Origin of the sequence: Desulfovibrio piger ATCC 29098 (assembly GCF_000156375.1) — a bacterium.
GTDB lineage: Bacteria > Desulfobacterota > Desulfovibrionia > Desulfovibrionales > Desulfovibrionaceae > Desulfovibrio > Desulfovibrio piger.
In genome coordinates this window covers 1-56,284 of record NZ_DS996354.1, presented here as the reverse complement: position 1 = coordinate 56,284, position 56,284 = coordinate 1, and the positions used below count along the sequence as shown (strand labels likewise).

The 56,284-nt window shown below is 63.0% G+C and carries 48 protein-coding genes, 5 tRNA genes, 1 other RNA gene and 2 pseudogenes (1 of these 56 cut by a window edge); 25 read left to right on the top strand and 31 right to left on the bottom strand.

Annotated elements, in window-relative coordinates; all coding sequences use genetic code 11:
- The 7 genes from DESPIG_RS02340 to DESPIG_RS02310 form a co-directional block, all read right to left on the bottom strand.
- On the bottom strand, positions 1 to 674 hold the 5' portion of the coding sequence (locus DESPIG_RS02340; RefSeq protein WP_006004579.1) for a PTS sugar transporter subunit IIC. 10 nt of this gene lie to the left of the window's left edge; the window shows 674 of its 684 coding nt (coding positions 1–674); its start codon is at positions 672 to 674; its stop codon lies off the left edge, out of view.
- Entirely contained in the window at positions 674 to 1,135 is a 462-nt protein-coding gene (locus tag DESPIG_RS02335) for a PTS sugar transporter subunit IIB (protein WP_006004578.1), read from the bottom strand. Before DESPIG_RS02335 ends, DESPIG_RS02340 begins: the two co-directional genes overlap by 1 nt.
- 5 nt (positions 1,136 to 1,140) lie before the next feature.
- Positions 1,141 to 1,584, bottom strand: a complete 444-nt coding sequence (locus DESPIG_RS02330) for a PTS sugar transporter subunit IIA (RefSeq protein WP_006004575.1) — start codon at positions 1,582 to 1,584, stop codon at positions 1,141 to 1,143.
- A 68-nt stretch (positions 1,585 to 1,652) separates the two neighbouring features.
- The gene (gene rapZ / locus DESPIG_RS02325) at positions 1,653 to 2,555 is read right to left on the bottom strand and encodes an RNase adapter RapZ (RefSeq protein ID WP_006004574.1); all 903 of its coding nucleotides are present in this window, start codon (positions 2,553 to 2,555) and stop codon (positions 1,653 to 1,655) included.
- A 41-nt stretch (positions 2,556 to 2,596) separates the two neighbouring features.
- Positions 2,597 to 3,136: a ribosome hibernation-promoting factor, HPF/YfiA family gene (hpf, locus tag DESPIG_RS02320; RefSeq protein WP_006004573.1), complete on the bottom strand. Its 540-nt coding sequence runs from the start codon at positions 3,134 to 3,136 to the stop codon at positions 2,597 to 2,599.
- Between the two features lie 22 nt (positions 3,137 to 3,158).
- Positions 3,159 to 4,589, bottom strand: coding sequence for an RNA polymerase factor sigma-54 (rpoN, locus tag DESPIG_RS02315; RefSeq protein ID WP_006004571.1), 1,431 nt, complete (start codon positions 4,587 to 4,589; stop codon positions 3,159 to 3,161).
- 179 nt (positions 4,590 to 4,768) lie between these two features.
- Positions 4,769 to 6,412: a CTP synthase gene (locus tag DESPIG_RS02310; protein ID WP_006004567.1), complete on the bottom strand. Its 1,644-nt coding sequence runs from the start codon at positions 6,410 to 6,412 to the stop codon at positions 4,769 to 4,771.
- Between the two features lie 208 nt (positions 6,413 to 6,620).
- Here DESPIG_RS02310 and DESPIG_RS02305 point away from each other — a divergent pair, with 208 nt between their 5' ends.
- The 7 genes from DESPIG_RS02305 to dtd all read left to right on the top strand — a co-directional run bounded on the left by DESPIG_RS02305 (position 6,621) and on the right by dtd (position 13,072).
- Positions 6,621 to 7,433: a phosphoribosylformylglycinamidine synthase subunit PurQ gene (locus DESPIG_RS02305; protein ID WP_006004563.1), complete on the top strand. Its 813-nt coding sequence runs from the start codon at positions 6,621 to 6,623 to the stop codon at positions 7,431 to 7,433.
- 194 nt (positions 7,434 to 7,627) lie between these two features.
- Positions 7,628 to 8,422: a Nif3-like dinuclear metal center hexameric protein gene (locus DESPIG_RS02300; protein ID WP_006004560.1), complete on the top strand. Its 795-nt coding sequence runs from the start codon at positions 7,628 to 7,630 to the stop codon at positions 8,420 to 8,422.
- Between the two features lie 10 nt (positions 8,423 to 8,432).
- Entirely contained in the window at positions 8,433 to 9,209 is a 777-nt protein-coding gene (locus tag DESPIG_RS02295; RefSeq protein ID WP_006004558.1) for a zinc ribbon domain-containing protein, read from the top strand.
- 13 nt (positions 9,210 to 9,222) lie between these two features.
- Positions 9,223 to 9,586, top strand: an RNA gene (gene rnpB / locus DESPIG_RS12715) — RNase P RNA component class A.
- A gap of 20 nt (positions 9,587 to 9,606) precedes the next feature.
- On the top strand, positions 9,607 to 10,845 hold the full coding sequence (gene ispF / locus DESPIG_RS13540; RefSeq protein ID WP_006004556.1) for a 2-C-methyl-D-erythritol 2,4-cyclodiphosphate synthase: 1,239 nt from the start codon (positions 9,607 to 9,609) through the stop codon (positions 10,843 to 10,845).
- On the top strand, positions 10,842 to 12,581 hold the full coding sequence (locus tag DESPIG_RS02285) for a long-chain-fatty-acid--CoA ligase (RefSeq protein WP_006004555.1): 1,740 nt from the start codon (positions 10,842 to 10,844) through the stop codon (positions 12,579 to 12,581). Before ispF ends, DESPIG_RS02285 begins: the two co-directional genes overlap by 4 nt.
- On the top strand, positions 12,581 to 13,072 hold the full coding sequence (gene dtd / locus DESPIG_RS02280) for a D-aminoacyl-tRNA deacylase (protein ID WP_006004552.1): 492 nt from the start codon (positions 12,581 to 12,583) through the stop codon (positions 13,070 to 13,072). The genes DESPIG_RS02285 and dtd overlap by 1 nt, the downstream gene beginning before the upstream one ends.
- 421 nt (positions 13,073 to 13,493) lie before the next feature.
- On the opposite strand, the gene rnc is transcribed toward dtd, so the two are convergent.
- Complete coding sequence (rnc, locus tag DESPIG_RS02275; RefSeq protein WP_006004550.1) at positions 13,494 to 14,225, bottom strand: ribonuclease III; 732 nt, start codon at positions 14,223 to 14,225, stop codon at positions 13,494 to 13,496.
- A gap of 143 nt (positions 14,226 to 14,368) precedes the next feature.
- Here rnc and DESPIG_RS02270 point away from each other — a divergent pair, with 143 nt between their 5' ends.
- The 4 genes from DESPIG_RS02270 (at position 14,369) to DESPIG_RS02255 (ending at position 18,401) form a co-directional block, all read left to right on the top strand.
- Positions 14,369 to 14,704 carry a hypothetical protein gene (locus DESPIG_RS02270; RefSeq protein WP_040369116.1) on the top strand — a complete coding sequence of 112 codons (336 nt, stop codon included), beginning with the start codon at positions 14,369 to 14,371 and terminating at the stop codon, positions 14,702 to 14,704.
- Positions 14,705 to 14,773: 69 nt separating this feature from the next.
- Positions 14,774 to 17,416, top strand: a complete 2,643-nt coding sequence (locus tag DESPIG_RS02265; RefSeq protein ID WP_040369115.1) for a TIGR03960 family B12-binding radical SAM protein — start codon at positions 14,774 to 14,776, stop codon at positions 17,414 to 17,416.
- Between the two features lie 135 nt (positions 17,417 to 17,551).
- The gene (locus DESPIG_RS02260; RefSeq protein WP_006004546.1) at positions 17,552 to 18,178 is read left to right on the top strand and encodes a GDSL-type esterase/lipase family protein; all 627 of its coding nucleotides are present in this window, start codon (positions 17,552 to 17,554) and stop codon (positions 18,176 to 18,178) included.
- A gap of 1 nt (position 18,179) precedes the next feature.
- Entirely contained in the window at positions 18,180 to 18,401 is a 222-nt protein-coding gene (locus DESPIG_RS02255; protein WP_040369113.1) for a hypothetical protein, read from the top strand.
- 431 nt (positions 18,402 to 18,832) lie between these two features.
- Here DESPIG_RS02255 and DESPIG_RS02250 read toward each other — a convergent pair whose 3' ends face one another.
- A complete protein-coding gene (locus DESPIG_RS02250) occupies positions 18,833 to 20,683 on the bottom strand; it encodes a protein-disulfide reductase DsbD family protein (RefSeq protein WP_248623534.1) in 1,851 nt (616 codons plus the stop codon).
- Positions 20,684 to 20,842: 159 nt separating this feature from the next.
- On the opposite strand from DESPIG_RS02250, the gene DESPIG_RS02245 reads away from it, so the two are divergent.
- The 4 genes from DESPIG_RS02245 to DESPIG_RS02230 all read left to right on the top strand — a co-directional run bounded on the left by DESPIG_RS02245 (position 20,843) and on the right by DESPIG_RS02230 (position 21,240).
- A tRNA-Lys gene (locus tag DESPIG_RS02245) sits at positions 20,843 to 20,918 on the top strand.
- A 31-nt stretch (positions 20,919 to 20,949) separates the two neighbouring features.
- Positions 20,950 to 21,025 (top strand) — tRNA-Lys (locus DESPIG_RS02240).
- Positions 21,026 to 21,057: 32 nt separating this feature from the next.
- A tRNA-Lys gene (locus DESPIG_RS02235) sits at positions 21,058 to 21,133 on the top strand.
- Positions 21,134 to 21,164: 31 nt separating this feature from the next.
- A tRNA-Lys gene (locus DESPIG_RS02230) sits at positions 21,165 to 21,240 on the top strand.
- A gap of 535 nt (positions 21,241 to 21,775) precedes the next feature.
- Here DESPIG_RS02230 and glpK read toward each other — a convergent pair.
- Together glpK and DESPIG_RS02220 are read right to left on the bottom strand one after the other, a co-directional pair.
- Positions 21,776 to 23,284, bottom strand: a complete 1,509-nt coding sequence (gene glpK / locus DESPIG_RS02225) for a glycerol kinase GlpK (protein WP_006004540.1) — start codon at positions 23,282 to 23,284, stop codon at positions 21,776 to 21,778.
- Between the two features lie 102 nt (positions 23,285 to 23,386).
- On the bottom strand, positions 23,387 to 24,202 hold the full coding sequence (locus DESPIG_RS02220; RefSeq protein ID WP_040369111.1) for an MIP/aquaporin family protein: 816 nt from the start codon (positions 24,200 to 24,202) through the stop codon (positions 23,387 to 23,389).
- Between the two features lie 291 nt (positions 24,203 to 24,493).
- Here DESPIG_RS02220 and DESPIG_RS02215 point away from each other — a divergent pair, with 291 nt between their 5' ends.
- A complete protein-coding gene (locus DESPIG_RS02215; protein WP_006004537.1) occupies positions 24,494 to 25,438 on the top strand; it encodes a helix-turn-helix transcriptional regulator in 945 nt (314 codons plus the stop codon).
- 268 nt (positions 25,439 to 25,706) lie between these two features.
- Here DESPIG_RS02215 and DESPIG_RS02210 read toward each other — a convergent pair whose 3' ends face one another.
- From DESPIG_RS02210 to DESPIG_RS02180, 7 genes and pseudogenes are all read right to left on the bottom strand, one after another.
- Complete coding sequence (locus DESPIG_RS02210; RefSeq protein WP_040369109.1) at positions 25,707 to 26,702, bottom strand: Smr/MutS family protein; 996 nt, start codon at positions 26,700 to 26,702, stop codon at positions 25,707 to 25,709.
- A gap of 169 nt (positions 26,703 to 26,871) precedes the next feature.
- Positions 26,872 to 27,243, bottom strand: a pseudogene (secG, locus tag DESPIG_RS02205) (preprotein translocase subunit SecG); the annotation flags it as partial.
- Positions 27,244 to 27,285: 42 nt separating this feature from the next.
- On the bottom strand, positions 27,286 to 28,032 hold the full coding sequence (gene tpiA, locus DESPIG_RS02200) for a triose-phosphate isomerase (protein ID WP_006004534.1): 747 nt from the start codon (positions 28,030 to 28,032) through the stop codon (positions 27,286 to 27,288).
- A gap of 16 nt (positions 28,033 to 28,048) precedes the next feature.
- Positions 28,049 to 28,516: a ribosomal protein S18-alanine N-acetyltransferase gene (gene rimI / locus DESPIG_RS02195; RefSeq protein ID WP_006004533.1), complete on the bottom strand. Its 468-nt coding sequence runs from the start codon at positions 28,514 to 28,516 to the stop codon at positions 28,049 to 28,051.
- The gene (locus DESPIG_RS02190; RefSeq protein WP_006004532.1) at positions 28,513 to 29,322 is read right to left on the bottom strand and encodes an inositol monophosphatase family protein; all 810 of its coding nucleotides are present in this window, start codon (positions 29,320 to 29,322) and stop codon (positions 28,513 to 28,515) included. Before DESPIG_RS02190 ends, rimI begins: the two co-directional genes overlap by 4 nt.
- Positions 29,323 to 29,478: 156 nt before the next feature.
- Positions 29,479 to 30,504 carry a rod shape-determining protein gene (gene mreB, locus DESPIG_RS02185; protein WP_006004531.1) on the bottom strand — a complete coding sequence of 342 codons (1,026 nt, stop codon included), beginning with the start codon at positions 30,502 to 30,504 and terminating at the stop codon, positions 29,479 to 29,481.
- Positions 30,505 to 30,507: 3 nt separating this feature from the next.
- Entirely contained in the window at positions 30,508 to 31,542 is a 1,035-nt protein-coding gene (locus DESPIG_RS02180) for a GAF domain-containing protein (RefSeq protein WP_006004530.1), read from the bottom strand.
- Positions 31,543 to 31,741: 199 nt separating this feature from the next.
- Between DESPIG_RS02180 and DESPIG_RS02175 the strand changes: the two genes are divergently transcribed.
- The 4 genes from DESPIG_RS02175 to DESPIG_RS02160 are packed head-to-tail and all read left to right on the top strand — an operon-like array spanning position 31,742 to position 36,251.
- Positions 31,742 to 33,460, top strand: a complete 1,719-nt coding sequence (locus tag DESPIG_RS02175; RefSeq protein WP_006004527.1) for a hypothetical protein — start codon at positions 31,742 to 31,744, stop codon at positions 33,458 to 33,460.
- Positions 33,457 to 34,194 (top strand): 16S rRNA (uracil(1498)-N(3))-methyltransferase, encoded by a 738-nt coding sequence (locus tag DESPIG_RS02170; RefSeq protein WP_006004525.1) that lies wholly within the window; start codon positions 33,457 to 33,459, stop codon positions 34,192 to 34,194. The genes DESPIG_RS02175 and DESPIG_RS02170 overlap by 4 nt, the downstream gene beginning before the upstream one ends.
- Positions 34,195 to 34,203: 9 nt before the next feature.
- Complete coding sequence (locus tag DESPIG_RS02165; protein WP_006004523.1) at positions 34,204 to 35,430, top strand: replication-associated recombination protein A; 1,227 nt, start codon at positions 34,204 to 34,206, stop codon at positions 35,428 to 35,430.
- Complete coding sequence (locus tag DESPIG_RS02160) at positions 35,430 to 36,251, top strand: lysophospholipid acyltransferase family protein (RefSeq protein WP_006004521.1); 822 nt, start codon at positions 35,430 to 35,432, stop codon at positions 36,249 to 36,251. The genes DESPIG_RS02165 and DESPIG_RS02160 overlap by 1 nt, the downstream gene beginning before the upstream one ends.
- A gap of 87 nt (positions 36,252 to 36,338) precedes the next feature.
- Here the strand turns inward: DESPIG_RS02160 and DESPIG_RS02155 are convergent, their stop codons facing one another.
- The 5 genes from DESPIG_RS02155 to DESPIG_RS02135 all read right to left on the bottom strand — a co-directional run bounded on the left by DESPIG_RS02155 (position 36,339) and on the right by DESPIG_RS02135 (position 39,515).
- Positions 36,339 to 36,512: an HTH domain-containing protein gene (locus DESPIG_RS02155; protein ID WP_006004519.1), complete on the bottom strand. Its 174-nt coding sequence runs from the start codon at positions 36,510 to 36,512 to the stop codon at positions 36,339 to 36,341.
- Positions 36,513 to 36,762: 250 nt separating this feature from the next.
- Positions 36,763 to 36,839: transfer RNA gene (locus DESPIG_RS02150), tRNA-Arg, on the bottom strand.
- 167 nt (positions 36,840 to 37,006) lie between these two features.
- Positions 37,007 to 37,951, bottom strand: coding sequence for a diguanylate cyclase domain-containing protein (locus tag DESPIG_RS12680; RefSeq protein WP_169304807.1), 945 nt, complete (start codon positions 37,949 to 37,951; stop codon positions 37,007 to 37,009).
- Positions 37,952 to 38,294: 343 nt separating this feature from the next.
- Positions 38,295 to 39,224 (bottom strand): DMT family transporter, encoded by a 930-nt coding sequence (locus DESPIG_RS02140; protein WP_006004514.1) that lies wholly within the window; start codon positions 39,222 to 39,224, stop codon positions 38,295 to 38,297.
- Positions 39,225 to 39,248: 24 nt separating this feature from the next.
- Complete coding sequence (locus DESPIG_RS02135) at positions 39,249 to 39,515, bottom strand: DksA/TraR family C4-type zinc finger protein (RefSeq protein WP_040369105.1); 267 nt, start codon at positions 39,513 to 39,515, stop codon at positions 39,249 to 39,251.
- A gap of 553 nt (positions 39,516 to 40,068) precedes the next feature.
- Between DESPIG_RS02135 and DESPIG_RS02130 the strand changes: the two genes are divergently transcribed.
- From DESPIG_RS02130 to DESPIG_RS02110, 5 genes are all read left to right on the top strand, one after another.
- On the top strand, positions 40,069 to 40,902 hold the full coding sequence (locus tag DESPIG_RS02130; RefSeq protein WP_006004506.1) for a phosphate ABC transporter substrate-binding protein: 834 nt from the start codon (positions 40,069 to 40,071) through the stop codon (positions 40,900 to 40,902).
- Positions 40,903 to 40,953: 51 nt separating this feature from the next.
- On the top strand, positions 40,954 to 42,738 hold the full coding sequence (locus DESPIG_RS12675) for a phosphate ABC transporter permease (protein WP_006004503.1): 1,785 nt from the start codon (positions 40,954 to 40,956) through the stop codon (positions 42,736 to 42,738).
- Positions 42,735 to 43,493: a phosphate ABC transporter ATP-binding protein gene (locus DESPIG_RS02120; RefSeq protein ID WP_006004501.1), complete on the top strand. Its 759-nt coding sequence runs from the start codon at positions 42,735 to 42,737 to the stop codon at positions 43,491 to 43,493. The genes DESPIG_RS12675 and DESPIG_RS02120 overlap by 4 nt, the downstream gene beginning before the upstream one ends.
- A 137-nt stretch (positions 43,494 to 43,630) precedes the next feature.
- Complete coding sequence (locus DESPIG_RS02115) at positions 43,631 to 44,206, top strand: hypothetical protein (protein ID WP_006004500.1); 576 nt, start codon at positions 43,631 to 43,633, stop codon at positions 44,204 to 44,206.
- 107 nt (positions 44,207 to 44,313) lie between these two features.
- Positions 44,314 to 44,994 carry a hypothetical protein gene (locus DESPIG_RS02110; protein ID WP_040369104.1) on the top strand — a complete coding sequence of 227 codons (681 nt, stop codon included), beginning with the start codon at positions 44,314 to 44,316 and terminating at the stop codon, positions 44,992 to 44,994.
- Between the two features lie 61 nt (positions 44,995 to 45,055).
- Here DESPIG_RS02110 and DESPIG_RS14215 read toward each other — a convergent pair whose 3' ends face one another.
- The 8 genes and pseudogenes from DESPIG_RS14215 to DESPIG_RS02075 form a co-directional block, all read right to left on the bottom strand.
- Positions 45,056 to 46,402: an efflux transporter outer membrane subunit gene (locus DESPIG_RS14215; RefSeq protein WP_340140053.1), complete on the bottom strand. Its 1,347-nt coding sequence runs from the start codon at positions 46,400 to 46,402 to the stop codon at positions 45,056 to 45,058.
- An 84-nt stretch (positions 46,403 to 46,486) separates the two neighbouring features.
- Positions 46,487 to 49,546: pseudogene (locus tag DESPIG_RS14300) on the bottom strand (efflux RND transporter permease subunit); the annotation flags it as partial.
- A gap of 1 nt (position 49,547) precedes the next feature.
- Positions 49,548 to 50,672 (bottom strand): efflux RND transporter periplasmic adaptor subunit, encoded by a 1,125-nt coding sequence (locus DESPIG_RS02100; protein WP_006004489.1) that lies wholly within the window; start codon positions 50,670 to 50,672, stop codon positions 49,548 to 49,550.
- On the bottom strand, positions 50,669 to 51,055 hold the full coding sequence (locus DESPIG_RS02095; RefSeq protein WP_040369102.1) for a MarR family winged helix-turn-helix transcriptional regulator: 387 nt from the start codon (positions 51,053 to 51,055) through the stop codon (positions 50,669 to 50,671). The genes DESPIG_RS02100 and DESPIG_RS02095 overlap by 4 nt, the downstream gene beginning before the upstream one ends.
- Positions 51,056 to 51,324: 269 nt before the next feature.
- Positions 51,325 to 51,837 carry a 4Fe-4S dicluster domain-containing protein gene (locus tag DESPIG_RS02090; RefSeq protein ID WP_006004484.1) on the bottom strand — a complete coding sequence of 171 codons (513 nt, stop codon included), beginning with the start codon at positions 51,835 to 51,837 and terminating at the stop codon, positions 51,325 to 51,327.
- Positions 51,837 to 53,936: a molybdopterin-dependent oxidoreductase gene (locus DESPIG_RS02085; RefSeq protein ID WP_040369101.1), complete on the bottom strand. Its 2,100-nt coding sequence runs from the start codon at positions 53,934 to 53,936 to the stop codon at positions 51,837 to 51,839. Before DESPIG_RS02085 ends, DESPIG_RS02090 begins: the two co-directional genes overlap by 1 nt.
- A gap of 32 nt (positions 53,937 to 53,968) precedes the next feature.
- Positions 53,969 to 54,475 carry a hypothetical protein gene (locus tag DESPIG_RS02080; protein WP_278338017.1) on the bottom strand — a complete coding sequence of 169 codons (507 nt, stop codon included), beginning with the start codon at positions 54,473 to 54,475 and terminating at the stop codon, positions 53,969 to 53,971.
- Between the two features lie 65 nt (positions 54,476 to 54,540).
- Positions 54,541 to 55,674 carry a sulfite exporter TauE/SafE family protein gene (locus tag DESPIG_RS02075; RefSeq protein ID WP_006004476.1) on the bottom strand — a complete coding sequence of 378 codons (1,134 nt, stop codon included), beginning with the start codon at positions 55,672 to 55,674 and terminating at the stop codon, positions 54,541 to 54,543.
- Positions 55,675 to 56,284: the final 610 nt, after the last annotated feature.

Below are 56,284 nucleotides of genomic sequence, written 5' to 3'. Positions count from 1 at the left end.
TCCAGCCTGGTCACGGCCAGAAAGCTCCAGACCGCCACGAACATCCCCACGAGGCAGGCGTATGCCCGGCGTGTGCGCAGGGAAAGGATGCCGCCCACCATACTAGCCGCAAACAGCATGGGCCAGCTCATCTGCCCTTCAAAAAGGAAGATCGCGTCCCCCAGCAGCTCACAGGCCAGCCACAAGACCACATAGCACAGCATGTAGAGCGAGAACTGCCAACCGGCACGCACCACGGCCCCCAGTGCCACGGCCTGCCCCGGCGTACAGCCGCGACCGGAAGAGAACGATGCCGTGACCAGATCCACCAGCGGATTGAGCGCCACCCGCTGGTAACGTTCCGCGTAGCTGGCGCCATAGGCCGCGAATACCGCGAACATCAGGGGCGCAAGGAATTGATGGGCCTCAGACCAGCCCGGGATGATGGACAGGGGGAAAAGCAGCAGGAAGGCCAGCGTCCCGAAGGGCGGGACCACACTGCCCAGGGCGATGACGTCGAGCCAGAGCAGCTCCACCACGATCCCCAGCGAGAGCGCGGGTTGCCACTGGCCGGAGATGGCGCCCAGCAGCAGGGCCCAGAACAGGGGCCTGTCAGCCAGCCTGAAGACAAAGGAAGAACGGGCTATCCCCGCGAGGACAAAAAAAAGCGTAGTGCACGCCCAGCCAGAGGGCATCAGAGAAGCTGCTCATAAGCATCCCGGATTTTGTCGGAAGGCACACAACGGAAATCCAGCTCCACCTGCTGCTGCAGCATGGCCCGCAGGTCTTCCCTGTCCTGTTCGGAGAGGGCCACATGCGGGAAGATCTGGATCTTGCCCGGTGCGTAATGCAGATTGCCGATATTGAGGGCCCGGATGGCGACGCCGCTTTCCAGGGCCCTGCGGGCATCCTGACAGTCGGCAAAAAGGACAAGGCTGCTCTCGCCGCAACAGGCCAGCGTCTCGAGCAGGGCATCCACCGGCACAAAGTGGATGGCCACCTGTTCCGGTACCGCCAGAGAGACGATCTGCTGCTGCAGAAGGTCCGCGGACATGGCGTCATTGGCAACTATCAGGTGCCGGGCGGCCACATAGGGCAACCAGCCTTCGATGACCTGCCCGTGCACCAGACGGTTGTCCACTCTGAACCAGAGCATACGGATCAATCGCCTGTTTTTTCTTTGTTCCGGGAACGCAGCATGCTGCCGGCCACGACGATGCCCTTGGTACCGGCCTCTCCGGCCAGCTTGGCCAGCTCGGCCAGGGGCTTTTCGCGACAGGTGAAGACCTTGAGCAGCATGGGCAGGTTGACGCCGGTGACGACTTCCACATTATGGCTCCCCAGCAGGGAGAGGGCCAGGTTGGTGGGGGTGCCGCCGAACATGTCGGTGAGGATGATGACCCCTGCGCCCTTGTCCAGCCGCTGGGCGGCATCATCCAGACGGCGCACGGTCTCGGGCACTTCCTGGGCGATGTCCACGCTGATGGAGGTGCAGTCGCTCAGGGTACCAAGGATGAACTCCGCCGTGCGCAACATGGCAGAGCCATAGTCGGCATGGGCGACAACGATGATGCCGACCTGGGTGGAAGATTGCTGTTCCGACATGACATACCTCGCGCTGGAACTGAAATTTCTGCAAAATGCAGCACGTAAGGCCAAGAGTGCCAGCTTTCCTAGCCAAGTTCAAGGTGCCTGTGCTCGATACTGGCCGGATAATCCGCCTGGCGCAGCATCTGGAACAGGGCCTCGGCCGTGGCGACGGAACGGTGGCGGCCACCGGTACAGCCCACGGCTATGGCCACCCGGTAGCGGCCTTCCGCTTCCATCTGCGGCAGCATGAAGCGCACCAGGTCGAAAAGCTTCTTCTCGAATTCCTGCGCGGCCTCGGAGGCAAAGACATAGTCACGGACGGCCTTGTCCTTGCCGCTGAGGGGACGCAATTTTTCTACGAAATAGGGATTGGGCAAAAAGCGCAGGTCAAAGACGAAATCCGCCTCGCGCGGGACACCATATTTGAAGCCGAACGAGATGACGTTGACCCGGATGGCCCGCAACTTGCCCGACGTCCTGCTCCAGCGCTTCTGGATGGCGCGGCGCAGGTCATGGATGGAAAAGCGGCTGGTATCGATGACCAGATCCGCCATCTCGCGCACAGGAGCCAGGCGCGTGCGTTCCTCGCGCAGGGCATCCTCAAGGCCCATGCCTTCACGCTCTAGCGGATGGGGCCGGCGGGTGGTGGCATAGCGGCGCATGAGCTCCTGCGCCCCGGCTTCCAGAAAAAGCAGCACGGGCCGGACGCCGTGCTCGGAAAGCTGGGCAAGGGCCACGTTGAGCTCTTCCAGAAAATCCTGCTGGCGCATGTCCATGCCCAGGGCCATGCCCCGAAACCGTTCCATGGATCCGCGCCGCATCATCTCCACCATCTCGACGGCCAGCCCGGCGGGCAATCCGTCCACAGTGAAATAGCGCAGGTCTTCAAAGACCCGTAGCGCCGTACTTTTACCGGCCCCCGAAAGGCCGGTGACTATACAGACCTGGACAGGCGCCGCCGCGCCCTCGGATGGTGTCTGGCTCATGGCAATCTCGAAGGGGCCCCCTTGCGGGGGCCCCGAAGTCTTTACAGGACAGGGTCGATGACGGCATAGCCGCCGATGCGGCGGCGGTACACCACATTGACGCGGTCGGTCTCGGCATTGATGAAGACCAGGAACTCGCTGCCGATGGATTCCAGCTGCATCAGGGCTTCATCCAGATGCAGGGGCTTGGGCGCGAAGCGCTCGGTGCCCACCACGGTGGGTTCCTCATCGGGATCGGCTTCCAGGTTGTAGGTGAAGACGTCCACGTTGGCGTTGCGGGCCTGACGGCGCTGTTCCTTGACGCGCGAGACGTGCTTCTTGATCTGGGCCTCGACCTTGTCCACCACAAGGTCGATGGCAGCGTACATATCGGACGACTGCTCGGAAGCGCTCAGGTGCAGCCCCTCGCCGGCGATGGTCACTTCACAGCGATGCCGGAACTTGTCCACAGTAAGCACAACACCGACTTCCAGTCCGGAAGCCTTGCCAAAAAAGCGTCCCATCTTTTCCATACGGCGACGGGCATACTTCTTCAGATGATCGGAGGCCTCGAAGTTCTTGAAAGTGAAAGCAATGTTCATAGAACCTCCCGTGGTGCAGGAATCAGAAATGTTCCTTGCGCTTTGAGGATGAGGGGATGTTCAGCGCCGTGCGGTACTTGGCCACCGTGCGCCGTGCGATATTGACCTTCAACTGTTCCTTGAGCAGCTCGCCGAGCCGCTCGTCGCTCAGGGGCGATTTGGGATCTTCGCCAGCGATGAACTTTTTGATCAGTGCCTTGACGCTCTCTGAGCCTACCTGACTTCCATCGTCCAGTTCAAGCCCGCTGTTGAAGAAAAATTTGAGTTCGAAGATGCCGTGCGGCGTCGCCACATACTTGTTGGTGGTGATGCGGCTGACCGTGGACTCATGCATCCCGATATCGTCGGCGATATCCTTGAGGATGAGCGGTGCGAGCTTGGTGACGCCGTCACGGAAAAAGGGCTGCTGATGTTTGACGATGCTCTCCACCACTTTATACAGCGTCCGCTGCCGCTGGTACAGACTGCGGATGAGCCAGGAGGCGGAACGTACTTTTTCCGAAACGTAGTCCTTCTCTTTTTCATTACAGGAGGGAACGCCATCACGCAACATGCTGGAGAGCTGCAGATGCGGCAAACCATCTTCATTGAGCAGGATGACGAATTCGTCGCCGACGCTGTACACGAAGACGTCAGGACTCACATAGGTGGGCTCGCTGCCGTCGAAGCTGGCCCCGGGCAGGGGCTCCAGGGACTGGATGATGTCCAGGTACTCGCGCAGGCCTTCCATATCCAGCTTGAACTTGCGCAGCAGGGGCTTGTAGCGGTGGGCCTCCAGATCTTCCAGATGCGACTGCACCAGCTCCAGCAGGATGGGATCACGGTCGTAGCGCAGGTTCTTCAGCTGCACCAGCAGGCATTCGCGGGCATCCCGGGCCGCCACGCCCACGGGGTCGAAAAGCTGCACGCGTTCCAGCACGGTCTGGACGGCCTCCGGCGTGGTGGACGCCATCTCGGCGATCTCTTCCACACTGGCGCGCAGATAGCCCGACGAGCCCAGATTGCCGATGATGATCTCGCCGATCTCCTTCTGCTCGTCCGTCAGGGTCGAAAGATGCAGCTGCCAGAGCAGATGCCCTTCCAGCGTGGGTTTGGCCGAATAGCGGGCCTCCAGGGGAGAGATCTCTTCCGCGATCTCCAGTTCCCGCCCCTGCGAAGTGCGCGGCGTGCTGGCGAATTCGCCGAGGTATTCCTCCCAGTCGGCATTGCGGGAAAGATCCTCGTCATAGACTTCGTCCTGGGGCTTCTCGTGCCGCGACTCTTCCTGATCCTGCGGAGCCACGGGCTCATTGGCCGGGGCCTCTTCCAGGAAGGGGTTTTCCAGCAGCTCCTGCTGGACGGTCTCCAGAAGTTCGACACGAGAAAGCTGCAACAGCTTGATGGCCTGCTGCAGCTGGGGGGTCATGACCAGCTGCTGCGACAATTTGAGTTGTTGACGAAGTTCCAATGCCATGGGGTGCTATCCTGTCAGTAAAAATTTTCTACGTTTCAAATACCATGCCACATGCTGCACCAATAGGCAAGGGAGGCTGGCCTGAGAGCACAAAAAAGGGAATATTTCAAGTCATTGCATAAAAAAAGGACGCCCCGCGCCAGCGGAGCGTCCTGAACGGCTTTTCTTGCACAAAAGCCCTATTTCTTGTGATTGTTCTTGGCGGCCTTGATGAATTCGCGGAACAGGGGATGCGCCGCCATGGGACGGGACTTGAATTCGGGGTGGAACTGGCAGCCCAGGAACCAGGGATGGTCGGGCAGTTCCACGATCTCCATCAGGGAGCCGTCGGGAGCGGTACCGCTGAAGACCATGCCCTTTTCTTCCAGCAGATCCTTGAAGGCATTGTTGAACTCGTAGCGGTGACGGTGACGTTCTTCCACCAGTTCCTTGCCGTAGGCTTCAAAGGCACGGGTATCGGGGATGATCTTGCAGGGATAGGCGCCCAGACGCATGGTGCCGCCCTTGTCGCTCTCGGCATCGCGCTTTTCCAGGTTCTTGGTGCGGAAGTCGAACCATTCGGTCATCAGGTAGATGACCTTGTGGGCGCTCAGGGGATCGAATTCCTCGGAGTTGGCGTCTTCCAGACCGGCCACGTGGCGGGCGAACTCGATGACCGCGCACTGCATGCCCAGGCAGATGCCGAAGAAGGGGATGCGGTTCTCACGGGCATAGCGGATGGCGGCGATCTTGCCTTCCACGCCGCGGTAACCGAAGCCGCCGGGCACCAGGATGCCGTCGCAGCCGGCAAAGGTGGCGGCCACGTTGCTGTCGTCCACGTTCTCGGAATTGACGTAGCGCAGGTTCACGGAAACGCGGTTGGCCACGCCGCCGTGGATCAGGGCTTCATGCAGGCTCTTGTAGGCTTCCTTCAGGTCCACATACTTGCCCACGATGGCGATGGTCACGCTGCCCTGGGGATTGGCACAGTCGTAGACCAGCTTTTTCCAGTCTTCCAGATGGGCGTTGCGCGCGGGCAGGCGCAGCATGATGGCCACTTTCTGGTCGAAGCCTTCTTCGTAGAAGCGCAGGGGCACTTCATAGATGTTGCCCACGTCCACGGAGGAGAACACGGCGTCCTGATCCACGTTGCAGAACAGGGCGATCTTGCGGCGCATCTCTTCGGGGATGCTGTGCTCGCAGCGGCAGAGGATGATGTCGGGCTGGATGCCGATGGAAAGCAGTTCCTTGACGCTGTGCTGGGTGGGCTTGGTCTTGTGCTCACCGGCGGCCTTGAGGTAGGGCACCAGCGTCAGGTGGATGTTCAGGCAGTTGTCGCGGCCCAGCTCGGACTTGAGCTGACGGATGGCTTCCAGGAAGGGCAGGCCTTCGATGTCGCCCACGGTGCCGCCGATTTCGATGATGGCCACGTCAGGGGCGTTGTCCCCCTCGGCTAGGGAAAGCACGGTGCGCTTGATCTCGTCGGTGATGTGGGGGATCACCTGCACGGTGCCGCCCAGGTAGTCGCCCCGGCGTTCCTTGGCGATCACGTGGTTGTAGATGGCACCGGAAGTGGTGTTGTTCTTGCGCGACATGGGCACGTTGAGGTAACGCTCGTAGTGGCCCAAGTCCAGGTCGGTCTCGGCCCCGTCATCGGTCACGAACACTTCGCCGTGCTGGAAGGGATTCATGGTGCCGGGGTCAACATTGATATACGGATCCAGCTTTTGGATGGTGACGGAAAGTCCCCGGGTCTGCAACAGGGCGCCCAGCGAAGCCGCGGCAAGGCCCTTGCCCAGGGAAGACAACACACCGCCCGTAACAAAAATGAACTTGGTTTTCATGAACTCCTACCTTTTGATGACATACAGCGGACCGTGGTCCGGACCGCATGTGCTGCGCCCGGGCAAACCGCCCTTGCGCAATCGGGAGGTTTTACACCAATCCGAATCATTTTACCAGCATTGACTATTATAAACTTTGCAGGTAGTCTCTTTTTCCATTTCTATAGTGGCCCTTTGTGGCTACCGCTTGCAAGGAGGCTTCTGCCGCATGGGCACAGTCAATACTCTCGTCATCACCGGCTATGGCACCAATTCCCATCTCGAAACCGCCCACGCCGCCCGTCTCGCGGGTGCCGACCGCGCTGACGTCGTGCATTTTTCCGACATCGTGGCCGCCAAAGTCCGCCTGAGCGATTACCACTTCCTCGTGTTCCCCGGCGGGTTCCTGGATGGTGACGACCTGGGCGCCGCCCAGGCTGCCAGCATGCGCTGGCGCTATCTGAAGGACAGCACGGGCACTCCCCTGCTCCAGTCCCTGACCGAATTCATCAATGACGGCAAGCTGATCCTGGGCATCTGCAACGGCTTCCAGCTGCTGGTCAAGCTGGGCGTGCTGCCCGCTCTGGACAACAACCGTTTCGAACGCCAGGTCTCCCTGAGCCACAACGACTCCGCCCGTTACGAAGACCGCTGGGTGCATCTGCTGCCCAACCCCAAGAGCCCCTGCGTCTTCACCAAGGACCTGCCCATGATGGCCATGCCCGTGCGCCACGGCGAAGGCAAGCTCATCGCCCGCGACGACGCCACCCTGCAGCGCCTGGCCGATGAGAACCTCATCGCCCTGCAGTACGCCGATCCCGAGACCGGCAAGGCGACCATGGAATATCCGCTCAACCCCAACGGTTCCAGCCTGGCCATCGCCGGCCTGACGGATCCCAGCGGGCGCGTGCTGGGCCTCATGCCCCACCCCGAAGCGTTCCACCATGTGACCAACTATCCCACCTGGACCCGCGGCTCCATCGACGTGCCCCCGGCCACCCAGCTGTTCTCCAACGCCGTGCGCTACCTGCGCGCCCTTTAATATAAGGAAGAGAGGGCGACTTCCCGCTTGACAGCGGGCTCAGGGCCAGCTAGATTCTTTGAACCATTTTGCTGGTTACGGCCCCAGTGGTCGCAGACACAGGTGTCGATCATTTGCAGCGAGCCTGCCGCCCTTTGCTTTTGAAAGCACTTTTCTGGTTTCAGGGAAGTGCTTTTTTACTGTGAGGGATCGATATGCATATAGCAGAGATCATTACCATCATAGAACAGATGGCCCCCCTGCAGGGCGCCGCGTCCTGGGACGCCTCGGGCCTGCAGGTGGCCGCGCACAGGACCGACGCCACGCGTCTGGCTGTCTGCCTCGATCCGAGCCCGGCTTCCATCACGGCCGCGCTCGAACTCGGCGCGCAGTGCATCCTCAGCCATCATCCGCTGGCGCTCAAACCTTCGCTGCCCAACCGCATCGACCATTACCATGAAGTCCTGCGCCTGCTGCTGACCAGCGATGTGCCGCTCTACGCCGCGCATACCTCGCTGGATGTCAACAGCGACGGCCCGGCGTCCTGGCTGGCCCGCGAGCTGCATCTGGACAATCTAGCCGTGCTGGAGCCCACCGGCCCCGGCACGGGGGAACTGCCGCACGGCTTCGGCCTGGCCGGCGATCTGGCCGAACCTGTGGACCTGCCGCAGCTGGCCGGCATGCTGGCAGCGCACATCGACCTGAGCACCGCCACCGTCAGCGGCCCCTGCCCGGAAAACATCCGGCGTGTGGCCTACTGCACCGGTTCGGGATCCTCCTTGCTGGAGGAGGCCCGCGCCGCGGGTGCCGACATTTTCATCACCGGCGACGTCAAATACCATACGGCGCTGGATACGCAACTTTGTCTTTTCGACGTGGGCCATCACAGCCTGGAAGAAGAAATGATGCGGCGTGCCGCCATCCACCTGCAGCACGCCTGCCCGATGCTCGAAGTCGTCTTCGTGCCTTCGGCCTCTCCTTTCCAGCCTGTCCATCCCCGCGTTCTTTAGGAGGAACCTCATGAGCACCGCTGTCTATCTTGACCAGATCCGCCAGCTTGTCGAGCTGCAGAAAGTGGACGACGCCATCTTTGCCGTGCGTCAGGAACTGGAATCCGCTCCCCGCCAGCTGGACGAGCTGCAGGCCAAATTCGATGCCAGCAACGCCCAGCGCGAACGCATCGTGGAAAAGCTGACCCACCTGCAGGAACAGCAGAAGCGCCTCGCCATGGAGATCGACGACGACTCCGCCCGCATCAAGAAGAGCAAGAACAAGCTCATGCAGGTGGAGAACACGCGCGAATACCATGCCATGATGCGCGAAATGGACAGCATGGAAAAGATCAACCGCTCCCGTGAGGAAGAAAAGATGACCCTCATGGAAGAGGTGCAGCGCCAGAACGAAGCCCTGGCCGAACTGGACCTGACCCACGGTGCCCTCCAGGCCGAACTGGAAGTGCGCCGCGACGGCCTGGAAGAAAAGATCCAGCTGGCCCAGGTCAAGCTGGCCGAACTGGAAGAAAAGCGCCAGCATGCCGCCAGCGTCATCCCCCAGCCCGTCTTCGTGCGTTACGAATTCATCCGCAAGCGTCTTGAGCATCCCGTCATCGTCGGTGTGCGCGAAGGCATCTGCTCCGGCTGCCACATCGCCATCCCGCCGCAGTCCTTCATCGAGCTGCAGCGCGGCCAGCAGATCCTGAGCTGTCCCAACTGCCAGCGCCTGATCTTCTGGAACGAACACTTCCCGGATATGGAACTGCAGGCCGCTCCGGCCAAACCCAAGACTCTGGTGGACTAAAAATCAACAGGCAGGAGTCGGACAGATCGCCGCTGCGGGCATTGGCCCGGAGAGGAAAGTCCGGGCTCCACAGGGCAGGACGCTGGATAACGTCCAGGAAGGGCGACCTTCGGACAGCGCCACAGAAAGCAAACCGCCCGGCCGGTCCCGTACCGGCCGGGTAAGGGTGAAACGGTGGAGTAAGAGACCACCAGATGCCGTGGTGACACGGCATGCTCGGCATACCCCGTCTGGAGCAAGGCCAAATAGGGAAGGAGGCTGGCCCGGCCATACCTTCCGGGTAGGCTGCTTGAGAGGGCAGGTAACTGCTCTTCTAGAGGAATGGCGATCGCGCGCCCCGGCGCGAACAGAACCCGGCTTATCGTTCGACTCCTGCCTGTTTTTTTGCGAGTACAGCATGACACGAATTCCCGTCCGTCCCTGGGCCCTCGTTCTGGCCGCAGGACAGGGCAAGCGCCTGTCCGCCGCTACAGGCGGCTATTCCAAACAGTTCCTGCTCTGGAAAGGGGTTCCCCTTTACTGGCATTCAGCCCGCACTCTGGCCCGTTCCGGGGCCGTGGCGGGCCTTGTTTTTGTCTTTCCCCAGGATTGTCTGGAAGAAGAAGGGCAGCGCCTGGCCCAGCTTGTCCGCGACGAGGATCCCGGCATCCCCTGGCTGGCCGTGGCCGGCGGGGCGGAACGGCAGGACTCCGTGCGCCACGGACTGGCCGCCTTGCCCAAGGAAGCCACGCACGTGCTGGTGCACGACAGCGCGCGCCCCTTCATGAGCGCGGCCCTGGTCCACCGCATTTGTGATGCGCTCGCCGCAGGGGCTGTGGCCGTCATCCCGGGCCTTGCCGTCACGGACACCATAAAGGTCGTCTGCGACGATCTTGTGACGGATACGCCGCCCCGTGCCCGGCTGCGTGCCGTGCAGACCCCCCAGGGCTTTGCCCTGCCTCCCCTGCTGGCCGCCCACCATGCCGCCCGGCAGGAAAGTGCCGCCGGACGCGCGGCCACGGACGATGCGGCCCTGATGGAAGCCAACGGGCACCCCGTGCTGGTGGTGCCGGGCGAAGCCGCCAATATCAAGATCACCCATCCCGAGGACCTTGCCTTGCTGGAAGAACGCTCCCCCGTCATACCGGTGCCGCGCGTGGGCATGGGCTATGACGTCCATCGTTACGGCAGCGGCCGCCCCATGAAGCTGGGCGGCATCATCATCCCCAATGCTCCCGAGGTCATCGCCCATTCCGACGGCGACGTCCTGCTCCATGCCCTGATGGATGCCCTGCTGGGCTGTGCGGCCCTGGGCGACATCGGCCGCCTTTTCCCTGACGCGGACGCCCGTTTCGACAATATTTCCTCTGCCGTCCTCCTGGACGACGTGCTGGAACGCTTCCGGGATGCCGGTCTGACCCTCTGCCACGTGGATCTGACCGTCGTGGCCCAGACCCCCAAGCTGGCTCCCCATCGTGAAGAGATCCGCAAGAACGTGGCCCGCCTGCTGGGCCTGGGCACGGATTCGGTCAACATCAAGGCCACCACGGAAGAAAAGCTGGGCTTTACCGGTGCCTGTGAAGGCATCAAGGCCTATGCCGTGGCCACGGCGTTCCAGCTTCCCCCTCACACGCGCAACACCAAGGAAATGGCATGACCCCCGAGCTGCACCGTCCCTGGTTCTCCCATTACGAACCGTCCGTTCCCCGTACCGTCACCGTCTTCGACCAGCCCCTGTACAGCCTGCTGGATGAGGCCGCCGCGCGCTACCCCAAGCGTCCGGCCCTGATCTTCCAGAACACCCGCATGAGCTACAAGGCCCTGCATGAGGCCGCGGAACGCTTTGCCGGTGCCCTGCGCCGTGCGGGCATCCAGCCGGGCCAGCGCGTGGCCGTCATGCTGCCCAACCTGCCCCAGACCATGATCGCCTTCTGGGGCGTGGTCAAATGCGGGGCCGTGGCCGTGATGGTCAACCCCCTCTACATGGAACGGGAGCTGCTCCAGAACCTCAATGACGCCGGTGCCGAATGCCTTGTCCTGCTGGACATGCTCTGGCCCCGCGTGGCGCCGTTGCGTGACCGTCTGCCCATCAAGACCTATGTGGTCACCGGTATCGCCGACGCCCTCTCCTTCCCGCTGAACCTCATCTACCGTTTCACCAAGGGCCGCCAGAAGGCCGTCCCCATCCCCTATGATGACACGGTCATCGCCTGGAAGGACTTCAGCAAGGGCGCCCAGCCCCTGAGCGAACCCATCGCCGACCCGCAGAACACGCCCGCGCTGCTGCAATATACCGGCGGCACCACCGGCATCCCCAAGGGCGTGGCCCTGACCCACAGCAATCTGGGCACCAACTGCCGCCAGATCCTGAGCATCATCCAGGAGACCGCCGAGACGGAGCACCGCTTCGTGGGCCTGCTGCCCTTCTTCCACGTCTACGGTCTGACCACGGGCCTGACCATCCCGGCCGCCCTGGCCGCCACGGTGCTGCCCCTGCCCCGCTATGTACCCCAGGACGTGCTGCACCTTATCGGCAAGCACCGTCCCACGGTCTTCCCCGGTGCGCCCGCGGTCTACAGCTCGCTGCTGCAGCAGAAGACCCTGGGGCAGTACGACCTGACCTGCATCAAGCTCTGCATCTCGGGCTCCGCTCCCCTGCCCCGTGATACCTTCCGCCGCTTCCAGGAGCTGACCGGCGCCATCATCCTTGAAGGCTACGGCCTGACGGAAGCCTCGCCCATCACCCACATCAATCCCCGCGAGGACAGCAAGCAGAAGGAAGGCTCCATCGGCATGCCCCTGCCCGGCACCGATGCCCGCATCGTGGACAGCGAGAGCGGCACCGCCCCCCTGCCTGTGGGCAAGCTGGGGGAACTGGTCATCCGCGGGCCCCAGGTCATGCAGGGCTACTGGCACCTGCCCGACGAGACCGCCAGCGCCCTGCGCAACGGCTGGCTCTATACCGGCGACCTGGCCGTCATGGACGAGGAAGGTTACTTCTTCATCATGGACCGCAAGAAGGACATGGTCATCGTGGGCGGCTACAACGTCTATCCGCGTGAAGTGGACGAAGTCCTGCTGGAGCATCCCGACGTGCTGGAAGGCGTGAGCGTCGGCATCCCCGACGGTGTGCGCGGCGAGGCCCTCAAGGCCTATATCGTGCCCCGTCCCGGCGTGGAACTGACCAAGGCCGACATCGTGGGCTGGTGTCGCCAGCGTCTGGCCTCCTACAAGGTGCCCCGCCTGGTGGAATTCCGCGAGGAACTGCCCAAGACCATCGTGGGCAAGGTCCTGCGTCGTGCCCTGCGTGAAGAAGAGATGGCCAAGCAGGCCAAGAAAGCAGCCCGCCATGCCGCCCGGCAGGACGGTGCCGCGACCGCCAAGGAGGACTGATGCGACTCCTGGTCCAACGTGTCCTTGAAGCGGCCGTCACTGTGGACGGACAGACCACCGGGGCCATCGGCAAGGGCCTGCTGGTCATGACCGGTTTTGGTGATGAGGACGGCCCGGACTTCCACCACAGCCCTGTTTTCGAAGGCATGGCGCGCAAGCTGCTGGATCTGCGCATCTTCCCCGGCGAAGGAGACCGCTGCGACAAGTTCGACCGCTCCGCCCGGGATCACGGGGCCGATGTCCTGCTGGTGCCGCAGTTCACGCTGTATGCCGACTGCCGCAAGGGCCGCCGTCCTTCCTTCTCCCATGCCGGCGATCCTGCCTGGTCCCGCGAGATGTTCGACCGTTTCGCCCAAAAAGTCAGCGAGGAAAGCGGCCGTCCCGTACCTACGGGCGTGTTCGGCGCGGACATGCGCGTCTACCTCGTCAACTGGGGCCCCGTGACCATCTGGCTGGACTCCCGCGAGGTGCTGCCGCATCTGTATCTTTAAGACGGCAAGGGATCCCTCTTCCTCGCGTGAAGGGGCCTCCCCCAGGGCCATACGCTCTTGCCGCCTGTGAGGTCTGCGACGAACGGGTACAGCCCTGCCGCCCTCTTCCCAATACGCTTTCCCCAAAGCCATAAAAAAGGACAGCCGTACGGCTGTCCTTTTTTATGGCCTTCCATCCATCGGCTACTGCCAGCAAAAAAGAAGGAAAGAGAAAAAACAAAAAACCTGACCAGCACAGGCCAGGCTCAACATTTTTTCGGGGGACCATCAGAACAGGCTGCCTTGCCGCAAGCAGCCATCCGTCATCCTCCATAGCAAAGCGCGTTTGGGAGGGATGAGGGGAGCTTGAGGGGGGAAGGGGACCTTTTGTGCGCCAGCCAAAAGGTCCCCTTCCCCCCTCAAAATATATCCATCCCGCAGCCTAGTCCCGTGCATCCAGCGCGCACAGGGCCAGGCGGGCGGCCTCCTGTTCGGCCTTCTTGCAACTGCTGCCGCTGGCCGTGAACTGCTGCCCCGAAGGCAGGGAGACCTGCACGGTGAAGTGCCGGGCGTGTTCCGGGCCTTCACAGGCCAGGGTCGTATAGACGGGGCGGTCGTGGAAAAGGGCCACCGAGCGTTCCTGCAAACTGGTCTTGAAATCCTTGGTCTTGGGCTTGCCCACGCTGACCTCGTCCAGCAATGTCCCGAAGATGCGGGCCACGACCTTCTGGGCCGCGGCATAGCCGCCATCTTCGTACACGGAGGCCAGCACGGCTTCGAACACGTCGCTGAGCACGGCGTCACGGCTGCGACCGCCCTGCTGTTCCTCGCCGCGCCCCAGACGCAACAGCTGGTCGATGCCCGTTTCCCGGGCCCGCTGGGCCAGGCTGGTGGTGCCCACCAGCTGGGAGCGCACACGGGTCATGTCGCCTTCGCGGGCCTGCGGGAAGCGCGTGAACAGCTCCCACGAGATGCACAGTTCAAGGACGGCATCGCCCAGGAACTCCAGACGCTCGTTGTGCGCCTGCCCCAGTCCGTGTTCATTGGCCCACGAGCTGTGGGTCAGGGCCAGGGCCACCCGTTCTGGGCGTGAAAAATGATAGTCCAGGATCCGTTCGATACGTTCCAGATCCGCCGCCGAGATGCTGAGGTCGAGTTTCTTGCTGTGTTCCATGCGCAGCAGTCTAGTCACTTCGGGGCGCAAGGCAACAGAAATTTTCTTGACACCCGGCCTTTCAGCGCCTACCTATTTGGAGCAAAATTCAGAGACTTCCGCATGTCCGGCCGTCATACGGCCCCATGCTGCGAGGAGACATTATGGCTTACGATATCCGCCTCATGAAGCTGGTGACCGGTGAGATGGTCATCGGCAAGTACGACGCCGAAAAGGACTGCCTCAACGAAGTGGCCAGCCTGCAGAGCATCCCCACCCAGCAGGGCATGCAGATGATGCTCCTGCCCTACGGCTATCCTTTCGAACCCAACTTCACCGGCACCTTGGAAGGCCGTCACTTCCTGTACCGCTACGCCGACACCCCCAAGGAACTGCAGGACAAGTACATCGAAGCCTGCACCAACCTCACCGTGGCCGGCGGCCTGGGCAAGCTGAGCTTCGGTCCCTCCGTGCAGACCGGCAGCGGCCTCATCAAGTAGCCCGTTTTCCATCAGGTTTCCGGGGCGGCATCTGCCGCCCTTTTTTGTATCCAGACAACAGGGATGTTTATGCGCGCACTGCTCCCCATTCTGCCCCGCCCCAGCCGCTACGCCGGTATCGAAGAGGGCGCCTGCCACAAAGACCCTGCCCAGGTTCGCCTGCGTGTGGGCCTGGCCTTTCCCGATACCTATGAAGTCGGCATGTCCTATCTGGGACAGAAGATCCTTTACGGTATCGTCAACAGCCACGAACACTGGTGGGCCGAACGGGTCATGGCCCCGGAACGAGAAGCAGGCGACATCCTGCGGCAACACGGCTGTCCGCTGGGCACGCTGGAATCCGGCACGCCGCTGCGCGACCTGCACTGCCTTTCCTTCTCCATCACCCATGAGCTGTGCTACACCAACGTGCTCTACATGCTGGAGCTGGGCAACATCCCCCTGCGCACGGCCGACAGGCCTCAGGATCTGCGCCAGTGCCCGCTGGTCATCGCCGGTGGCGGCGCCCTGCTGAGCGCCGAGCCGCTGGCCCCCTTTATCGACCTGATGGTGCTGGGCGACGGCGAAGAGTCCCTGCCCGACGTGCTGCGCCTGCTGGAACAGGCTCTGGATGAAGGCTGGACGCGTGACCGCTGCCTGGAGGAGGCCCGCCACATCCCCGGCGTCTACATCCCGTCGTTTTTCACGCCTGATGCGGAAGGCCGTCTGCAGCCCCGTTTTGCCGACCATGCCCGACCCTCGCGCCGCATCGTGGCCGACTTCGACAAGGTGGCCTACCCCACCAGCCAGGTGGTGCCCATCGGCGCGGTGCACAACCGCCTGTCGCTGGAGATCGCCCGCGGCTGTACGCGCGGTTGCCGCTTCTGCCATGCGGGCATGGTCTACCGTCCCGTGCGTGAGCGTTCGCTGGACACCATCACCGGCCTGCTGGACGACTGCCTGAAAAAAACGGGCTTCGACGAGATCTCCTTCCTTTCGCTGAGCACGGGCGACTTTTCCGCGCTCAAGACCCTGAGCCACGGCGTGCTGGGCCGCTGCGCCCAGGAACAGATCAGCCTTTCGCTGCCGTCGTTGCGCGTGGGCTCCATCGACGACGAGATCATGCAGCGCATGTCCGGCCTGCGCCGCACGGGCTGTACCCTGGCCCCCGAAGCGGGCAGCCAGCGCCTGCGCGACGTCATCAACAAGGGCGTCACCGAAGAACAGGTGCTGCTGCATGTGCAGAAGCTGCTGGAATACGGCTGGCGTCAGGTCAAACTCTATTTCATGATCGGCCTGCCCACCGAGACCGACGAGGACCTCAAAGCCATCGCCGATCTCTGCCGCAAGGTGCGCGATGCCGCGGGCAAGGGTAACCCCCGCCTGCAGGTCACGGCTGCGCTCTCGCCCTTCGTGCCCAAGCCCTTCACGCCCTTCCAGTGGGTGGAACAGATCAGCCAGGAAGAGATCCAGCGCCGTGTGCAGGTGGTGCGCAACGAATTCAAGGGCCAGAAATTCCTCAAGCTGCGCTGGCACGAACCGGCCATGAGCCATCTGGAGGGCATCCTTTCCCGCGCTGACCGCCGTCTGGCCGATGTGGTGGAAAAGGTCTACCGCAAGGGTGGTATCTTCACCAGCTGGATCGAAGGTTTCGATCTGGCCCCCTGGCTGGAAGCCCTGGAAGAATGCGGCCTGACCGCCGACGAGTTCACCCGGGCCCGCAGCATGGACGAATACCTGCCCTGGGAACATCTGGAGGCCGGCATCTCGCCCGAATTCCTGCGCCGCGAATACGAGCGCGCCCTGGCGGGAAAGGTCACGGAAGACTGCCGTTACCATGCCTGCCGCCAGTGCGGTGCCTGCGATACCAAGGCCGAGCCTTCGCGCATGCCCCACGCCAGCCTGGGCGAGGACGGCCAGCCGCTGGAACACCACAACCGTCTGGTCTTCCCCCAGCGTGACCAGCAGGCCCACCAGCCCGCCCGTGACGAGGAAGGCCGCATCATCTGCCGCACCCACGAGAACAAACCGCCGCAGATCGCGCCGGAACTGGCCGTCAAGGCCGTCCAGTACCGCATCTGGCATACCAAGACCGGCGGCAGCTCCTACCTCAGCCAGCTGGAGCTCCAGGCCATCCTCGACCGCGCGCTGCGCCGTGCCGACCTGCCCATGGCCTTCTCGCAGGGCTTCCATCCCATGCCGCTGATGTCCTTTGGCCGGGCCCTGCCGGTGGGCATGGAAAGCCGGGCCGAATGGTTCGCCATCACTCTGCGCACGTCCATGTCCGCCGCCGAGGTCCATACCCGTCTGGCCGCGGCCCTGCCCACAGGCATGGCCGTCATCCGCGTGGAAGAGGTGGACAAGAGCCGCCGCACGGAACAGTCCGTGGCCGAGACCTTCCGCCTGCGTACCGGCAGCATCGACGGTGAAGGCCTTTCGCTGGAGGCCGTACGTGATTGCTTCGCGGCCTTTGCCGCCCAGGAGAGCGTCATGCTGACCCGCGAGACCAAGAAGGGCCCGCGTACCAGCGACATCCGCCGCCACCTGCTGCGCTGGAAGGAACTGGAGGACGGCAGCCTGGAATTCAGCCTGGACTGGAGCGACGGTTACCTCTCTCCCCTGCTGCTCTGCACCAGCATCTGTGCTTCGCTGGGCGATGAGTCCCGCCTGCGGGCGCTGCTGCGCCTGAGCAAGACGGCCCAGCATTTCGCGGACGGCCAGGTCTGCCCGTAACGAATCATTCCAGGGCCTTCCGCGGATGGATGCCCATCCGGCTGCGGAAGGCCTTTTTTTGCGGCTCTGCGCCGGCCGTGCCGTCGTGCCGGAAAGCATGCCGCCCAACGTGTTCTGCTCATACCAGGAGGCATCATGGCTCCCCGTTCCACTACGGAAACGTTCTTCTTTTTCGGTGATTCCCTGACCCTGGGCGTCAATGACAATGCCATGCCCGGCGGCTGGGTCAGCCGCCTTGTGCTGCTGGGCTCCCAGGCCGGCTGGTACGACATGCCGCCCGCCACGTTCTACAATATGGGCGTGCGCCGCCATACCTCCACGGACATCGCCGTCCGCTGGCAGGCCGAAGTGGCGTCCCGGCAGATCCCCGGCACCATCAACCATCTGGCCTTCTGCCCGGGCGTGGTGGACATGTCCCCTGCCCAGATGCGGCCGGTGGACGAAGTCTGCGCCACGGTCATGCAGATGCTGGATCAGGCCTCGGCCTTGGGTCCGGTCTTGCTTATCTGCCCGCCTCCTGTTAAAGAGCCCGCCATGCGCCAGCGCATCGCCTCGCTTTGCGAAGCCTATGTGACGGCATGTGCCCGCAAGGGACATCCCTGTGCTGATGTGCACGCCGCTCTGGCGGCCTCGCCCGAGTACATGGATGATCTTGAGGATGGCCTGCATCCCGGCCCGCGGGGCGCTGCCCTGATGGCCCGTCTGCTGGCCGAAGACCCGGCCGTACGCCGCTTTTTTCTGACCGCCAAACAGGATGATTGATATGGGCTCCTGCCAGCCTTTCGTCGATGATGAACCTTTCGACAAGCGCGTGAAGACGCTTGCCGACAATGAATTGCTGGAGATCTGGGAAGAGACCCAGCAGCTGGAAGACCTGCTGCGCACCCAGATGCAGACCGACCTTGCCATGGCCCCCGAGTACGAGCGTCTCATCGTCAGTGAGCTGCAGCTGCGCAGCAACAGGGCTTTGCTGCACGTCCGCTAGCGTGCATTTTTGGGAGGACGTTGCGCCGATGCCCGAAAAGCCCTTGCGTTGACGGGTACGGGCTGCGGCCGTCATGCGGTCGTACTGGCGCAGGAAGGCGAGACCTCCAGTCCCCACATTCTCTCAAACAGGCGTTCTCAGGTCGGTCCCCTTGCGGGGCCGGCCTTCGTCTTTCCGCAAGCCTGCGTCCCACGAAGCCCCGCTCCCGTTTCCTGTTCGCAAATGGGAGAACGTACAGCCTGCTTCCGCAGCCTTGCACCTCAAGTCGCCCACCTTTCTTTCCAGAAGCCTCCTGCATTCGCAGCCCCCTGGATCCCTCATGGCAGCCCTCGGGATATCGGGCCGCACCTGGGTCCTCGCAGCCAAAAGCCATAAAAAAGGCCTGTGGCATCACCACAGGCCTTTCATCGTTTTCAGGTCACTACTTCAGGCTATTGCCCAAACGCCTTCTCCATGGCGTCTTCCAGGGTCCCGGCTGTGTAAACGTCACGCAGCACCAGCGGAGAAGAGGCCTGCTCTCCCGCAGGAAACAGGGCCGTCAGCGGTATGCTCTTGCTGCCCAGGGCCTCCAGCAGGCGGATGCCGTAGGCATTGACGCCCGTCAGGTCCACCCGGATCAGTTCCATGCCGTAGCGCGCACGCAGCTTGCGCATCCGTTCATCGGTCAGCACCGTAGCCTCCAGCACCTTGCAGTTGGGGCAGGAATCAGCCGTGAACTCCAGCAGCATGGCCTTCTGGCCAAGATCGGCCTGGAACTGTTCGGGGCTGAATTCCCGCCACTGCACCAGCGGTGTGGCAGGACGCAGGACCCAGATGAAGGAGCCTACCAGGATCAGGACCGTCAGGGCCCCGATGATGCGGCAGCGCAGACGGGGGGAGGCAGGGCCGCAGAACTGGCCCCAGAGCCAGGCCACCAGCGAAAGCACCAGCAGCACGCACAGGACCTGCATGTGCTTTTCCACCGGCAGGATGGAGAGCAGATACAGGGCCGTGCCCAGCAGGCAGAAGCCCAGGATGCGTTCAAAGACTTTCATCCAGTTGCCCGGACGCGGCAGGATGCGGGCCAGCTGGGGCCAGATGCTGAACAGGATGTACGGCAGGGCCATGCCCAGGCCCACGGCCCAGAAGACCACCATCAGGACCAGCAGCGGCTGCGTGAAGGCCCATCCCAGCACCCCGCCCAGCAGCGGACCGCTGCACGGCGTGGCCAGAAAGGTGGAGACCAGACCGGTCAGATAGGGCTGCAGACGCGGATTCTTGCTGTTGGCACCGGCCTTGAGATCGATGACCGGCAGGGTGAAGACCCCCAGCATGGAAAGGCCCATGAGAAAGACCAGCATCACCAGGCCCAGCAACAGGCTCTGCTGCTGGTAGAGCTGCCCCCAGATCATGTCGGCGGCGCCCAATACCAGAGCCAGCAGGGTGAACAGGGTCATGATGCCTGCGGAGAAAAAGAGGTTGTGCTCGCGAAAACGCCGCAGGCTCTCCTTGTCTCCCCTGCCGCCCATGAGCAGCAGGCCGCTGATCTTGAAGGTCAGCACCGGCAGGACGCAGGGCATGGCGTTGAGCAGCAGGCCCGCCAGGATGCCCACGGCAAGCGCCATGCCGAACCCCGATATCTCCACGGAGCCGTCAGCATATTGCGGCGTCAGCTCCAGGGCAAATCCGTCTGGGGGCGGCAGGGGCTTTTCGCTGCCCTCATCCTGCAGGGCGGCCAGCGGATCCTGCGCGGGGTCCGTGACGGCGCTCAGGCCGCCCGCTCCTCCCTCATCCATGGTAAAAGGCAGGCCGGAAACAGGGGCCGTGCCTTTGGAGAGCACGGGCGGCAATTGCCGCATCTCTTCCCAGCGGGCCTTCCAGGGCATCTCGTCCAGCACGGGCAAGGTATCCGGCACCTGGCCACTGATGCCCTGCGAGACCGGGAGGCAATTGCGCGAGGAACAGAGCAACATGCTCAGGACGGCCTCAAAGCTGCGATGCCGGGCTTCGTGCGGCAAAAGGACGAACAGGGTCGTGGGGCTTTCGTAGACATAGACGGTCGCATCAGGATCGAACAGATCCCGCTGCATGAAGCCCTGCGAATACCAGACAGGCAGACCGCTGCCGTCATCCAGACGGATGGAAAGCGTGGTCGGACGTCCGGCATCCCCTGATTCATGGGCATAGGCATGATAGCCCTGCGGGAATCCCATCTCCAAAGCCATGACGATGCCGTCAGGACCTTCAGCAAAATGCGGTTGCACGGATACGATGTCCGCCGCAGCGGATTCTTTCGTATCCATATGAAATATAAACAAAAATAAAACAAGCACCCCTATCAGGGCAGCAAAGTTCCGTGTTTTTTTCATCAAATACCTCTGGGAAGGCACTATAAAATCTTTTTTTTCTTTTAAAAGTGTTGACAGAGAGGGCACAAAAGGGTAGGTCTCTTTTTCGCGGATGGGTCATTAGCTCAATTGGTAGAGCAGCTGACTCTTAATCAGTTGGTTCGGGGTTCGAGTCCCTGATGGCCCACCATCCTGAAAATCGCATATATTTCCACGCTTGTGGGTCATTAGCTCAATTGGTAGAGCAGCTGACTCTTAATCAGTTGGTTCGGGGTTCGAGTCCCTGATGGCCCACCACCATGATACTAACCGCCTTTTGCGGATATCGTGGGTCATTAGCTCAATTGGTAGAGCAGCTGACTCTTAATCAGTTGGTTCGGGGTTCGAGTCCCTGATGGCCCACCACAAGATATCAACCGCCTTTTGCGGACATCATGGGTCATTAGCTCAATTGGTAGAGCAGCTGACTCTTAATCAGTTGGTTCGGGGTTCGAGTCCCTGATGGCCCACCATATTTCGCCCTTGCAGGAAACTGCAAGGGCTTTTTTTTGTGCCCATGGCCCTGCGGCATGTCTGCTGCCGCCCCTCCCGAATGCTCGCGTCCCGGTCGTCCCTGCGCCCTTTCGGCCCCTCCTCATGCTTTGACCTTCTTCAGAAGGTCCGTTCCCGCTCCCCGGCCGCCCAAGATCCGCACCTGGCCGGCTCTCCTGCCCCCAGGTCCTGACGTTCGGAGCTTGTTTCCCCCTCCCCTTTTCCCGATGCGGACGGCATAGTTTTTTGCCTTGCCGCAGAGGCGTTCTGCCCCCTTGTTCCACTGCGCCCCTGTCCCGGTTCCATGAGGATGCCGTTGCCGCGCCATATGACCATCCTGCGGCACAGCAAACAGTCATCCGGTATTGCTGCCCCTCGTGCCCCGTCGGAACGGATCCCACGCCCTCCCCTGCCCTGCCCCTGAAAAAACGAAGAGGAAGGAAAGCCGGGGCTTCCCTTCCTCTTGTCCAGCGCGGCTAGCACCGCGCATCACAGACGTTGTCTGATGGCTGTCGTCTAGTCCGCCACGTCGATCCACTGCAGGGCGCGGGACACGGCCTTCTTCCAGCCCTTGTAACGCTGCACCTGCTTTTCCTTGTCCGGAGAAGGCTCAAAAACACGTTCGATGTGCAGGCGGTTGCGCACGTCGTCCAGGCCGCTCCAGTAGCCCACGGCCAGACCTGCCAGGAAGGCAGCCCCCAGGGCCGTCACTTCCAGCGTGGCGGGCCGTTCCACATTGACACCCAGAATGTCGGACTGGAACTGCATCAGGAAGTTGTTGGCGCTGGCGCCGCCGTCCACACGCAGGGCCTGCAGCGGGATGCCGGAATCGGCCTGCATGGCTTCGATGACGTCCTTGCTCTGGTAGGCGATGGACTCCAGTGTGGCGCGGATGATATGACTGGCGTTGGTGCCGCGGGTCAGGCCCACGATGGCGCCGCGGGCATAGGGATCCCAGTAGGGAGCGCCCAGACCGGTGAAGGCCGGGATCACATAGACGTCGTTGGAGGTCTCCGCCTTGTTGGCGAAGTATTCCGTATCCCGGGCATCGTTGACGATCTTCAGCTCGTCGCGCAGCCACTGGATGGCGGAACCGCCCACGAAGATGGAGCCTTCCAGGGCGTAGCAGGCCTCGCCACGAGGACCGCAGGCCAGGGTGGTGATAAGGCCGTTCTTGGAACTGACGGCGGTCTTGCCGGTGTTCATGAGCATGAAGCAGCCGGTGCCGTAGGTATTCTTGGCCATGCCGTTTTCCACGCACAGATGGCCGAACAGGGCCGCCTGCTGGTCACCGGCGATGCCCGCGATGGGGATGCGCGTACCGCCCTTGCCGCCGATGTTGGTCTGGCCGTAGACCGTGGACGAAGGCTTGACTTCGGGCAGCATGGAACGCGGGATGCCCAGCATGGACAGGATGTGTTCGTCCCACTCCAGCTTGTGGATATTGAACAGCATGGTACGCGAAGCATTGGTATAGTCGGTCACATGCACGCGGCCCTGGGTCATGTTCCAGATCAACCAGGTGTCGATGGTACCGAACAACAGCTGTCCCTTCTCGGCCTTTTCACGGGCGCCGGGCACGTTGTCCAGGATCCACTTGATCTTGGTGCCGGAGAAATAGGGGTCCAGCAGCAGGCCGGTATTTTCCCGCACGTATTCCTCAAAGCCTTCGTTCTTGCGCAGTTCGTCGCAGATCTGCGCGGTACGGCGGCACTGCCAGACGATGGCATTGTACACGGGCTTGCCCGTATCCTTTTCCCAGACCACCGTGGTCTCGCGCTGGTTGGTGATGCCGATGGCCGCCACTTCGTCCGACGAGATGCCCACACTGGCCAGGGCTTCGGTCAGCGTGGAGCTCTGGGTGGCCCAGATCTGGCGGGGATCATGCTCCACCCAGCCCGGACGGGGGTAGATCTGGGGGAACTCGCGCTGCACCACAGCCACGATGTTGACGTCCTGATCCAGCACGACGGTGCGGGAACTGGTGGTACCCTGGTCCAGGGCGACGATATATTTGCCTTGCATAGCTTTTCTCCAGTGATGTTCAAAGGGAACCGGCAGGCACCGGCCTGCCCAGGATAACCGCAGAATGCGGCACCTGTCCATCAACCCTGCCGTCCAGGGCTTTTAGGCCTTGTCCTCGGCGGCCGCGTTGCGATCCAGGGCCACCACGATGATGCGCTTGTAGATCCAGCCGCCGATACAGGCCCCGATGATGGGCGCGATGAGCGGCACCAGGAAGTACGGCAGGCTCAGATTGTCATTAAGCGGATAGCCGGTCATCACATCCGTGCCCCAGCCCGCCAGAGCGGCGAACAGGCGCGGGCCGAAGTCACGCGCGGCATTCATGGCAAAACCCGTCAGCGGGCCGAAGCTGGCGCCGATGAGCGCCACCAGCAGACCGATGAGCAGACCGCCCAGGTTGCCCTTGGGAGCCGTATTGCGACCATCCACCAAGGCATAGATCAGGCACATGAGCACGGCCGTGATGACGAGCTCCACGAAAAAGGCCTGGAAAAAGGTGATCTTGGGATGGGGGAACGTACAGAAGACCCCGGCCAGCGCCGTCATCTTGGCAGGATCGCCCGCCGTGGCGGCCACGGCATCGACAAACAGGTTGTAATACATGGCATAGGCCAGAGCCGCAGCGCAAAAACCGGCCAGCATCTGCACCAGGATGTAGGGCACGACCTTGCGCTTGTCGAAATCCCCGAACAGCGCCAGGGCGATAGTCACGGACGGATTGAGGTGCGCGCCGCACACGCCGCCGCAAACATAGACGCCCATGGCCACGGCAAGGCCCCAGACGATGCTGATCTCCCACTGGCCAAAGCTGGCCCCCGCCAGCTTGAGCGCCCCCACGCAGCCGATGCCGCACAGCAGGAAGATGAAGGTGCCCAGAAATTCTGAAAGATAAATGTGCGTATTACCTGTTTTTTTCATAAACTCTCCACCATTGTTTCCCAATTCCTGCAAGAGAGCGAACGCTTTCTCCATAATGCTCTTACCGCTCTTTCAGGATCACCAGTTGTTCTGTGGCAGCACATCTACCACGCTATTGTGACGATTCTGTAACAAAGAGGAATGATTGTCTTTTATTTGTCACATCATTCCGCATCGCATGTACAGGTCACAAAAAACAGCCAGAACCTACAAAAAAACACCTGTCTGTGCAATATTGGCCTTGCTTCACGGCATGTCAGCATCTAGCATAGGCCGGACAGGAGGTTCGCCATGCCCAGCAAACTGGATCCCGATGCCCGTACCGGTGACAAACTGCTGCGTCTTTTCCGCAAGCTGCTCTTCGATAACAGGCGCCACTTCCAGCAAGATCTGGCCCGGGAGCTCAACTGCTCGCCCCAGACGGTCATCCGCCTGATGGAACAGATCGAAAGCGCCGTGGGCATCGCCCTGGAGATGGGCACGGAACAGCGCCGCCGCTGGTATCGCCTGGATCCCGGGGAAAAGGGGCATCTGGGCCTCGACTTCGAGGAGCTGCGCTTCCTGACCCTGTGCCGTCGCATGGCGGGGGGCATCCTGCCGGAACAGACCCTGCAGCGTGTGGACAGGACCATCCAGCGCCTGGCCATGCATATGGCGGATCCGCATTTCCAGGATCAGGACGATTTCGCCTTCTACATCAAGGGACGCATCAACTACACGCCCTTTGCGGACACCATCGAGCGCCTCGTCCAGGCCGCCCGCTGCCAGACCGTCTGCCGGATCCGCTACAAGGCCGTAGGCAAGACGGAACCACGGGTCCACCGCTTCATCCCCGTGCGCATGGCCGCCATGAACAATGCCCTGTATGTGCTGGGCGGCCAGCTGGGCGAAGAGGGGCTCGAAGTCGAACATCCCTGCACCCTGGCCGTCCACCGCATCCAGCATATGGAGCTGACCGGGGACCATGTCCGTTACAGCCGTGACGATGACGAACACGGCGGTTTTGGCCTGCCCTGGCACGAACCGCGAACGTTCCGCATCCGTGTGGCCCCCAGTGCCGCCGATTATGTACGGGAGCGCATCTGGACCGCCAACCAGCAAATCGAAGACTGCGAAGACGGCGGCCTCATCCTGACCCTGACCACCCGCAGCGAACCGGAACTGCGTGCCTGGGTCCGCAGCTTCGGAGATGCGGCCGCCCTGCTGGAAGACGGCACGCCCCGGGAGCAACGCTAAAACGCAGCCTTCTTCGGCCAACCTATCCGGTCTCCTGCGGAAACGGCAGGCGCCCCCTGCCGCCTCCACGCCCAGGATACGAAGAGATAAAAGGCGGCCCCTCTCCTGCGCATATGCCGGCAGGCATGCGCTCCCCGCTCTTGCCAGCCCTTTACATCCTGCATGCCTGTGCCTGCGGGAACAAAAAACAGGCATAAAAAAAGGACGTCCGAAGACGTCCTTCTTTCATGCCTGTCATCGATGGCCGCGCAGTCCGTACAGCGGCGGCCTATTCGTAAAGATCCGCGTCAGCTGGCATCCGCTCCCAGTAGACGCGGCCCTTTTTCTTGTATTTGCGCAACAGCACATAGACACTGCCGGGGCCGCCGTCATGCGGCTGGGCCGTGCAGAAGGCCAGCACCACACGCTTGAAGGGATCCTGGGTGAGCCAGGACTGCAACTTGCCGCGCAGTACGCCCACACCATCCGGGGAGTTCTTGCCGCGGCCGGGCACCACCAAGATGGTCCGCAGGCCCTTGTACCAGCTGCCGCGCATGAAGCCGCGCAAGGTCTCGAAAGCCTGCTGGGCATTGAGGCCGTGCAGGTCGAGATGCGCCTCGGGGCTCAGGCCGCCGGCACGCAGCTTGTTCATGATCATCTGGTCCAGCCCCACCACATGGCCTTCCATGTATTCGTCGGTCATGGACAGGGCGAACTCCAGCTTGCCGTCCAGAAAGTCCTGCAGGCTGGTATCCGCGGACGGCGGCGGGGTGCTCTGGGCCACGGCAGGAGGCACGTCCCGCCCCTTGCCCTGCAGGGGCGTCACCTGCTTCATGGCCAGCAAAAAGTCGTCTTCCTCCGAAGCCGCCACCACGGCTTCCAGCCCGGCTGCCGCATCCTCCGCCTTGCCGGTGGACGGAGCGGCAGTGACGGGCGCTGCCGGAGCCGCGGTCCCGTTCTCCTTGTGGGGGGCATTGCCTTTTTTCTTCTTTTCCTTGAGCTTCTTCACCTGCGGCATGGCGCACTGCTCTTCCATGGCAAAGCCGCTCTGCCCCGCTCCCTTGCCGCGGACGGCACTGCCATGAGCCGACTGGCGCTCCACATTGCTCATGGCGGACAGGAACAGGGAGGCGTCCTCATCGTCCGCAGGCGCGGCAGCCTGGCGTGTAATGCGCTTGCCGCGTTTTTCCGGCGCCGCCGGGGCACCCGTTTTTTTCTGCTGCGGGAAACGTCCTTTTTCCAGCGCCTTGAAAGGATTGTTCTTGAAGCTGTTGTCGTCGGTCATGGGAGCCCCCTGTTGCTGAAAAAAAAGCCGCGGCAGGACCGCGGCTTTTCTCATTGGATCAAAAAAACGTCTACTGCTGGGCAGGCTGGGCCGCAGGAGCGTCCGCAGCAGGAGCCTCAGCGGCGGGAGCTTCGGAAGCCGCAGGGGCCTCAGGAGCATCGGCAGGGGCGGCAGCATCAGCCGGAGCAGCCGCAGGAGCTTCGCTGCTGGCGGCAGGCTGAGCCGGAGCGGCAGCTTCGGGAGCGGCCGCGGGCTTGGCAGGCACATCTTCGATGGTCAGGGGTTCCACCTTGAGCACGGCGGATTCATCGCTGGGACGCGAGCTGGTCACATAGGTGTAGCTCAGCGAGGTCACCACGAAGACCACGGCCATGAAGGCGGTCATCTTGGCCAGCATGCCGCCGGCACCGCTGCTGCCGAACACAGAGGTATTGCCGCCACCGAAAATGACGCCCATACCTTCCTTGCCGGCCTGCAAGAGAATGAGAATGACGAGCACCACACAAACAATGATATGAAGCGTCAGAATAAGGGTCTGCACAAGAGCCTCCCAAGGGCACGACGTAAATGAAGAACTTCAGGCCTAGGCCCGGATAATCTGCACAAAACTTTGCGCGTCCAAAGAAGCGCCACCTATCAGAAGACCATCCACATTGTCAAGTCCGATAAGGTTACCGGCATTGGCCGGTTTGACGCTCCCACCATACAGGATCGGGATCCTGTTGCCGGTCTCGCCCAGGCGCTCGCACAGCAGGCGGCGCACCACGGCATGGGTGGCCAGCACTTCGTCGGGACCGGCCACCTTGCCGGTACCGATGGCCCACACGGGCTCATAAGCCACGGCAAAGCGGCCTTCCAGCGCGTTTTCCCCGGCGGGCAGGCCGCTGTCCAGCTGACGGCGCAGCACGTCTTCCAGCTGGCCGGATTCGCGCTCTTCCAGCTTTTCTCCGATGCAGAGCATGACCTTGAGGCCCTGCTCCAGGGCAAAGGCCGTCTTGCGGCCCACCAGCTCATCGGATTCGCCCAGCACATGACGGCGCTCGGAATGCCCGGTCAGCACCCAAACCGCACCGGCGTCCTGCAGCATGCGCGGCGAGATCTCGCCGGTGAACGCCCCTTCCACAGCAGGCCACACGTCCTGCGCACCGGCCTGCGCCTGCGAAGCGGCAAAGGCATCCGCCACGTCGGCGATGGCCGTGAAGGGCGCGAACACCACGACCTCGTGCGGGGCCGGCTGTTCGTTCAGGGCAGCAGCCACGGCAGCGGCCGTTTCGCGGGCTTCCTGCCGGGTCTTGTACATTTTCCAGTTGGCAGCGATGATCTTCTGCATGGAAATATCCTCTCTGTCAGTCCTGCGGTGCCAGATCACACTGGTAGATCAGGGCATCCTCGCCGGTGTCCGCATAATAGCGGGGCCGTTTGCCCACCCGGACGAAGCCGCATTTCTCATATAAGGCGATGGCCGGGGCATTCCCGGTACGGACTTCAAGCAAAGCCCTGTTGATACCTGTTTTTTCGGCTTCTTGCAAGGCTGTGCGCAAAAGCCGTTCGCCCAATCCCTGCCGCCGTGCACCGGGCAGGACGGCCAGGTTGAGCACTTCCAGCTCGTCCGCCGCCTGGTAGAGCGAAATATAGCCCTGCAACACGCCCGCGTCTTCCAGCCCGTAGGCCACGAAGGCCTGCTGGCCAAAGGCGGCACGGCACTGCTCCTCGCTCCACGGCAGGGAAAAACAGGCCGCCTCCAGCGCCTGCATGGCGGCGGCATCCCCGGCCGTCAGACGGCGGGGGGCCGTATCCCCGGCAGGCAGGCTCATGCGGGGCGCCTTTCCGCCTGCACGGGCGTCACGCCAGCCAGCAGATGGCGGAGTTCCTTGTGCACCAGGCCGTTGCTGGCCATGATCTCGTCCCCGAAGGAATACGGGCGGCCATCCAGCGTCGTGACGCGTCCGCCGGCTTCTTCCACCAGCAGCCAGCCGGCAGCCACATCCCAGGGCTTGAGCAGCATCTCGTAAAAGGCATCCTGCCGTCCGGCGGCCACATAGGCCAGATCCACCGAGGCGGCCCCGAGACGGCGCACGCCCTGGGCCTTGGGCAGCACCAGGGCCAGACGGGCCAGCACATCGTCCAGACGTTCGGCGATGGCATAGGGGAAGCCCGTGGCCACCACGGCATCGGACAGGGTCCCGGCCGTGCTCACATGGATGGGCTCGCCGTTGCGAAAGGCGCCCATGCCCAGGCCGGCCCAGAAACATTCATCCATCATGGGCACGTTCACCACGCCCAGCACCACATGACCGTCCGCCCAAAGGGCCACGGACGTCCCCACCTGGGGGATGCGGTGCACGAAATTGGTGGTGCCGTCCACGGGGTCGATGATCCAGCACAGGGGCGACGGCTCCTGCCCGGCCACACAGCTTTCCTCGGCCAGGAATTCGGCCTGCGGCAGCAGTTCTCCCAGACGTTCCTTGAGGAAAGCCTCCACGGCCACGTCCGTTTCCGTCACCAGGTCGATACTGCCCTTGTGCCTGACGGCATGCGTTTTTTCCCACTGGCGGCGGATGATGTCGCCGCTCTCGCGCACGACGTCCACCACATCCTGCAAAAATCGGGCTGTCAGCATGAAACGATATCCCAAGACCGGCCCCCTGCCCGGCAGGGGCGCACGGCAGTTGCGAGGACAGGACGCACGGCGGCCATCCCGGCCGAAAACACGCCCGCCCTTCTGGCATGGCACGCGCCACGGCCGCAAGAACCAGGGCAGACGCCCGTCCCTGTCCTAATTGATGAAAATCCCTTCGTAATCCTCGCGGTACAACATGGCCTGGGCCGTCCCGCGCAACACCGTGGTCAGGGGATCCTTGTCCACCGTGACCTTCAGATGCGTCGCCCGGGCGATACACTGATCCAGACCGCGCAGCAGGGCCCCGCCTCCGGCCATGAGCAGCCCGTTGTCGTAAACATCGGCGGCCAGTGCCGGCGGCGCCTTCTCCAGCGCGCGCAGCACGGTATCCACCACGGCCTGGACGGGATCGTGCAGGGCCTCGCAGATGTCGCCCTCGGTCACGGTCACCACCCGGGGGCCGCCGTAGACCAGATCCTTGCCGGACACTTCCAGCCGCAGGCTGTTGTTCTGGGGCAGGGCCGCACCAAGGATCTTTTTGACGTTCTCCGCCGTGTTCTCGCCCACTTCGAGACGAAAGACCTCACGCAGGTAATGCTGCACGGCCAGGTTCATGGCATCACCGGCCACGCGTACCGACTGCGAGACCGCTATGCCCGTCATGCTGATGAGCGCCACTTCGCTGGTGCCGCCGCCGATATCCAGCACCAGGTTGCCCAGGGGCTCCTGCACGGGCATGCCCGCCCCGATGGCCGCGGCCATGGGTTCTTCCACCAGGGACACAGAACGTGCTCCCGACAGCATGGCCGCATCGATGACGGCTTTTTTCTCCACCTGGGTGATGCCCGTGGGGATGCAGATCACCATGGACGGTTTGACCAGACGCAGGCCGGAGATGCACTTGCCCACGAAATGAGCGATCATCTCGCGGGTGATGTCGAAGTCGGCGATGACGCCGTCCTTCATGGGGCGTATGGCGCAGATGTTCTGGGGCGTGCGGCCCAGGTACTCCTTGGCGGCGGCCCCCACGGCCAGCACTTTGCGGCTGGACGCGTCGACAGCCACCACCGAGGGCTCATTGATGAAAATGCCATGCTTCCTGGTGTACAGCAGCGTGTTGGCTGTACCAAGATCCATGGCAATGTCCTGGGTCAGGAACCTGCTGAAAAATCGGGACAGCATGGCTTAAGGATTCTTGACGGGCGGCACCGGAGCGGTATCAGGATCGTAACGGCGGGGGCCCTGGCTGTGGACCGTGCCCTGCGGCAGCAGGGAACGCAGACGCACCCGCAGGTACAGATTTTCGAGGAACAGCGCCAGGTGGTCCACGGCCTGACGCACGAAGGAGCGCAGGGACTCGTCGATGCTGCGCGTGGACGTATGGGCCAGGCACAGCACGCCACGCGTGCTCTTGTTGATCTGTACGGGCAGGCAGATGATGGCCTGGAAATCGGGCATGCCCGGCAGCTTGCCGAACAGCATGGTGGACGGAGCGCCTTCCAGCCCTTCGTTGATGACGGGCTGGTCGTTGCTGAAGACCCAGCCGGCGATGCCGCTGCCCACGGGCAGGACCATGGGTTCGCCGTTCTCCAGCACCAGACGGGCGGATTCACATTCCACGCAATAGCTCTCGCCGGGGACGTCCACCGAAGCGAAGGCACAGTAGTCGAAGCCCGTGGCATCGACCATGGTGCGCACATAGTTCTGGATGAACTGCGACCAGCGGCGATAGCGGAAGCGCAGCTCCTGAATCACGGCCAGCTCGGCGAAATAGCGGGGGATGTCACCGGCCATCTCCTGCCGGCCCTTGCTGGCCTGCTGGCGGGAGACCAGCTCGGCAAAAAGTTGCAGCAGCTTGTAGTCCCTGTCAGTAAAGGAATACTGCCGCTTGCTGTCCACGCACAGGGCGCCGCCCGTGGGCACGGGACAACCCATGAATGCCTTGATGCCGGCTTCCTCGCCTTCCCGGTAATAGCCGAGCTTGTGCTTGTGCTGGTCGAAATTGGGGACCAGCATCTGCTGGCGGTTGCGGATGATCCAGTCTACCAGGCTCCCCGAAGAGAGCATGGCCCCCTGCTCCACCCCTTCGCCAAGGCTGAAAGAAGCCGCGAGATAATGCTCCTCGCCATTTTCGGAGGGCAGGAAAAGGACGGCGGAGTAGGCATCGAAAACACTGCAGACGATGCTGAGGATGTGTTGTTCAAGAGTATTGGCAGTCATGTCGGTACGCGTTTGATGGTGGGCCCGGGCAACAGCTCCGGGACTGACGCACGGAAGTGTACCAAAGCCGCATAGCGCCCGCAACAGCTTTTCGTCCGCACCGGCGGACCGGCGGGCAAAAACGACAAATACCGGGGGCGCCTCTGGAAATTCCCCACAAAAGCAGTTACTCTTTACAGAGAATCGGGTAAGGTTGCACATGATCAAGTGGCAGGAGATCTTCAGCAAGGACGGCTTTCACTGGCAGGATGCCTATACGACATCCGAGCCGGTCGTCATCGCGCGTCTTGACGAGCTCAAGCGCTTCCTCGATGCCGTGCATATCCGCTTCTGCCTGGTCAAGCCCTACCAGGAACACAAGAACTATCCGCTGGTGGAAGGCCGCGAGCTGTTGCCCTCGTTCGACAACGACATGTTCGAATACAAGGACCTGCCGGGCTTCTCCATGGTGGCCTTTGCCCGCCAGCTGGACTATTTTTCCGAGACTTTCCAGTTCGACAAACTGCATCCCATCGTCATGGAAGCCGACGGCGCCTGCTGCCCGCTGGAAAACCAGGTCCTTGCCCGCAACGTGCAGACCCTGGCATCCCGCCTGCCGCGCATGCACCAGGACATCTTCCGCCAGCAGTTCGCCAATGCCGACACCGTGATCCTGGACAATTACCCCTCGCTCATGCCCTATCTGCTGGCCATGGACAGGGCCCAGGTGCTCGCCCTCGATGCGGACCGGCAGTTCCATCTGGCCGGGGTCTTCGCCTCCTTCCCGTCGGACATCGACAGCGAGCTCAAGCGCTTCGGCATGCGCATCGGCAAATTCGTCTACGGCGACAGCGAGATCTACGAACGCAACCGCATGTTCGTCTACCAGTACCTGATGGAGCTCTACGGTTTCCCCATCGTCTCGGAACGCCGCACCTCCAGCGCGCTCTTTGCCCGCAAGCTGCACAAGCTGGGCGAGCATTTCATGCTGCGCGTCCTGGGCCAGACGGACCGTACCATCACCACCTATACGTCCACGGGCCAGAGCACCCGCTATCCCCTGCTGGAAAAGATCGCCCTCATCTCCGTGGACGAGGACCAGGAAGAGGCTCTCGAGACCCTGGAAAAGGGCGGCTACTTCCTGGACCGTGACCGCCGGGTCGTCATCATCCGCGTCACCTACCGGCAGCACCGCTTCGATGCCAGCAACGTGCAGCAGGACCGCGCCCTGTCCGTGGCCTGGCAGGAGATCCTGCATCCGCTCACCGGCGCGCCCCTGCCCGGCCTGAACATCATCAAGGATACCTCCAACATGTTCCTGCGCCTCAACGACATCGTGCGCGGCGAGTATACCGGCCGCATCGTCTTCAAGCGCACGGAGATCGTGGAGAACACCGATACCGACGAGAAGCGCCTCAAGTTCCTCTATGCCTGGCTCACCAAGCACCAGCGGCGCATGATAGGCTACAGCGACGACTTTTTCGCCAAGGTCAGCCGTGTGCTCAACGGCTACCTCTATTCGCCGGACAATGACGATGCCTTCAGCAACATGCGCGAGCTGCACCGCGAGGTCTGCACCCGCTTCAGCTATATCCAGCAGGCACGGCGCGTCCGCATCCTCGAGGACCTGGCCCAGCGCAAGGCCAAGGTGGGCCGCATGGGCTACCGCCAGATGATGCGCGAGGCCCTCGAACTGCTGACGGACCTGAAATTCGAGATCGTCAACTTTTTCCCGGCACTGGTGGACGGCATCGTGGACAGCGTGGAACGCATCCTTTCCGATGCCTACCTGCGCCGCACCTACATGGAACCTCCCGAGTCCCGGCTGACCAAGGCCGGTCTGGAGATACGCAAGAATTACGGCCGTCTCGTCTCGCTGCAGGACGGCTTCAAGGCCGTGCGCCGCGCGCGGACGGCAAAAGGATCCAACGCATCATGAGTCTGCACCGCTTTTATCTTCCTCCCGAACAATGGGCCCACGATCTCTGGCTGGAAGGCCAGGAAGCCAAGCATCTGGTCCAGGTGCTGCGACTGGCCCCGGGCGAGGAAGTCCTGCTGCTCGACGGCCAGGGCCGCAGCGGCCGTTTCGCCATCGCCGAGACCGCCAAGAAAAAGGCCCGTCTTATCCTGCAGGAAGAACAGATGGCCCCCGCGCCGGAATCCCGTGCCGTCATGGCGCTGGCCTTCAGCAAGGCCGTGCGCCGCGGCTTCTTCATGGAAAAGGCCGTAGAGCTGGGCGCCCATGCCATCTGGCTCTGGCAGGGCGATCACAGCCAGGGCAAACTGCCCGCCGACGCCGCCGAGTCCTGCCGGGGGCAGCTCATCGCCGGCGCCAAACAGTGCGGCAATCCCTGGCTGCCGCAGGTGGAGGCCCTGACCGGCGGCGTGGACGAACTGGTCCGCCGCGCCGCCACTGTCGACTGCCGCATCCTGCCCTGGGAGATGCAGGACACCGTGAACATGCTCACGCCCCGGCTGGCCGGACGCCCCGGTACCACCGTGTACGTCATCGGTCCCGAAGGCGGCTTTTCCCAGCGGGAGCTGGACAGCCTGCGGGCGGCGCAGTTCACCTTCGTCAGCCTGGGGGCCCGTGTGCTCCGTTGCGAGACCGCCGCTACCCTGTGCCTAGGCCTGCACTGGTGGGCCTCCCATCTGGCGGATCCGGCGGAATAAAGGACAGCCATGACCGCACAGAAGCCCCTGCCGGAGCGCATGCGCCCCGACGATCCCGATCTTTTTCTCGGGCAGAGCCATCTGGCAAGCCGTCTCAAGTCGCTCATGGCGGCGGAGCGCCTGCCCAGCCTGCTGCTTTTCGGCCCGCCGGGCTGCGGCAAGTCCACACTGGCCCTGCTGCTGGCACGTTCCCGCAAGCGCCCCTATCTGCGTCTCAGCGCGCCGGAAGCGGGCTTGCAGCACCTGCGCCGTTCCCTCAACGGCATCGAGATCCTGGTGCTCGACGAACTGCACCGCTTTTCCAAAGCGCAGCAGGATTTTTTCCTGCCGCTGGTGGAATCGGGCGAGCTGACCCTGCTGGCCACCACGACGGAGAACCCGTCGTTCAGCGTCACCCGGCAGCTGCTCTCGCGCCTGCACGTGCTGCGCCTGCGCCCCCTGGGACGCTCGGAACTGATGGAACTGGCCCGGCGCGGTGCCGAACAGACGGGCGTGACGCTTGGCGACGAGGTGCTGGACATCATCACCGCCGCGGCTCACGGGGATGCCCGTACCCTGCTCAACCTGGTGGAATACGCCGCTTCCCTGCCCGAGGAGATGCGCGAGCCCGAGCAGCTCAAGTCGGCCCTGCCCGAAGTCATGATGCGTCATGACAAGGACGGCGACAGCCATTACGAGCTGGCCTCGGCCCTCATCAAATCCATCCGCGGCAGCGATCCCGACGCGGCTCTGTATTATCTGGCTTGCCTGCTGGAAGGCGGCGAGGACCCGCGCTTCATCTGTCGCCGTCTCATCCTTTCCGCCTCGGAGGATGTGGGCCTGGCCGACCCCAATGCCCTGCCCCTGGCCGTTTCCTGCCAGCAGGCCGTGGAATTCGTGGGCATGCCCGAAGGTTTCATCCCTCTGGCCGAAACGGTGGTCTATCTGGCCCTGGCCCGCAAGAGCAACAGCAGCTATGCCGCCTATCTGACCGCCGCCCGCGAGGTCAAATACAACGGAGCGCGGCCCGTGCCCCTGCACCTGCGCAATGCCAGCACGCAGTTGCAAAAGGAATGGGGCTACGGCAAGGAATACAAATATCCCCACAATTACCCCGACGGCTGGGTGGAGCAGGACTACCTGCCCGCCGAGCTCGTGGGACGACGCTTTTACCAGCCCCGCGACATGGGCGACGAAGCCCGCCTGAGCCAGTGGTGGCGCAAGATCCATAAAATCAGAAAAACGGAAGAATCCTGATGCAGCAGTATCAAGAAGGGGTCGTAGAGGCCCCGTTCGGCGATCTTTCCACCTATGTCAGCACGGCCCCGCAGCTGGGCGCTCCCGCCCGTTTCCCGGCCCTGAAATTCTATAGCAGCCTGCTGGCGGGCCCCGTGCTCTGGCTGTGCCGCAAAGCCGCCAAAGGTCTGTGTGATGACAGCGCCTGGGTCCACGCCAGCCTGCGTGTGACGGAGCTCATCGAGCGCGTGGGCTGCCCGGTGAGCATCGAAGGCATGGAGAACATCTCCGCCACGCGCGGCCCCTGCGTCTTCGTGGCCAACCACATGAGCACGCTGGAGACCTTCATGCTGCCCGGCATCATCCGGCCCCACCGGGCCGTGACCTTCGTGGTGAAAAAGAGCCTAGTCAGCCTGCCCGTCTTCGGGGCCGTCATGCGTTCCCGCGATCCCATCGTGGTGGGCCGCACCAATCCCCGCGAAGACCTGACCGCCGTGCTGGAAGGCGGCGTGGAACGCCTGAAGAAAGGTATCTCCATCATCGTCTTCCCCCAGAGCACCCGCACCCCGGATTTCGATCCCCAGCACTTCAACACCATCGGGGTCAAGCTGGCCCGCAAGGCCGGTGTGCCCGTGGTGCCGCTGGCCCTCAAGACCGATGCCTGGGGCACGGGGAAAAAGCTCAAGGAACTGGGCCCCATCAAGAGCGGCCTGCCGGTACGGTACAAGTTTGCCGCGCCCATGGACATCCACGGCAATGGCCGCGAGGAGCAGGCCTTCATCTGCGATTTCATCAGCTCCCATCTGGCCCGCTGGCGCAAGGAAGACGGCGTCAACGCCTAGCCGTGTGCCTCTGCGCGGCAGGCGGTCGATACACAAAGGGCGGACCCTTTCGGGCCCGCCCTTTTTCATACGCGACGTTGCGAGGGATTATTCCGCCGGAGCGTAGTAGCAACGCTTGGGCGACATGACCTTGCCTTCCTTCTTCAGTTCGGCAATGGCCTTGCTGACTTCCTTGGAGTCCACCCCCAGTTCCTTGGCGATATCACCAGGACGCAGGGGCTTGCCGGCATTGACCAGGACTTCCAGTACCTTATTTTCCATGGGCTGTTTTCCTCCTTGAGATGTGCGTATGCACGTTGCGGGGGGCTCTGACCTGTCCGGGAAGACGGGCCCGGGCCGACGTCTGCCTTGTAGCACAGAGCCCGCGGCCTGAAAAGAGCTCTGACAAACGGCCCTCTCGTGCTTTGCGGCACAGCGCGAAAGGATGCCGGATGCACTGATACAGGTCCCTGACAACGCCATTACACAAAGCAAAAAAGGCGACCAGTAAAACTGATCGCCTGAATTTGCATGGTGCGCCCGAAGAGATTCGAACTCCTGGCCTACAGGTTCGTAGCCTGTTGCTCTATCCAGCTGAGCTACGAGCGCGTCGTGAGAAGCTATGTATAGAAAACAGCTCACGGAGTCAAGCGTTTAGCAAAAGAATTTTTCAAAAAAATAAAAGAATGCCGGAAAAGACGCATCGGCCGCCATGGAGAAGGCGTAGCCTCCCTCGGACAGCCCCGCCCTGCGGGCAAAAATGAAAAATTCCCGGATCAGTCCGGTTCCGGCCAGCAGTGCCTGCGGTCATGCTCCTTGCAGGCGTAGAAATCCCGCTTGGCCAGATACATCTTTTTGTCAGCTTCGTTGATCTGCTCGTCGATACTGCCATGTTCAGCGCGCCAGGACGTGCCGCAGGAAATGGAGATACGGCTTTCCTCCATGGCCCGGAGCGCATCACGGACACAGGCCTCGAAAGCCTCCCGGCCGGATTCGCGATCGATGACGATGAACTCATCACCGCCTATGCGGTAGGCCTTTTTGCCAAAGGCCCGGAGGAGACACTCCGCTGTGCGGCGGATAAGGGCATCACCGGCCTGATGGCCCTGGAGGTCATTGATCTTCTTCAGCCCGTTCAGGTCGAAGTAGGCGATGCCCAGGCTGCCGCAATCCTTTCCGGACAGGGCGTCACAGACCTGGTTGTACCTGTTTCTGTTATACAGCCCGGTGGAAAGATCCTCCACGTACATATGGGCGATGACCTCGTGCTGCTCGGCGATCTTCCTTTTCTGGAGCTCGATCTGTTCCTGAAGATACCGGCGGGACTCCTCAGCCATCTTTTCAGGAAATCCGCTGTCGCTCGCGTCCATTTCGCTGTAAGGATTGGAAAGATGGAGATGACAGCAGCGGGGCCCCTGCGCCGTCCAGCGGAACACCATAGTGACGCGCTGGTGGACGCGCAGACAGATGCCGGAATCTGGAGCCGTGGCGACCCAGAGCATGCCCGTGCAGATGAACATGCCCGGCATGGGCCGGATGACATCATACCGCTCCTCGCCTATCTCGCAGCGGGGTACCTTGCCCGCGAAGGTCCTGAACGTTTTGACGACGGTCTCCGGCTCGACGGCGTACTCATGCTCTCCGGCACCGAACCAGCTGAACGCATCATCAAGATGGGAGAGCAGGAGCTCCGTATCGTTCTCGCAGTAGTGCTTATGCAAAAAAAGACGCGTCAGTTCCGCGACTTTCCTTTTTTTCGCATCGTCCGTCAGAGAGGCAGGCTGCATCCGGGCACCCCCTTGTCTGCATTGCCGGTAGCGATCCCCCATGCGCCCGTGGGCCCTTTTCCTGGTCCGCCCTGCCGAAGCCCCTCTCCGAAAGAGATGACCAGCAGGCAGCCATCACAAACGGCTGCCCCCATGCGCGCGAAACAGGCCGGGCCGGACGTCCACATACATCATAAGCCGAAGACAGGGAACTTCGAGCTTTGTGGATGGTACTCCCTTTCGCCCTGCATGGCTATAGTCCCCAGCCTTCCCCAAGGACTTCGGGCCCGGTCCCCTGCTAGGAACTGCGGGCATCCTGTTTTTCCCGCGCCGCGTCCTTTCCCTTTTTGCGGCTGCCCGGCTTCAGCTCGCTGACCAGCACCCCGGCCAGGATCATGGCACCGCCCAGCAGCGCCAGCCCCGGCAGGCGCTCCCCGGCCATACGGCCGAAGATGCCCGCCCAGACCGGCTCGCAAGAATAGATGAGCGTGGCACGGGTGGGCGAGACTTTTTTCTGCGCCCAGTTGATGGCGTACTGGATGCCCGCCGTGGAGACGCCCAGGGCAAAGGCGCTGCCCAGCACCAGCCAGGAAGGCGGCGGAACGCTTTCGCCCACCAGGGGCATGGTGGCGAAACTGAGCAAGGACGCCATGAGCACCTGTACGATGGTGACGCGCCGGGCATTGACGCTGCGAGCCACCAGGCCGATGAGGATGATCTCCATGGCGATGGCCAGCGCGCTGATGGCCGTCAGCATCTCGCCCCAGCCAAAGCCTGCGCTGCTGTCATCGGGCCCCGAGAGCAACAGGACGCCGGGGAAGGCCAGCGCGATGCCCACCCAGGCCATCAAATGCGGCGGCCGCTTCATGACCAGCCATTGCAGCAGGGGCACCAGCGGCACATAGAAGGCCGTGATGAAGGCCGATTTGCTGGCCGTGATGGTCTGCAGGCCGCAGGTCTGCAGGGCATAGCCGCCAAAGATGCACAGGCCGATGCTCATGCCCGCCCAGACTTCCCGCCAGGTGAAATCCTTGAGCAGCGGCAGAGAGAACAGGATCAGGGCCAGGGCGGCGAAAGCGAAACGCACGCCCACGAAAAAGAAGGGCCCCGTGGCCTCCAGGGCGCTGCGGATGATGATAAAGGTGGCGCCCCAGATCATGGTGATCAGGACCAGTGAACCTTCCTCCAGGGGGATGCGCGCCCGCAGGCGCGCCAGCAAGCCCGACATACTAGCTTCCTCTCATGCTCAGGATCAGCGCAGCTGGCTGTCCTTGCTGCCTTTGCGGTTGTACAGATGCACGGCGTGCTGTTCCCTGTCGGCTTCCTGCTGGCATTCCAGACACAGCCGCACACCGGGCAGGGCCCGACGACGGGCTTCGGGGATGGGTTCGCCGCATTCTTCGCAAAAAGCACGGCTCTCGCCCCGGGGCAGACAGGCCCTGGCCCGCCGTACCTCGTCAGCTATGGAATCCTGGATCTGGTCCTGCACGGCATTGTCGCCCGCCCAGCCTACCGCCATGGTGCACCTCCCGAACATGTTCCGCAGTGATCCCGCCGCGCTGCCGTCTTGCGGCAACGGGGACAGACTATAGTCATGCTCCCCGCTCCAAGGCAAGAAGGTGTTGCCGTATGCAGGGCATCGTATTGACCCCGCCTTCCTTTCTTCTTACACTAGGGCATTCTTGTGAACACCGCCGTCTTTGGGCGGCAATGGCTGGAGGTCACCATGCATATCCGTTTCTGCTGACGCATGCGCCGGACTCCCGTGGGGAGATCTGTGCGTTCAGGCATGTGTGCCGGAAACGGATGGTCCTGGCGGCTCCCAGACAGCGCAAGACCTTTCCGGGCGATGCCTTCGAGGTAAGATGCTGCCCAGCATCGCCCGCCTGTCGCTTTCCTGCACCTTTCCTGGATGATGTGTCCCGATATGCTCCCGGGGCGTGCTGTCGTGGTCCCGTACCGCACACGCGCACCCCGTCCTCTGCCGGTGTTCCCGGCTCGAGGCGACGCGCCTGGTGGCGCGTTTCCCGCTGTTGCTGCAACAGCCCACATTTTCCGTACGAGAGGTCATCATGAAAACCTGCCGTTTCCTGCTGCCCGCCCTGATGGCGGGCCTGATCTTTGCCATGACGTCCCATGCCGCTCCCCTGGACAACTTCAAGGGCCTTTCCGGCACGCTTGATATCGCCGGCGGCACGGCCCACATCCCGGTCATGAAAGGCGCTGCCAAAAACATCATGACCGCCAACCCCGACATCCGCATCACCGTGGCCGGCGGCGGTTCCGGCGTGGGCGTGCAGCAGGTGGGCGAAGGTCTGGTGCAGATCGGCAATACCGGCCGCGCCCTCAAGGAAAAAGAGATCGCCAAGTACGGCCTGCAGAGCTTCCCCTTCGCCATCGACGGTGTGGCCCTGGTGGTCAACCCTGCCAACAAGGTGCGGGCCATCACGGCCCAGCAGGCCCAGGACATCTTTGCCGGCAAGATCACCAACTGGAAGGCCCTGGGCGGCGCTGACGCCCCCATCACGGTCTACACCCGCGAAGACGGCAGCGGCACCCGTGAAGTCTTTGTGGAAAAGGCCCTGAAGAAAGGCCCCATCGTGGCTTCCGCCAACGTGGTGAACTCCAACGGCGCCATGAAGACGGCCATCGGCCAGGACAAGCTGGGCATCGGCTATGTGGGCATCGGCCATGTGGACAAGAGCGTGGCTGCCCTGACCTTCGACAAGATGGTCCCCTCGCAGGAAAACGCCGCCTCCGGTGCCTACACCCTGACCCGCCTGCTCTACATGAACACCAAGGGCGCGCCTTCCGGCCTGACCAAGGCCTTCATCGACTACATCTACTCGCCTGAAGGCAGCGCCATCATCGAAAAGAGCGGCTACATCCCCACCGGCCGCAAGTAATCCGTCATCGTACTATGCGGGGCGGCCATGCCGCCCCGCCGGGATACTCACATGGCACTTCCTTTCCTGCGGCACAGCGGTACCCTGCCCCGCCTGTGCGGCCTGCTCGTCATCCTTGCCACGGGCGCGCTGTTCGCCCTGGTGGGCTGCTTTGCCCTGCCCGTGCTCTGGAGCGCCCAAGGCAGCCTGATCTTTTCCTGGACGTGGCGCCCCCCTGCGGACTTCGGCATCCTGCCCATGCTGGCGGGCTCCCTTATCCTGTCCTTTTCCGCCCTGCTGCTGGCCTGGCCCCTGTCCCTGGGGCTGGCCTGCGCCCTGCAGGATCCCACCCCGGCGTTCTGGCAAAAATGGCTCACGGGCCTCATCCGCTTCATGACCGCCATCCCCACGGTGGTCTACGGCTTTGCCGCCGTGTTCCTGCTCACTCCTCTGGTCAGGGAGGCCGCCGGACAGGGCTCCGGCCTGTGCTGGCTCTCCGCCGCCTGTGTCCTGGCCCTGCTCATCAGCCCCACCATGGTGCTGGTCATGGACGTGGCCCTGCGCGAACAGATGCGCCGCCTGCTCCTGCCCGCTCTTTCCCTGGGCATGAGCAGGGATACCGTCCTTGCCTGCCTTGCCCTGCCCGCCGTCCGCCGCTGGCTGCTGACCGCCGGACTGCTGGGCTTTGGCCGGGCCATCGGGGATACCCTCATCCCGCTCATGCTCAGCGGCAATGCGCCCAACGTCCCGCACAACCTGTTCGCCGGGCTGCGGACCCTGACCGCCCACATGGGCCTGGTCACGGCCACGGACGTGGGCGGCCCGGCCTACAATTCCCTGTTCGTGGCCGGGGGGCTTTTGCTCTGCATCAGTACCGGCGTCAGTCTGGTGCTGCGGCGTCTGGAAAAAAAGCAGGACATGCTCCTGCCGCCCGTGCCCGCCTTCTGGCGCCGCCATGCCCCCGCGGGCCTGCACCTGCTGGCGCGCGGCGCCGGTCTCCTGTGCAGCGCCTGTGTCCTCGCGCTGCTGGGCTTTTTGCTCTGGCGGGGGCTGCCGGTGCTGGATGCCGCCCTGCTGGTGGGCGACGCGCCGTTCTGGCCCGCCCTGCTGGGGCGCTTCCCCATCTGGGACGGCATCTGGCCCGCCTGTCTGGGCACCCTGTGCCTGCTGGGCATCACCATGGCCCTGGCCCTTGTGCCCGGTATCGGCTGCGGCATCTACCTGGCGGAATACGCCCCGCCGCGCATGCAGCGCCTGCTCAACAGCCTGATGGACATCCTGTCCGGCGTCCCGTCCATCGTGATGGGCATCTTCGGCTTCACCCTCATCCTGTTCCTGCACCGTCTGGGCTTTGCCGGGGCCAGTTCCGGCCTGCTGCTGGCCGGGGGCTGCCTGGCCCTGCTGGTCCTGCCGGCGCTGGTGGTGACCACGCGCACCGCCCTGGAGAGCCTGCCCGCCTCCCTGCGCCTGAGCGGGGCCGCCCTGGGACTGCGCCACGGACAGATCGTGCGGCATCTGCTACTGCCCCAGGCCAGCCGCGGCATCCTGAGCGGCGTCATGCTGGCCCTGGGCCGCTCCGCCGAAGATACGGCCGTCATCCTGCTCACCGGCGTGGTGGCCAACGCCGGGCTCCCCGCCGGTCTGGGCCTGCGTTTCGAAGCCCTGCCCTTTTTCATCTATTACACGGCTGCCCAATACCAGACACCGGAAGAGCTGCAGCGGGGCTTCGGCGCCGCCCTGACCCTGCTGGCCCTTTCCGGCGGCCTGCTCCTGCTGGCCTGGTGGCTGCATGAACGTTTCCGCCGGGAACGGCAGCCGGGCATGACGCCCCTGACGTTTTCGGGAGGACCGCAATGACCCCTCTGGTCCGCATCCATGACCTGTGCCTGCACCTCAACGGCCGTGCCATCCTGCACCATGTGGATCTTGAACTGCCGCGCCACGGCATCAGCGTCCTGCTGGGGCGCTCCGGTTCCGGCAAGACCAGTTTCCTGCGCTGCCTGAACCGTTTGCACGACTGTACCGGAGACAGCCGCATGCAGGGACAGGTGGAACTTTTGCTGGACGGGAAGATGCAGGACATCAGCCGTCTGCAAGGCGAAGAGGCCCTCTCCCGCCTGCGGCGTCAGGTGGGCATGGTCTTCCAGACCCCCAACGTGCTGCCGGCCAGCATCGGACAGAACCTGCTGCTGCCCCTGCAACTGGCTGCCGGACTGGATATGGGCGAGGCCCGCTCCCGGGCCCGGCGCAGTCTGGAGGACGTGGGCCTGTGGCCGGAAGTCCGCGACAGGCTGGGCGATCCTGCCGGCTCCCTTTCCGGCGGCCAGCAGCAACGCCTCTGCCTGGCCCGCACCCTGGCCCTGGAACCACAGATCCTCTTGCTGGACGAGCCCACGGCGTCCCTCGACCCGGCCAGTACCCGCCGCATCGAGGATCTTCTCCTGCAGCTTTCGGAGCGTTACGCCATCATCCTCGTCTCACACGGGATCGCCCAGGCTCGCCGTCTGGCGTCCCGTCTGCTGCTGTTTGAGGATGGCCATGCCCGCGGCCCCTTCCCGCCGGAAGAGCTGGCCCGCATCTTCCCCCATGAGGACGCGGCGGAACAGGCCTGAGACGAAAAGCTCGCAGCCGGGCACCACGTCCGGCGGGCCGTTTTTCCTCTGGCAGGGCGTCAGGCATCATGCTATCCAGAAATGAGGAACCCCTGCCCGTGACGGGCAGATCGTCTAACCCCTTGCAAGGATCCGTCATGTCTGCTGCCATCCGCAATCCCATGCCGCTGTGGGGATTGTACTTTTTGCTGCTCGTGGCCATGTTCGCCACGCCCCTGTCCAACCTGAGTTTCCTGCTCTGGATCATCGCCCCCCTGCTGGCCCTGACGATCCGCAACAGCGCCCGTAAAGAAGGCCTTGAGGACGAGGCCCAGCACGCCTCCTGGATCATGGGCTCGGCCGGTCTCTTCCTTCTGCTGGTCTTCCTGCTCATCGGCGGCATGGCCACCGCCAGCTCGACCCTGATCGGAGCGGAGTCCCAGCAACGCATCAACGAGATCAGCGCCGCCATGAGCCAGCAGCAGATGCCCTGGAAGGACGCCTTCGTCCAGCTGCTGGAAGTCCAGGGCGTCAAAGGCATGATCCTCATCTGCGCCGGCGGGCTCCTGCTGAGCGTGCTCTGGCCCCTGCAGCGTATCCTCCAGGGCATGGTGGCCCTGAAGATGCAGGTAGCCCCGCGCCGCATCTCCACGGGCGGCAAGCTGCTGACCCTGTTGCTGGCCGTGCTGCTGGCCGGGGTCTCCTGTCTCGCCGCCCTCGGCGCGACCCTGTAAACAGGCCCCAACAGACAAAGCGTCCGGGAACAGAAGGGGGCTGCCTGCCGGTCTTGCCTAGTACAGGCGGGCAGTTCCTGAGCCTCGGCATCCCAATGGGGTATCGCATGATCCGTCCCCGCTTCCGTCATATCGGCAGTCCTCGCTGCCTGATCCTGTGCTGCCTGCTGCTCCTGCCCTGGCTGGGCGCCTGCGCCCCCCAGTACGGTGTGAGCGTGGATTCCCTGCGCGGCCCCCAGGCCGACAGCGCGGGCACCGTCTATGTGCCCCGCCCCGGCGTGGAAGGCATGGCCGAGGACGATCTGCTGTTCCGGGATGTGGCCGCACAACTGGAACCTTGCTTCACGGCCCGGGGCTACACCCTGAAACTGGACGAACAGACGCAGGACAAGGGCGATAACCTGGTCTTCATCAGCTTCGGCATCAGCGAGCCCGACGTGCGCATCTACACCACGGTCAGCTATGTGCCCTACACCTGGGGCCGGGGGCATTTTCGCCATACCCGCTGGGTACGCGAGGAAGACACCCGGACCAAGGTCTTTTTCCATGCCGGGCTGCTGCTGGAAGGCTGCACACGGGCGCCGGACGGCGGCCGCGGCAAGAACCTCTGGCGGACAGAGATCCGCTGTACGGCACAGGATGATGATTTTCGCACCCTGCTGCAGGCCATGCTGCCCGTTTTACAGCAACATCTGGGCAAGGATACCAGCGGACGGCGCTATTTCGTCGTGACGCTGGACGAGGATGAACCACCTGTGGTGGAAGAAAAGGAAGTCACGGCCAACTGACATGGAGCCGATCCATCGCCATAAAAGAGCCCTGCCGGTCTCCGGCAGGGCTCTTCTTCCATCAGGGCCGCGTCATGTCTTCACCCGTCCAGCCGCCGCCAAGGGCCCTAATAAGAGCGACAGCGTCCTTGGCCATGGCCGCCCGGTGCGAGGCGTATTCCGTTTCGGCGCTCAGGCTGGATGCCTGGGCCGTCAGCACGTCCAGATAGTCCCCCTTGCCCCCCGCGTACAGATCGCGGGAAAGCAGCAGGGCCTGCCTCTGGTGGTCCCTGGCCGCGCGCAAACCGTCCTCCCGGCGTGATTCCTTTTCATGGGCCGACCAGGAGGTCTCCACGTCATGCAGGGCCTCCAGGACCGTTTGACGGTATACGAGGGCGGCCTCTGCCGCGGCGGCCCGTGCCTGGTCCACGGCGGCCTGGGTGCGGCCGAACGAAAAGATGTTCCAGTTCACCATGGGCCCCGCGCCCAGGCTCTTCATGGCCTCGCTCCAGGAGACGAAGTCCGAGGAAGTGACGGCCCCGCTGCCCACAAGGGAAAAGCTGGGGAAGAACGAAGCCTCGGCCACCCCGATACGCGCCGTGGCTGCATGATGCTCGGCTTCGGCCTTGCGGACGTCCGGCCTGCGGCGCAGCAGATCGGAAGGCACGGCCGAAGGCAGGCTGCGCAATTCCGGTATGGGCCCATAAGAAGACAGACGGGCATCGAACATGCCGGGATTGCGGCCGGCCAGGGCCTCCAGTCCGCGGATGGCCGACACGACCTCCGCTTCCGCCGACGGCACGGAGGCCTGTGTGGTCTCCATCTGGGCCCGGGCGGCGTGCAGGTCGAGCATGGCCACCGTACCGGCATCGGCACGGGCCTGTATGATGCGTACCGTATCCCGCTGCACCGCCACATTCTCCAGCGCGATGCGGAGTTTTTCCTGTGCCAGCCGCAGGTCCACGTAGCCTGTGGCCACTTCCACGGCCAGAGAGGCGCGTGCGTCGGCAAGGCTTATGCCCGCGGCCTCCAAATCGGCACCGGCCGCTTCCAGACTGCGCCGCAGCCCGCCGAACACATCCACGGCCAGCGCCAGCTGCACGGAAGCGTCCAGCTTGGTGGCTGTCCCGTCGGGCGCGTAGTTCCGGGAACGGGCCAGCTCGCCCGCCCCCGTGGCATCCGGCAGGAATTCCGCACGGGCCTCCATGCGTGCCGCCCGCGACTGGGCCACCCGCTGCACGGCCTGCCGGACGGAAAGGCTGCCCTCCTGCGCTTCGAGCACCAGAGCCGTCAGCAACGGATCATGGAAGTCCTCCCACCAGGAAGGACGCAGGGGCGCTCCCGTACCGGCAAGCGTGCCGGGCAGGAAGTTTTCCGGCACGTCCACGTCAGCCCGCTTGAAATCAGGCCCCAGGGTACAGCCGCCCAGGCCGGACAGACCAACGGCCAGCAGCAGGCACAGGGCCGCGCGACCGCCGCGGAACTTTCGTGTGGCCTTTTCGCGCAGGCGCTGGAAAACGGCGTACAGGGCCGGAGTGAACACGATGCCCACGCATGTGGCCGCCAGCATGCCCGAAAAGGTGGTGATGCCGATGGCCTGACGGCTGGCGGCACCCGCACCGTCCGCGAACACCAGAGGCAAAACGCCGAAGAGGAAGCTCCAGGCCGTCATCATCACGGCGCGGAAACGCAGATTGGCTCCCGAAAGGGCCGCTTCCTCGATGCCTTTGCCGCCCTCGCGCTCCTGTTTGGAAAACTCCACCATCAGGATGGCGTTCTTGGCCGCAAGACCGATGAGCATGACCAGGCCCAGCTGGGCATAGATGCTCATGGATTCTCCGCAGACGGTCAGCCCCAGCAGGGCCCCCAGTACGGCAAAGCTGACGGTCAGCATCACCGGTACGGGGATCGTCCAGCTCTCGTACTGCGCCACCAGGAAAAGATAGGCGAACAGCAAGGCCAACCCCATAAGGAAGACTATCTGCCCGGTGTTCTGCTTTTCCTGATAGCTGAGGCCCGTCTATTCGATATGGTATCCTTCAGGCAGCTCGATGCCCTCGATGGCCGCGTACAGATCGCCGGAGCTGACACCGGGAGCGCTCTGGGCGTTGATCTCCGCCGCGATCATCTTGTTGAAGCGCGTGATCTGGCGCGGCCCCACTTCATACTGGAGCGTGCCAAGGGCGCTCAGGGGCACCATGTCACCGCTGCTGTTGGGGATGAGCAATTCTTCCACATGATGCAGCGACGAGCGGGCGTCGGCCCCGGCCTGGAGCTTGACCTCGAAATTATTGCCGCTCAGGGTGAAGTCATTGATATAATAGGATGCCAGCACATCCTGGAGCGTGGAGAAGACGGTCCCGGCCTGCACGCCCAGCAGTTCGGCCTTCTCACGGTCCAGACGCAGACGGAGCTGCGGCGTGGCCGCATCATAGGCCGTCATGGCGAACATGGTCTCGGGCCGCGCCGACAGATCACGGACAAAGGAATCCGTGACGGTGGCCAGCGCGGAGGCTTCGATGTCTCCGATGCCGCAGATGTCGAACGAGGCCCCGCCCGTGGCGCCCAGGCCCATGATGGCCGGCGGTGTGAAGGCCACGATGCTGGCGGCGGCGATATCGTGCGTCCGGCCCTGGATCTGTCCCATGATGGCCGAAAGACGGGTCGGCGGCGTGGTGCGCTCCTCCCAGGGATCCAGCTCCACGATGCACATGGCCGCATTCTCCCCGCTGCCGCTGAGCATGCTCATGCCCGAGACCTGCATGACGGAATGGATGCCGGGGATGGCCGACAGACGCTCGCGCACCGTGGCCAGCACCGCATCGGTACGCGCCTGGACGGCATCGCCGGGCAATTCCACATTGCAGAAGATGACGCCCTTGTCTTCCATGGGCAGAAACGACGGCGGGATATGCCCGTACAGGAGCCATACGCCGAGGAAGGTCCCGCCCAGTATGCCCAGCGTCAGCCCGCCGCGCCGGACAAGACGCCCCGTCATGCCCAGATAGCGGCCGCGCAGGGCGTCCAGGAACCTGTTGACGGGCAGGAAGATGGGCGCGCACTGCCCGCCCGACCGACGCAAGACCAGGGCACACAAGGCCGGGCTGAGCGTCAGCGCCACCACGGTGGAAAGACAGAGAGCCACACACATGCTCACCGCGAACTGGCGGTAGATGGCCCCCACCATGCCGCCGTAAAAAGCCAGGGGCGCATAGCAGGCCACCGTGACCAGGGTCGTGGCGATGACCGCCCCGGTGATCTGCCGCATGCTTTTTATGGCCGCCTCCCGGGCGGACAGGCCTTCGCGCTCCATGATGCCCTGCGTGTTCTCCACCACCACGATGGCATCGTCCACCAGGGAACCGATGACGAGGATCAGGCCGAACATGGTCAGGGTATTGATGCTGTATCCCAGAGCGTACATGACGCTGAAGGTCCCCACCAGCGATACGGAGATGGCCACCGCCGGGATGAGCGTGGCCCGCCAGTCCTGGATGAAGAGCCACGTCACCAGGACGACCAGGATCAGGGCCACCACCAGGGTGGACACCATCTCCCGCATGGACGCGACGATGAACTTGGTCGGGTCATAGGCGATGGAATAGCTCACACCGGGCGGGAAGCGCTGCTCCTAGGTGGCCAGCTCGGCCTTGATGCGGTTCATGGTCGCCAGAGCATTGGCATCGGAGCTCCTGTACAGGGACAAGCCCACGCTTTCCTTGCCGTTGAAGGTGGAACTGCCGGCATAGCTGCTGGAGCCCAGCTCCACGGTGGCCACGTCCCGCAAACGCACGATCCGGCCGCTGTCGGCATCGGAACGGACGACGATCTCGCCGAATTCCTCCGCCGTCTTGAGGCGCCCCTGCACATTGAGCTTGTAGGAAACGTAGCGGTTGCTGCCTTCGGCCCCCAGCGTACCCGCGGCCGCCTGCACGTTCTGCGCCTCCACGGCGCTCCTGATCTCGCTGGACGAGATGCCGAGCCCGGACATGCGCAAGGGATCCATCCAGATGCGCATGGCGTATTCCTGCTGCGACATCATGTCCGAGGAGGAGACCCCCTCCAGACGGGCCAGGGCATCCTTGACGTTGTTGTTCACGTAGTTGACCAGCTCGTTCAGGCTCAGGGAGGTGCCGTCAGTCTGGAAGGCCAGCATGGCCAGGATGTCGTTGCCGCGCTTCTCCACCGTGATGCCGACCTTGGTCACTTCACTGGGCAGCTGGGCTTCCGCCCGTTTGACGGCATTCTGCAGATTGACGAGGGCGATGTCCGAATCCGTGCCGGACCGGAAGGTCACGGAACAGGAATAGGAGCCGGAGTTGCTGCTGGTGGAAGAAAAATACAGCAGATCCTCCACGCCGTTGATCTCGTTCTCCAGCGGCATGGCCACGGTCTGGGCCACCACGTCGGCACTGGCCCCGGAATAGGTCGCCGAAACGAAGAGCGTGGGGGGCGCGATCTCGGGATATTCCGCCACCGGCAGGTTGGCCAGGGAAATGCCGCCGGCCAGCAGCAGGATCAGGCTCACCACAGCGGCCAGGCGGGGACGTTCGATGAAAATGCGCGAGAACATGCTAGTCCTGCACTCCGGCATCCGTACCCTTGCGGGCGTAGTCCACCTTCATCCCGTCAACGACCTTGTGCGTGCCATCCGTGACGACCCGCTCATGGACGTTCAACCCCGAGCGGACCGCCTGGGATTCGCCCACCAGATTCCCCAGCGTCACACGGCGCAGGCTCACCCGGTCGTCCTCCTGCACCACATAGACGAACGCTCCCTGCACGTCATGCTGCACGGCCGACGGGGGCACCGCAGGCACGACGCTGTCCGTCTGCCGGTACAGGGTCACCACGACGGTGCTCTCGGGCACAAGACGGCTCTGGGGGTTGGCCAGTTCGGCATAGACCAGGACCGTGTCCGTCCTGCCCTCCGCCGTGTTGTCCACGATGGTCACCCGGCCTTCGGTCCCGTATTCCGTGCCGTCGGCAAGGCGTACCCGCACTCGCCCCAGCGAGCGCAGCTCTTCCTCAGAGCCGAAAACAGCCTGCATATCGCGAACGCTCAGACCAAAGCGTACCCGCACAGGATCCGTCCTGACCAGCGTCACCAGCGTGCCGGACGACGTGGTCACATAATTCCCGGCCGTGAATGCCGTGACCCCGATGCGCCCGGCCATGGGCGCCACTATCTGGGTATTGCGCAAGTCGTCCTGGGCCGTCACAAGATCTGCCTCCGCAGCCAGCAGCTCACCATAGGCCACCTGCTCCGTCCGCTCGGCGCTTTCCAGCACATCACGGCTGACGGCCTGCTTTTTGAACAGGCTGCGATTGCGGGCCAGATCCGCCCGGGCATAGGCGTGTTCCGCCTTGTACTGCACGACCTTGCCCCGGGCATTCTTTACCGCGGCCTCATAGCGTACCGGATCGATGCGGTAGAGCATCTGGCCAGCCTGGACCGTGTCGCCGTCGCGAAAGCCCACCTCCAGGATCTCGCCCGCCACCCGGGGCACCAGCGATACCGTGGCAGGCGAGACCACCCGGCCCGTATAGCGGCGGCTCTGGGTGTCCTGCACGGCAAGGACTTCCCCCACTTCCACCACAGGCGCCGGCGGCGGCATGCCCGGTCCCGGCATGGCCGCCCGGACAAGCGGAACAGCACACAGGAGCAACAGCAGGGACAACAGGACGGATCTTTTCATTTGCCCGCTCCCTGCGCCTGTTCTGCCCGCAATTTCTTGCCTTCCTCCAGGGCGATGGCAAGGACCCGCTCGAAGGTGGCCCTGTCTTCCGCCGACACGTCACGCAGCAAATGATCCAGGATGCCGTTGATCTTGTCGTGATGGTAGCGGTAGCGCTCCATGCCCTTATCCGTCATGCGGATGGAGACAGCCCGCCGGTCTTTTTCCGAAGGCTCCCGTACCACGAGACCTTCCAAGACCAGGCCTTGCACCGTCTGGGAGATGCAGCCCGGCGAAAGGTACAGCAACTGGGCCAGTTCCTTGACCATGAGCCCCTTGGGGGCACAGGCCACCAGAGCTTCGATGATCCGCCCCGGGGCCGTAGGCAGCGTCCCTTCAGGCATGTCCGGCCCCTGGGTAGGGTGCTTGCCCAACGATAACAGGATCTCCGAAAGATCCGGAATCTGCGTCCATTCCATTTTAGCCTCGCAATTATTTATTTAAAAAATAGTTTAGTTACTAAACTATTTCTCTATGCTCCCCTCCTTCTCCTGTCAACCGCTTCGTCCCATCCTCTTCCGGCCCAAACGCCAGCAGGGAGGCCTGCCGTCGCTGCGGCAACGCCTCCCTGCTGCATGGAAATCCCCTGCGGATCGGCCGAAGACCGTACGGATCAATCCTGCGGACTCCCTGCCAGATCCTTGATCCAGCGGATGGTCTGACGGCTCATTTTTCGATGCATGTCCTCATCATTGCTCACATGCAGGGCCCGGGCCAAGCAACCGGCCACACAAACAGGCTCCAGTCCGGCCTTGCGCCGGTCATGGCACAGATCGCACTTGAGGGCCTTGCCGGTAACGGCATCCAGATGGGGCACATGATAGGGGCAGGCCGTCACGCAGGCACCGCACCCCGTGCAACGGTCGGCATCGATATGGACGATGTTCTCCTCGTCCAGCCACATGGCGTCATGCTCACAGGCACGAAGACAGGCGGGCCGTGCACAATGTACACAGGTCACGAAGCCCAGGGGCAGGCTGACCTTGCCCTCGGACAGAGCGGGCGTGCCCCCCAGCTGACGGCATAGGGGCACGGAAAGCCCATGCCACTGACGGCAGTGGATCTCGCAGGCCTTGCAATTGACACAGCGATTTTCGTCAAAAACGATGCAGGTGGAACGGCTCATCACTTTTCCTCCCGGGCATGCTCATTGTGGACAGGGCGCAAGGTCACAAAATGTTCCTGCAGGGCAAGGCCATGGACCATGGTATCTTCCTTGTCCAGCCCGCCTCGCATGAATTCCTGGTCCGCCAGTCCCTTGCCGCGGGCCCGGCTTTCCACCGGCAAACGATGCCCGAAACCATGCAGCATGAACACGGCATCGGGATGCATGCCCGGGACGACACGCACCCGGATCTCGCCTCCTTTGCCGTCAACGCCTTCCATACGGACGGTATCCCCATCCTCCACGCCCAGTTCCCGGGCCCGTTCAGGGGCGATCCAGGCGCGGTTCTCCGGCAGACTGTCGTGCAGCAAAGGATTGTTCTGGGTGTGCGAGTGGGTGTGGCGCGCATTGCGGCCCACGATCAGACGAAACTGTCCCTTCCCCGGCCGGGGCACGTCCTGCCAGGGGGTGAGCGAAGGCAGTCCGGCATCCTGCCAGGGGCCGAAAAGGACCTCTATCTTACCGGAAGACGTCGCGAAACGGGGTCCAAGATCGATGGGAGCGTCGGAGAGGGAGACGGAACCATGGCGGAAATCCTCCACGGCGACACCCGTGCCTTCCAGCTGGAAACGCCAGACATCTTCCAGCGTCTCGCATGCCAGGTCCTCCAGTCCCAGCCGACGGGCCAGCTGCCCCAGGATCCACCAGTCCGGACGGGTATTGAAACGGACATCAGCAGCCGGGCTGCGCATGATGAAGGCAGGCTTGCTGCCGTTCTTGACCTGGAGCAAGGATCCCCGCTCCACGAAGGACGGCATGGGCAGCACCACATCGCTGAACCAGGCCGTATCCGACCAGGAAAACGTCAGCGAGACCATCAGATCCAGACCGGCCAGCTGGGCCTTTTGCTGTTCAGGATCCGGCATGGCGGACAAAGGGTCGTGCTTGAGAGTAAAGTACGCCTTGACGGGATACGGATCCCCGCTTTCCACGGCCCGAAAAGCCTTGTGCAGCAGGCTGGCACCGGGGGCAAAAGCCGGTTCCGACCAACCGACGCCGTCCGCCCGCTTTTCTTTGGGGGCAGCATACAGCGAGGAGAAGGAACGCAGCCCTTTGCGCCCCGCATCCTTGGGCCCCGCCGCCAGCAACAGGCCCCCCTTGCTGCCGAAAGCCCCCAGCAGCGCATCGATGAGATAGGCCGTACGGCAGACCATGAAGGACTGGGGATAGCGCGTGCTCATCCAGCCGCCATGCCAGATGACCTGCGGCGCCGCTGCCGCCAGGGAACGCGCCAGCTCCACCATGACATCTGCCGGGATGTCGCACTCTTTTTCGGCCCATTGCGGCGAATAGGGACGCACGAAGTCCGCCAGAGCTTCAAAATCCTGGACATAACGCTCCACGTAGGCGGCATCGTAGAGCTTTTCTTCGATCAGGACATGGAGCACGGCCAGGTTGAGGGCCAGGTCCGTGCCGGGACGGATGCAGATATTCTGCTGTGCCTTGAGACCCGTCACCGTGGGGCGAACGTCCACACAGGTCAGACGGCAGCCCTTGTCCAGCGCATCCATCACCTGATTGAGCTCCCCTACCTTGAGGGATTCCAGCAGGTTACGCCCCTGTACGACGATATGGCGGCAATTCTTGAAATCATAGATCCATTTGCCGCGCCCGTGACCGGTCAGGGAATAGGAGGCCTGATTGACGTTATGGGCACAGGCATCATCATGGGTGCAGTAGTTGGGCGAGCCCAGGCCGCGCATCAGGGCCTTGCTCATGTCGGAGAACGGCCCGGGCCGCTCGGACCAGAGCACACTGCGCGGCCCGTAGGTGGCCATGATCGTTTTCAACCGTTCCGCCACATAATCCAGGGCCTCGTCCCAGCTCACGGAACGCCACTGCCCTGCTCCGCGCTCTCCGGCACGAATCAGCGGCCCCTGCGGGCGTTCGTCATCAGCATAGAGGGCTAGGGACGCGGCCCCCCGGGGGCACAGGGCCGCGCCGGAGGCACTGTGGCTATTGCCGCATATCCAGCGCGGCACGCCATTTTCACAATGGATCTCCACAGGGCAGCGTGTATTGCACATGCCGCACAGGGAGTAGACGATGGATGACGCCATATATGGACTCCTGCCCGCAAAGCGGGCGTGTATTAATCGAGGATCGTCCCCTGACCTTCCTGCATGACGGGACACAGCACGCGTCCCAGCAGCAGGCGCAAGGGGATGTAGGCCAGCACGAACCAGAAGACGAAGCCCGGTTCGGGACCCAGCAGGGGCAAAGAAAAAGGAAGAGAGGGGCTGACCGTACCGAAACGGGTCTGCATCCAGGCCAGAGCCAGGGGGACCGGCCACAGCGACGCGACCCACAAGGCCCCATTGAGGGAAAAGTAATAGCCAAAGGCTTCATGCCCCTGGCGATTGACAGCCTTGTAAGCCTCCTTGCCGCTCTCGCGCAACGCGCGCTCACTCAGCTTGTGATAATGCTGCATCTCGGCGCGCAACTCCTTGAGCCGGGCCGCATGCATGCGCTGCCCGAGCCGCAAGGTCAGCAGGCCCAGCACCACGGTCTGGACCGCCAGCACGCATGTTCCCACCATGTAGCCCCATTCCGGCAGGTCCGGGAGCCAGCGGTATGGAGCGATGCACCAGGGATCCATCCATAACAAAAAACTTTCCATACCCATCAAAAAACAGGGCAGGGAAAGCCCCTGCCCTCCGGTAGTTAGCCGAAAATACGGTAATTAAAGAAGCCGCGCAAGACGTAATCCGTGCCCACATACAAGGCAAGGACGATGAAAAGGCGCTTCAGCCAGATGTCGGAGAAGAAACGGGAGGTATAGGGGCCGATAAGCGACCCCACAGCGATGCCCACCAGCTCCAGCCCCACCAGAGACCAGTCCACGGTCACGCCGTGCAGCAGCAGGGTCGTGATGCCGGTAATCATGCTCACCAGCACGGCCAGAGCTGACGTCCCGGCGGCCAGATACATGGGCAGCTGGGTGATGCTGGTCAGGAAAGGGACCAGCAGGAAACCACCGCCCACGCCCAGGAAGGCGGCAATGGAAGAAATGACGATGCCGCCCACGAACGGCAGTATGGGATTGAAGGAAAATTCCACGCCACAGAAGGTGAAAACGCAGCGCCCCAGGCTGAAGCTGCGCAGGCGGACACCGGTCTCCACGGCCTCACCGGAGTTCTTGTTTTTGATTGACGCTTCAAAAGCTTTGGCCGCTTCCTTGGCCTTGGCTTTGGAACGCTGGCCGGCCGGAGAGGTCTCCCACATCAGATAGCAGCCCAGCAGCAGGACAAAGAGACCAAAATAACCCTGATAAGAGGAAAAATTCAGTTTTCCGGCCGTCAGCTTGACGGCCATGAAGGCGCCCACGATGGAGCCCAGGCCTAGAGCGATCCCCAGCGGCAGCACGATACGCTTCAGGCGATAATAGCTGAAGGTGCTCAGGGCTGCGGAAAGCCCGGCCAGCATCTGGTTGGAAGCCCGGACGGAGTCGGTGATGGACTTGTTGAGGGGCGTCTGTCCAAAGGATTTGGCGTAGGCTCCCAGTCCGTGCACGCTCATGTGCCCCACACCAGCCATGACGCCACCAAAAGCCCCTACCATGGAGAAGATCCAGCCTACCCAGAGGGCCCAGCCAAAAGCCAGCAACATATTGGTCTGCGGCCCACCGGGAATACCAAGATAACCGGGGGCCGCCTGCATGTCGATGGATTGCGGCGCCGTTTCAAGCTGCTTGGCAATGGCATCCGCGAGCGGGCTCGTTTCCGCCGCCAGCGCAAGGCCGGCATAAAGAGCGATGCTGGCTATACTCAGGGGGATCGCCAGAATACTTTTTTTCATGGAGCCTCCTTATTAATGTAATAGTTATTATTTTCAATATATATAAAGAGCACTTTCCGCAAGCCCACTTTTTCATGAAAGGCATACGGTGAAAAGTATTCCTGCGCGCGCCAAACTCCCCCGACGACAGGCCCGGCTCACCATCCAACTGGAAGGCTCAGGCTCTGCCTGCTGTGACGGACACTTCTTCTCATGGAGACAGACAGTCAGAAAACAAACGAGCACTCACAGCGCACAGTCTGTGCTTTCCCCCTCTGTCGCAGCGTCAGCCTTTTGAGAGCAGTGGATTACGGATGATAACAACACCGCTTTACGCCAGAGGACATCTCCCCAAACGACTGGCATTGCCCGGGATTCCAGATCTACCACGACTCCGTCCGTACCTTCCACGGCTAAACTGCTGCAACGCAGCCACGAGGCTTGTATCTCGATTATATGGTCTTTCCCAAGGTCACAGTCATCCCGGCCACGCCACAGACTTTCCATCCTTGCACAGGCCCACCGGTAAAAGTTTTTGGAAGGGTGGGGCACGGGGAGGGAGAACCTTTTTCCAAAAAGGTTGCCCTCCCCGCAAGCTTTTCCACCAAAACAAAAAAATCCCCGGCTGTAG

Coding starts and splice junctions, on each gene's coding strand:
- DESPIG_RS02335 (WP_006004578.1), bottom strand. CDS start 1,135: ATGCTCTGGTTCAGAGTGGACAACCGTCTGGTGCACGGGCAGGTCATC.
- DESPIG_RS02330 (WP_006004575.1), bottom strand. CDS start 1,584: ATGTCGGAACAGCAATCTTCCACCCAGGTCGGCATCATCGTTGTCGCC.
- rapZ (WP_006004574.1), bottom strand. CDS start 2,555: ATGAGCCAGACACCATCCGAGGGCGCGGCGGCGCCTGTCCAGGTCTGT.
- hpf (WP_006004573.1), bottom strand. CDS start 3,136: ATGAACATTGCTTTCACTTTCAAGAACTTCGAGGCCTCCGATCATCTG.
- rpoN (WP_006004571.1), bottom strand. CDS start 4,589: ATGGCATTGGAACTTCGTCAACAACTCAAATTGTCGCAGCAGCTGGTC.
- DESPIG_RS02310 (WP_006004567.1), bottom strand. CDS start 6,412: ATGAAAACCAAGTTCATTTTTGTTACGGGCGGTGTGTTGTCTTCCCTG.
- DESPIG_RS02305 (WP_006004563.1), top strand. CDS start 6,621: ATGGGCACAGTCAATACTCTCGTCATCACCGGCTATGGCACCAATTCC.
- DESPIG_RS02300 (WP_006004560.1), top strand. CDS start 7,628: ATGCATATAGCAGAGATCATTACCATCATAGAACAGATGGCCCCCCTG.
- DESPIG_RS02295 (WP_006004558.1), top strand. CDS start 8,433: ATGAGCACCGCTGTCTATCTTGACCAGATCCGCCAGCTTGTCGAGCTG.
- ispF (WP_006004556.1), top strand. CDS start 9,607: ATGACACGAATTCCCGTCCGTCCCTGGGCCCTCGTTCTGGCCGCAGGA.
- DESPIG_RS02285 (WP_006004555.1), top strand. CDS start 10,842: ATGACCCCCGAGCTGCACCGTCCCTGGTTCTCCCATTACGAACCGTCC.
- dtd (WP_006004552.1), top strand. CDS start 12,581: ATGCGACTCCTGGTCCAACGTGTCCTTGAAGCGGCCGTCACTGTGGAC.
- rnc (WP_006004550.1), bottom strand. CDS start 14,225: ATGGAACACAGCAAGAAACTCGACCTCAGCATCTCGGCGGCGGATCTG.
- DESPIG_RS02270 (WP_040369116.1), top strand. CDS start 14,369: ATGGCTTACGATATCCGCCTCATGAAGCTGGTGACCGGTGAGATGGTC.
- DESPIG_RS02265 (WP_040369115.1), top strand. CDS start 14,774: ATGCGCGCACTGCTCCCCATTCTGCCCCGCCCCAGCCGCTACGCCGGT.
- DESPIG_RS02260 (WP_006004546.1), top strand. CDS start 17,552: ATGGCTCCCCGTTCCACTACGGAAACGTTCTTCTTTTTCGGTGATTCC.
- DESPIG_RS02255 (WP_040369113.1), top strand. CDS start 18,180: ATGGGCTCCTGCCAGCCTTTCGTCGATGATGAACCTTTCGACAAGCGC.
- DESPIG_RS02250 (WP_248623534.1), bottom strand. CDS start 20,683: ATGGATACGAAAGAATCCGCTGCGGCGGACATCGTATCCGTGCAACCG.
- glpK (WP_006004540.1), bottom strand. CDS start 23,284: ATGCAAGGCAAATATATCGTCGCCCTGGACCAGGGTACCACCAGTTCC.
- DESPIG_RS02220 (WP_040369111.1), bottom strand. CDS start 24,202: ATGAAAAAAACAGGTAATACGCACATTTATCTTTCAGAATTTCTGGGC.
- DESPIG_RS02215 (WP_006004537.1), top strand. CDS start 24,494: ATGCCCAGCAAACTGGATCCCGATGCCCGTACCGGTGACAAACTGCTG.
- DESPIG_RS02210 (WP_040369109.1), bottom strand. CDS start 26,702: ATGACCGACGACAACAGCTTCAAGAACAATCCTTTCAAGGCGCTGGAA.
- tpiA (WP_006004534.1), bottom strand. CDS start 28,032: ATGCAGAAGATCATCGCTGCCAACTGGAAAATGTACAAGACCCGGCAG.
- rimI (WP_006004533.1), bottom strand. CDS start 28,516: ATGAGCCTGCCTGCCGGGGATACGGCCCCCCGCCGTCTGACGGCCGGG.
- DESPIG_RS02190 (WP_006004532.1), bottom strand. CDS start 29,322: ATGCTGACAGCCCGATTTTTGCAGGATGTGGTGGACGTCGTGCGCGAG.
- mreB (WP_006004531.1), bottom strand. CDS start 30,504: ATGCTGTCCCGATTTTTCAGCAGGTTCCTGACCCAGGACATTGCCATG.
- DESPIG_RS02180 (WP_006004530.1), bottom strand. CDS start 31,542: ATGACTGCCAATACTCTTGAACAACACATCCTCAGCATCGTCTGCAGT.
- DESPIG_RS02175 (WP_006004527.1), top strand. CDS start 31,742: ATGATCAAGTGGCAGGAGATCTTCAGCAAGGACGGCTTTCACTGGCAG.
- DESPIG_RS02170 (WP_006004525.1), top strand. CDS start 33,457: ATGAGTCTGCACCGCTTTTATCTTCCTCCCGAACAATGGGCCCACGAT.
- DESPIG_RS02165 (WP_006004523.1), top strand. CDS start 34,204: ATGACCGCACAGAAGCCCCTGCCGGAGCGCATGCGCCCCGACGATCCC.
- DESPIG_RS02160 (WP_006004521.1), top strand. CDS start 35,430: ATGCAGCAGTATCAAGAAGGGGTCGTAGAGGCCCCGTTCGGCGATCTT.
- DESPIG_RS02155 (WP_006004519.1), bottom strand. CDS start 36,512: ATGGAAAATAAGGTACTGGAAGTCCTGGTCAATGCCGGCAAGCCCCTG.
- DESPIG_RS02140 (WP_006004514.1), bottom strand. CDS start 39,224: ATGTCGGGCTTGCTGGCGCGCCTGCGGGCGCGCATCCCCCTGGAGGAA.
- DESPIG_RS02135 (WP_040369105.1), bottom strand. CDS start 39,515: ATGGCGGTAGGCTGGGCGGGCGACAATGCCGTGCAGGACCAGATCCAG.
- DESPIG_RS02130 (WP_006004506.1), top strand. CDS start 40,069: ATGAAAACCTGCCGTTTCCTGCTGCCCGCCCTGATGGCGGGCCTGATC.
- DESPIG_RS12675 (WP_006004503.1), top strand. CDS start 40,954: ATGGCACTTCCTTTCCTGCGGCACAGCGGTACCCTGCCCCGCCTGTGC.
- DESPIG_RS02120 (WP_006004501.1), top strand. CDS start 42,735: ATGACCCCTCTGGTCCGCATCCATGACCTGTGCCTGCACCTCAACGGC.
- DESPIG_RS02115 (WP_006004500.1), top strand. CDS start 43,631: ATGTCTGCTGCCATCCGCAATCCCATGCCGCTGTGGGGATTGTACTTT.
- DESPIG_RS02110 (WP_040369104.1), top strand. CDS start 44,314: ATGATCCGTCCCCGCTTCCGTCATATCGGCAGTCCTCGCTGCCTGATC.
- DESPIG_RS02100 (WP_006004489.1), bottom strand. CDS start 50,672: ATGAAAAGATCCGTCCTGTTGTCCCTGCTGTTGCTCCTGTGTGCTGTT.
- DESPIG_RS02095 (WP_040369102.1), bottom strand. CDS start 51,055: ATGCCTGAAGGGACGCTGCCTACGGCCCCGGGGCGGATCATCGAAGCT.
- DESPIG_RS02090 (WP_006004484.1), bottom strand. CDS start 51,837: ATGAGCCGTTCCACCTGCATCGTTTTTGACGAAAATCGCTGTGTCAAT.
- DESPIG_RS02085 (WP_040369101.1), bottom strand. CDS start 53,936: ATGGCGTCATCCATCGTCTACTCCCTGTGCGGCATGTGCAATACACGC.
- DESPIG_RS02080 (WP_278338017.1), bottom strand. CDS start 54,475: ATGGATCCCTGGTGCATCGCTCCATACCGCTGGCTCCCGGACCTGCCG.
- DESPIG_RS02075 (WP_006004476.1), bottom strand. CDS start 55,674: ATGAAAAAAAGTATTCTGGCGATCCCCCTGAGTATAGCCAGCATCGCT.